At 67.9% G+C, this 54,415-nt stretch carries 58 protein-coding genes and 1 pseudogene (2 of these 59 only partly in view); 31 read left to right on the forward strand and 28 right to left on the reverse strand.

Annotation, left to right across the window (positions count from 1 at the left end):
• Nucleotides 1-105 carry the end of an acyl-CoA thioester hydrolase/BAAT C-terminal domain-containing protein gene (locus AC1REM_RS00530; RefSeq protein WP_492512815.1) on the forward strand. 729 nt of this gene lie to the left of the window's left edge, so only the last 105 of its 834 coding nucleotides appear in the window; its start codon lies beyond the left edge, outside the window; its stop codon occupies nucleotides 103-105.
• Nucleotides 106-118: 13 nt separating this feature from the next.
• A complete protein-coding gene (locus AC1REM_RS00535; RefSeq protein WP_492512816.1) occupies nucleotides 119-1,021 on the forward strand; it encodes a metallophosphoesterase family protein in 903 nt (300 codons plus the stop codon).
• Here AC1REM_RS00535 and AC1REM_RS00540 read toward each other — a convergent pair.
• Nucleotides 988-1,803 (reverse strand): GntR family transcriptional regulator, encoded by an 816-nt coding sequence (locus tag AC1REM_RS00540; RefSeq protein ID WP_492512817.1) that lies wholly within the window; start codon nucleotides 1,801-1,803, stop codon nucleotides 988-990. The two genes, AC1REM_RS00535 and AC1REM_RS00540, sit on opposite strands and share 34 nt — an antisense overlap.
• A 100-nt stretch (nucleotides 1,804-1,903) precedes the next feature.
• Here AC1REM_RS00540 and AC1REM_RS00545 point away from each other — a divergent pair, with 100 nt between their 5' ends.
• The 6 genes from AC1REM_RS00545 to AC1REM_RS00570 are packed head-to-tail and all read left to right on the forward strand — an operon-like array spanning nucleotide 1,904 to nucleotide 7,617.
• Nucleotides 1,904-3,400, forward strand: coding sequence for an ABC transporter substrate-binding protein (locus AC1REM_RS00545; protein WP_492512818.1), 1,497 nt, complete (start codon nucleotides 1,904-1,906; stop codon nucleotides 3,398-3,400).
• Between the two features lies 1 nt (nucleotide 3,401).
• Nucleotides 3,402-4,418, forward strand: coding sequence for an ABC transporter permease (locus AC1REM_RS00550; RefSeq protein WP_492512819.1), 1,017 nt, complete (start codon nucleotides 3,402-3,404; stop codon nucleotides 4,416-4,418).
• The gene (locus AC1REM_RS00555; RefSeq protein ID WP_492512820.1) at nucleotides 4,415-5,296 is read left to right on the forward strand and encodes an ABC transporter permease; all 882 of its coding nucleotides are present in this window, start codon (nucleotides 4,415-4,417) and stop codon (nucleotides 5,294-5,296) included. Before AC1REM_RS00550 ends, AC1REM_RS00555 begins: the two co-directional genes overlap by 4 nt.
• Nucleotides 5,293-6,099 (forward strand): ABC transporter ATP-binding protein, encoded by an 807-nt coding sequence (locus tag AC1REM_RS00560; RefSeq protein ID WP_492512821.1) that lies wholly within the window; start codon nucleotides 5,293-5,295, stop codon nucleotides 6,097-6,099. The genes AC1REM_RS00555 and AC1REM_RS00560 overlap by 4 nt, the downstream gene beginning before the upstream one ends.
• The gene (locus AC1REM_RS00565; RefSeq protein ID WP_492512822.1) at nucleotides 6,096-6,893 is read left to right on the forward strand and encodes an ABC transporter ATP-binding protein; all 798 of its coding nucleotides are present in this window, start codon (nucleotides 6,096-6,098) and stop codon (nucleotides 6,891-6,893) included. Before AC1REM_RS00560 ends, AC1REM_RS00565 begins: the two co-directional genes overlap by 4 nt.
• A complete protein-coding gene (locus tag AC1REM_RS00570) occupies nucleotides 6,883-7,617 on the forward strand; it encodes a tyrosine-protein phosphatase (protein ID WP_492512823.1) in 735 nt (244 codons plus the stop codon). The genes AC1REM_RS00565 and AC1REM_RS00570 overlap by 11 nt, the downstream gene beginning before the upstream one ends.
• Before the next feature lie 3 nt (nucleotides 7,618-7,620).
• Here AC1REM_RS00570 and AC1REM_RS00575 read toward each other — a convergent pair whose 3' ends face one another.
• The gene (locus AC1REM_RS00575; protein ID WP_492512824.1) at nucleotides 7,621-9,081 is read right to left on the reverse strand and encodes an MFS transporter; all 1,461 of its coding nucleotides are present in this window, start codon (nucleotides 9,079-9,081) and stop codon (nucleotides 7,621-7,623) included.
• A 52-nt stretch (nucleotides 9,082-9,133) separates the two neighbouring features.
• Nucleotides 9,134-10,468: a M20/M25/M40 family metallo-hydrolase gene (locus tag AC1REM_RS00580; RefSeq protein ID WP_492512825.1), complete on the reverse strand. Its 1,335-nt coding sequence runs from the start codon at nucleotides 10,466-10,468 to the stop codon at nucleotides 9,134-9,136.
• 87 nt (nucleotides 10,469-10,555) lie between these two features.
• On the opposite strand from AC1REM_RS00580, the gene AC1REM_RS00585 reads away from it, so the two are divergent.
• Together AC1REM_RS00585 and AC1REM_RS00590 are read left to right on the forward strand one after the other, a co-directional pair.
• Entirely contained in the window at nucleotides 10,556-11,359 is an 804-nt protein-coding gene (locus AC1REM_RS00585; protein WP_492512826.1) for a MerR family transcriptional regulator, read from the forward strand.
• Nucleotides 11,360-11,452: 93 nt separating this feature from the next.
• Nucleotides 11,453-11,875: a VOC family protein gene (locus AC1REM_RS00590; RefSeq protein WP_204938118.1), complete on the forward strand. Its 423-nt coding sequence runs from the start codon at nucleotides 11,453-11,455 to the stop codon at nucleotides 11,873-11,875.
• Nucleotides 11,876-11,945: 70 nt separating this feature from the next.
• Here the strand turns inward: AC1REM_RS00590 and thrC are convergent, their stop codons facing one another.
• The gene (gene thrC, locus AC1REM_RS00595) at nucleotides 11,946-13,349 is read right to left on the reverse strand and encodes a threonine synthase (protein WP_492512827.1); all 1,404 of its coding nucleotides are present in this window, start codon (nucleotides 13,347-13,349) and stop codon (nucleotides 11,946-11,948) included.
• Between the two features lie 165 nt (nucleotides 13,350-13,514).
• Between thrC and AC1REM_RS00600 the strand changes: the two genes are divergently transcribed.
• Together AC1REM_RS00600 and AC1REM_RS00605 are read left to right on the forward strand one after the other, a co-directional pair.
• On the forward strand, nucleotides 13,515-13,973 hold the full coding sequence (locus AC1REM_RS00600) for a carboxymuconolactone decarboxylase family protein (protein ID WP_492512828.1): 459 nt from the start codon (nucleotides 13,515-13,517) through the stop codon (nucleotides 13,971-13,973).
• Nucleotides 13,974-13,994: 21 nt separating this feature from the next.
• Nucleotides 13,995-14,882 carry a sigma-70 family RNA polymerase sigma factor gene (locus tag AC1REM_RS00605; RefSeq protein WP_492512829.1) on the forward strand — a complete coding sequence of 296 codons (888 nt, stop codon included), beginning with the start codon at nucleotides 13,995-13,997 and terminating at the stop codon, nucleotides 14,880-14,882.
• Between the two features lie 6 nt (nucleotides 14,883-14,888).
• Here the strand turns inward: AC1REM_RS00605 and AC1REM_RS00610 are convergent, their stop codons facing one another.
• On the reverse strand, nucleotides 14,889-16,115 hold the full coding sequence (locus AC1REM_RS00610; RefSeq protein WP_492512830.1) for an MFS transporter: 1,227 nt from the start codon (nucleotides 16,113-16,115) through the stop codon (nucleotides 14,889-14,891).
• A gap of 156 nt (nucleotides 16,116-16,271) precedes the next feature.
• Between AC1REM_RS00610 and AC1REM_RS00615 the strand changes: the two genes are divergently transcribed.
• Entirely contained in the window at nucleotides 16,272-16,850 is a 579-nt protein-coding gene (locus AC1REM_RS00615) for a helix-turn-helix domain-containing protein (RefSeq protein WP_492512831.1), read from the forward strand.
• On the opposite strand, the gene AC1REM_RS00620 is transcribed toward AC1REM_RS00615, so the two are convergent.
• From AC1REM_RS00620 to AC1REM_RS00635, 4 genes are all read right to left on the reverse strand, one after another.
• Nucleotides 16,827-18,932: an MMPL family transporter gene (locus tag AC1REM_RS00620; RefSeq protein WP_492512832.1), complete on the reverse strand. Its 2,106-nt coding sequence runs from the start codon at nucleotides 18,930-18,932 to the stop codon at nucleotides 16,827-16,829. The genes AC1REM_RS00615 and AC1REM_RS00620 overlap by 24 nt on opposite strands.
• 110 nt (nucleotides 18,933-19,042) lie before the next feature.
• On the reverse strand, nucleotides 19,043-19,516 hold the full coding sequence (locus tag AC1REM_RS00625; RefSeq protein ID WP_492512833.1) for a DUF1990 domain-containing protein: 474 nt from the start codon (nucleotides 19,514-19,516) through the stop codon (nucleotides 19,043-19,045).
• Nucleotides 19,513-19,974 (reverse strand): SRPBCC family protein, encoded by a 462-nt coding sequence (locus AC1REM_RS00630; protein WP_492512834.1) that lies wholly within the window; start codon nucleotides 19,972-19,974, stop codon nucleotides 19,513-19,515. The genes AC1REM_RS00625 and AC1REM_RS00630 overlap by 4 nt, the downstream gene beginning before the upstream one ends.
• Before the next feature lie 19 nt (nucleotides 19,975-19,993).
• Entirely contained in the window at nucleotides 19,994-20,539 is a 546-nt protein-coding gene (locus tag AC1REM_RS00635; protein WP_492512835.1) for a GNAT family N-acetyltransferase, read from the reverse strand.
• A gap of 147 nt (nucleotides 20,540-20,686) precedes the next feature.
• Between AC1REM_RS00635 and AC1REM_RS00640 the strand changes: the two genes are divergently transcribed.
• Genes AC1REM_RS00640 through AC1REM_RS00650 form a run of 3 tightly spaced genes read left to right on the forward strand, consistent with a single transcriptional unit; the run spans nucleotide 20,687 to nucleotide 22,874 of the window.
• A complete protein-coding gene (locus AC1REM_RS00640; protein WP_492512836.1) occupies nucleotides 20,687-21,877 on the forward strand; it encodes a serine hydrolase domain-containing protein in 1,191 nt (396 codons plus the stop codon).
• Between the two features lie 27 nt (nucleotides 21,878-21,904).
• Complete coding sequence (locus AC1REM_RS00645) at nucleotides 21,905-22,444, forward strand: LytTR family DNA-binding domain-containing protein (RefSeq protein ID WP_492512837.1); 540 nt, start codon at nucleotides 21,905-21,907, stop codon at nucleotides 22,442-22,444.
• A gap of 10 nt (nucleotides 22,445-22,454) precedes the next feature.
• Nucleotides 22,455-22,874 carry a hypothetical protein gene (locus AC1REM_RS00650; protein WP_492512838.1) on the forward strand — a complete coding sequence of 140 codons (420 nt, stop codon included), beginning with the start codon at nucleotides 22,455-22,457 and terminating at the stop codon, nucleotides 22,872-22,874.
• 1 nt (nucleotide 22,875) lies between these two features.
• On the opposite strand, the gene AC1REM_RS00655 is transcribed toward AC1REM_RS00650, so the two are convergent.
• Together AC1REM_RS00655 and AC1REM_RS00660 are read right to left on the reverse strand one after the other, a co-directional pair.
• Nucleotides 22,876-23,478: a response regulator gene (locus tag AC1REM_RS00655; RefSeq protein WP_489967890.1), complete on the reverse strand. Its 603-nt coding sequence runs from the start codon at nucleotides 23,476-23,478 to the stop codon at nucleotides 22,876-22,878.
• The gene (locus AC1REM_RS00660) at nucleotides 23,475-24,722 is read right to left on the reverse strand and encodes a sensor histidine kinase (RefSeq protein ID WP_492512839.1); all 1,248 of its coding nucleotides are present in this window, start codon (nucleotides 24,720-24,722) and stop codon (nucleotides 23,475-23,477) included. The genes AC1REM_RS00655 and AC1REM_RS00660 overlap by 4 nt, the downstream gene beginning before the upstream one ends.
• A gap of 168 nt (nucleotides 24,723-24,890) precedes the next feature.
• Here AC1REM_RS00660 and AC1REM_RS00665 point away from each other — a divergent pair, with 168 nt between their 5' ends.
• Nucleotides 24,891-25,445 (forward strand): small multidrug efflux protein, encoded by a 555-nt coding sequence (locus AC1REM_RS00665; protein ID WP_492512840.1) that lies wholly within the window; start codon nucleotides 24,891-24,893, stop codon nucleotides 25,443-25,445.
• Nucleotides 25,446-25,546: 101 nt separating this feature from the next.
• On the forward strand, nucleotides 25,547-25,918 hold the full coding sequence (locus AC1REM_RS00670) for a hypothetical protein (protein WP_492512841.1): 372 nt from the start codon (nucleotides 25,547-25,549) through the stop codon (nucleotides 25,916-25,918).
• Nucleotides 25,919-25,921: 3 nt separating this feature from the next.
• Here AC1REM_RS00670 and AC1REM_RS00675 read toward each other — a convergent pair whose 3' ends face one another.
• Complete coding sequence (locus AC1REM_RS00675; protein ID WP_492512842.1) at nucleotides 25,922-26,674, reverse strand: metallophosphoesterase; 753 nt, start codon at nucleotides 26,672-26,674, stop codon at nucleotides 25,922-25,924.
• Between the two features lie 102 nt (nucleotides 26,675-26,776).
• On the opposite strand from AC1REM_RS00675, the gene AC1REM_RS00680 reads away from it, so the two are divergent.
• Nucleotides 26,777-27,391, forward strand: a complete 615-nt coding sequence (locus AC1REM_RS00680) for a LysE family translocator (protein ID WP_492512843.1) — start codon at nucleotides 26,777-26,779, stop codon at nucleotides 27,389-27,391.
• A gap of 13 nt (nucleotides 27,392-27,404) precedes the next feature.
• On the opposite strand, the gene AC1REM_RS00685 is transcribed toward AC1REM_RS00680, so the two are convergent.
• Nucleotides 27,405-28,241, reverse strand: coding sequence for a cytochrome c biogenesis CcdA family protein (locus tag AC1REM_RS00685; RefSeq protein WP_492512844.1), 837 nt, complete (start codon nucleotides 28,239-28,241; stop codon nucleotides 27,405-27,407).
• A 4-nt stretch (nucleotides 28,242-28,245) separates the two neighbouring features.
• A complete protein-coding gene (locus AC1REM_RS00690) occupies nucleotides 28,246-28,998 on the reverse strand; it encodes a DsbA family protein (protein WP_492512845.1) in 753 nt (250 codons plus the stop codon).
• Nucleotides 28,999-29,083: 85 nt separating this feature from the next.
• Here AC1REM_RS00690 and AC1REM_RS00695 point away from each other — a divergent pair, with 85 nt between their 5' ends.
• Both AC1REM_RS00695 and AC1REM_RS00700 read left to right on the forward strand, forming a co-directional pair.
• Entirely contained in the window at nucleotides 29,084-29,764 is a 681-nt protein-coding gene (locus AC1REM_RS00695) for a GntR family transcriptional regulator (protein WP_492512846.1), read from the forward strand.
• 14 nt (nucleotides 29,765-29,778) lie between these two features.
• Nucleotides 29,779-30,273: a GNAT family N-acetyltransferase gene (locus tag AC1REM_RS00700; protein ID WP_492512847.1), complete on the forward strand. Its 495-nt coding sequence runs from the start codon at nucleotides 29,779-29,781 to the stop codon at nucleotides 30,271-30,273.
• Here AC1REM_RS00700 and AC1REM_RS00705 read toward each other — a convergent pair.
• The 5 genes from AC1REM_RS00705 to AC1REM_RS00725 form a co-directional block, all read right to left on the reverse strand.
• The gene (locus AC1REM_RS00705; RefSeq protein ID WP_492512848.1) at nucleotides 30,266-31,174 is read right to left on the reverse strand and encodes a phosphotransferase; all 909 of its coding nucleotides are present in this window, start codon (nucleotides 31,172-31,174) and stop codon (nucleotides 30,266-30,268) included. The two genes, AC1REM_RS00700 and AC1REM_RS00705, sit on opposite strands and share 8 nt — an antisense overlap.
• A gap of 22 nt (nucleotides 31,175-31,196) precedes the next feature.
• A complete protein-coding gene (locus tag AC1REM_RS00710) occupies nucleotides 31,197-32,420 on the reverse strand; it encodes an alpha/beta fold hydrolase (RefSeq protein WP_492512849.1) in 1,224 nt (407 codons plus the stop codon).
• Nucleotides 32,421-32,504: 84 nt separating this feature from the next.
• On the reverse strand, nucleotides 32,505-32,711 hold the full coding sequence (locus AC1REM_RS00715; protein ID WP_492512850.1) for a CDGSH iron-sulfur domain-containing protein: 207 nt from the start codon (nucleotides 32,709-32,711) through the stop codon (nucleotides 32,505-32,507).
• Nucleotides 32,708-33,748 (reverse strand): iron-containing redox enzyme family protein, encoded by a 1,041-nt coding sequence (locus tag AC1REM_RS00720; RefSeq protein ID WP_492512851.1) that lies wholly within the window; start codon nucleotides 33,746-33,748, stop codon nucleotides 32,708-32,710. Before AC1REM_RS00720 ends, AC1REM_RS00715 begins: the two co-directional genes overlap by 4 nt.
• Before the next feature lie 86 nt (nucleotides 33,749-33,834).
• Entirely contained in the window at nucleotides 33,835-34,296 is a 462-nt protein-coding gene (locus tag AC1REM_RS00725; protein WP_492512852.1) for an NUDIX hydrolase, read from the reverse strand.
• A 96-nt stretch (nucleotides 34,297-34,392) separates the two neighbouring features.
• On the opposite strand from AC1REM_RS00725, the gene AC1REM_RS00730 reads away from it, so the two are divergent.
• Both AC1REM_RS00730 and AC1REM_RS00735 read left to right on the forward strand, forming a co-directional pair.
• Nucleotides 34,393-34,902 (forward strand): hypothetical protein, encoded by a 510-nt coding sequence (locus AC1REM_RS00730; RefSeq protein WP_492512853.1) that lies wholly within the window; start codon nucleotides 34,393-34,395, stop codon nucleotides 34,900-34,902.
• Nucleotides 34,903-34,928: 26 nt separating this feature from the next.
• Nucleotides 34,929-36,038: a fatty acid desaturase family protein gene (locus AC1REM_RS00735; protein ID WP_492512854.1), complete on the forward strand. Its 1,110-nt coding sequence runs from the start codon at nucleotides 34,929-34,931 to the stop codon at nucleotides 36,036-36,038.
• Nucleotides 36,039-36,052: 14 nt separating this feature from the next.
• Here AC1REM_RS00735 and AC1REM_RS00740 read toward each other — a convergent pair whose 3' ends face one another.
• The 3 genes and pseudogenes from AC1REM_RS00740 to AC1REM_RS00750 form a co-directional block, all read right to left on the reverse strand.
• Complete coding sequence (locus AC1REM_RS00740) at nucleotides 36,053-37,063, reverse strand: diacylglycerol/lipid kinase family protein (protein ID WP_492512855.1); 1,011 nt, start codon at nucleotides 37,061-37,063, stop codon at nucleotides 36,053-36,055.
• Nucleotides 37,064-37,313: 250 nt separating this feature from the next.
• Nucleotides 37,314-38,798 carry a hypothetical protein gene (locus AC1REM_RS00745; RefSeq protein WP_492512856.1) on the reverse strand — a complete coding sequence of 495 codons (1,485 nt, stop codon included), beginning with the start codon at nucleotides 38,796-38,798 and terminating at the stop codon, nucleotides 37,314-37,316.
• A pseudogene (locus AC1REM_RS00750) lies at nucleotides 38,795-39,364 on the reverse strand (ABC transporter ATP-binding protein); the annotation flags it as partial. The pseudogene AC1REM_RS00750 and the gene AC1REM_RS00745, both read right to left, overlap by 4 nt.
• Nucleotides 39,365-39,488: 124 nt before the next feature.
• Between AC1REM_RS00750 and AC1REM_RS00755 the strand changes: the two are divergent.
• Nucleotides 39,489-39,719 carry a hypothetical protein gene (locus AC1REM_RS00755; RefSeq protein ID WP_492512857.1) on the forward strand — a complete coding sequence of 77 codons (231 nt, stop codon included), beginning with the start codon at nucleotides 39,489-39,491 and terminating at the stop codon, nucleotides 39,717-39,719.
• Here the strand turns inward: AC1REM_RS00755 and AC1REM_RS00760 are convergent.
• Both AC1REM_RS00760 and AC1REM_RS00765 read right to left on the reverse strand, forming a co-directional pair.
• Complete coding sequence (locus AC1REM_RS00760) at nucleotides 39,716-40,345, reverse strand: histidine phosphatase family protein (RefSeq protein ID WP_492512858.1); 630 nt, start codon at nucleotides 40,343-40,345, stop codon at nucleotides 39,716-39,718. The two genes, AC1REM_RS00755 and AC1REM_RS00760, sit on opposite strands and share 4 nt — an antisense overlap.
• A 4-nt stretch (nucleotides 40,346-40,349) precedes the next feature.
• Entirely contained in the window at nucleotides 40,350-41,231 is an 882-nt protein-coding gene (locus AC1REM_RS00765) for an aminoglycoside phosphotransferase family protein (protein WP_492512859.1), read from the reverse strand.
• A 240-nt stretch (nucleotides 41,232-41,471) separates the two neighbouring features.
• Between AC1REM_RS00765 and AC1REM_RS00770 the strand changes: the two genes are divergently transcribed.
• The gene (locus AC1REM_RS00770) at nucleotides 41,472-41,900 is read left to right on the forward strand and encodes a MarR family winged helix-turn-helix transcriptional regulator (RefSeq protein ID WP_492512860.1); all 429 of its coding nucleotides are present in this window, start codon (nucleotides 41,472-41,474) and stop codon (nucleotides 41,898-41,900) included.
• A gap of 71 nt (nucleotides 41,901-41,971) precedes the next feature.
• The gene (gene hrpB, locus AC1REM_RS00775; protein WP_492514458.1) at nucleotides 41,972-44,527 is read left to right on the forward strand and encodes an ATP-dependent helicase HrpB; all 2,556 of its coding nucleotides are present in this window, start codon (nucleotides 41,972-41,974) and stop codon (nucleotides 44,525-44,527) included.
• A 3-nt stretch (nucleotides 44,528-44,530) separates the two neighbouring features.
• Here the strand turns inward: hrpB and AC1REM_RS00780 are convergent, their stop codons facing one another.
• The 4 genes from AC1REM_RS00780 to AC1REM_RS00795 all read right to left on the reverse strand — a co-directional run bounded on the left by AC1REM_RS00780 (nucleotide 44,531) and on the right by AC1REM_RS00795 (nucleotide 48,275).
• Nucleotides 44,531-45,265: an ABC transporter permease gene (locus AC1REM_RS00780; protein WP_204938154.1), complete on the reverse strand. Its 735-nt coding sequence runs from the start codon at nucleotides 45,263-45,265 to the stop codon at nucleotides 44,531-44,533.
• On the reverse strand, nucleotides 45,262-46,044 hold the full coding sequence (locus AC1REM_RS00785) for an ABC transporter ATP-binding protein (protein ID WP_492512861.1): 783 nt from the start codon (nucleotides 46,042-46,044) through the stop codon (nucleotides 45,262-45,264). Before AC1REM_RS00785 ends, AC1REM_RS00780 begins: the two co-directional genes overlap by 4 nt.
• A 118-nt stretch (nucleotides 46,045-46,162) precedes the next feature.
• Entirely contained in the window at nucleotides 46,163-47,656 is a 1,494-nt protein-coding gene (locus tag AC1REM_RS00790; RefSeq protein WP_492512862.1) for an L-serine ammonia-lyase, iron-sulfur-dependent, subunit alpha, read from the reverse strand.
• Nucleotides 47,657-47,717: 61 nt separating this feature from the next.
• Entirely contained in the window at nucleotides 47,718-48,275 is a 558-nt protein-coding gene (locus AC1REM_RS00795) for a flavin reductase family protein (RefSeq protein ID WP_492512863.1), read from the reverse strand.
• 186 nt (nucleotides 48,276-48,461) lie between these two features.
• Here AC1REM_RS00795 and AC1REM_RS00800 point away from each other — a divergent pair, with 186 nt between their 5' ends.
• The 5 genes in view from AC1REM_RS00800 to AC1REM_RS00820 are tightly spaced (at most 34 nt apart) and all read left to right on the forward strand, a layout consistent with a single transcriptional unit that may run on beyond the window.
• Complete coding sequence (locus tag AC1REM_RS00800) at nucleotides 48,462-49,367, forward strand: aldo/keto reductase (protein WP_492512864.1); 906 nt, start codon at nucleotides 48,462-48,464, stop codon at nucleotides 49,365-49,367.
• A 34-nt stretch (nucleotides 49,368-49,401) separates the two neighbouring features.
• The gene (locus AC1REM_RS00805) at nucleotides 49,402-51,021 is read left to right on the forward strand and encodes an ABC transporter substrate-binding protein (RefSeq protein WP_492512865.1); all 1,620 of its coding nucleotides are present in this window, start codon (nucleotides 49,402-49,404) and stop codon (nucleotides 51,019-51,021) included.
• A 19-nt stretch (nucleotides 51,022-51,040) separates the two neighbouring features.
• Nucleotides 51,041-52,072, forward strand: coding sequence for an ABC transporter permease (locus AC1REM_RS00810; protein WP_492512866.1), 1,032 nt, complete (start codon nucleotides 51,041-51,043; stop codon nucleotides 52,070-52,072).
• Nucleotides 52,066-52,932: an ABC transporter permease gene (locus AC1REM_RS00815; RefSeq protein ID WP_492512867.1), complete on the forward strand. Its 867-nt coding sequence runs from the start codon at nucleotides 52,066-52,068 to the stop codon at nucleotides 52,930-52,932. The genes AC1REM_RS00810 and AC1REM_RS00815 overlap by 7 nt, the downstream gene beginning before the upstream one ends.
• Nucleotides 52,929-54,415: the 5' portion of a dipeptide ABC transporter ATP-binding protein gene (locus AC1REM_RS00820; protein ID WP_492512868.1), read on the forward strand. The gene runs 238 nt beyond the window's last position; the window shows 1,487 of its 1,725 coding nt (coding positions 1-1,487); the start codon lies at nucleotides 52,929-52,931; its stop codon lies beyond the right edge, outside the window. The genes AC1REM_RS00815 and AC1REM_RS00820 overlap by 4 nt, the downstream gene beginning before the upstream one ends.

Raw genomic sequence — 54,415 nt, forward strand, 5'->3', positions numbered from 1 at the left:
GGTGGACGGGCGGACGCGGATGCCGAGCTCGGGCAGCGGGCGTGGCCCGAGCTTCTCCGCATTCTGCGACTGCGGGACGGTCTCCCGCCGTTCACCTCGGAGTGATACTCCTGCTGACATGACCCGTCTGCGCATCCTGCACCTCACCGACACCCATCTGTATGGCGACGCCCGCCGCCACTACGACGTGGTCGACACGCGCTCGCACCTCATCCGGGCCCTCGCGCACGTCGCGCATCTGCGCTTCGACCTCGTGGTGTGCTCCGGGGATGTCAGCGAGGACGGCAGCACCGCCTCCTACCGCTGGCTGCGCGAGACCCTTGAGCCCTGGGCGCACGAGCGCGGAGCACGCACCGTCTATGCGATGGGCAACCACGACCGTCGCGAGGCTTTCCGCGAGGTGCTCGGCGGTGGCCAGCCCGACGCCGACGAGGCAGTGCTGGCCGGCACCGACCCACAGCGCCCCGTCGCCTCCGCGGCGATCGTCGACGGCTGGCGGACGATCGTGCTCGACAGCTCGATCCCGATGCGCGGCTACGGATCGATCGAGCCCGAACAGCGCGAGTTCCTGCGCGGGTACCTGGCGACGCCCGCCCCGCTGGGCACGGTGCTCGTGATCCATCACCCTCCGATCGACGCACAGACCGAGCTACTGCAGGCGCTCGCGCTCGACGAGGCCGATGGTCTGGCGCTCATCGAGGACCTGCGCGGGTCCGACGTCCGGGTGATCCTCAGTGGGCACTATCACCTCCCGCTGATCGAGACGGTCGCGGGAATCCCTGTCGTCGTCGCCCCTGGCGTGGCCAACATCGCCCGCTCCTTCGACGATCCACGCGAGGAGTCGGCGATCGACGGATACGGCGGCGCGGTCATCGACATCCGCGGCGAGCGCGTGCGCGTCGCCCCATTCCTGGAGCGAATGAGCGATGACGTCGAGGTGTTCCGCTTTCCGGCCGAGATCGTCGCCCGGATCATCGATACGGCAGGTCAGCCCTCCACGCGCGTCGGCTCGGTGTCGTAGCGCAGGACGAACTTCGCCTCGTCCCCCCGGAGGCGGCGACGCACGTAGAACACGGGCCGCCCGGTGTCGTCGGCGGACACTCCGTCGCGCACGAGCAGCGCGGTCCCCGTCGGCACGCCGAGAGTCTCCGCGTCATCAAAGTCAGCCCCGATCGCACTGAACGCCCGCCACAGATAGCCGAGCTGCAGCCCGAACCCGTCGGCGAACGCCCGCACCACCAGCGCATGCTCGGCGACCAGCCCGTCCACATCCGCCCAGCGCGCATCGAACCAGTAGCTGTTGGCGATCCAGCGCCTTCCGTCGCGCACCATGACGGTATCGAGGCGGTGCAGGCGCTCGGCGGGCACGCCGAGATGCGCGGATGCCTCGTCGGCAAGCGGGCCCGTCGCCGCTCCGGATCCCAGGATGAGCTCGTCGACTGTGCGCACGGGCCGCGCGGAGCGATGCAGGGCATGCCCGTCGAAGGCATCCGCCGTCGCATCCGATTCCTGGCGCAGCGATGGAACGCTCGCGACGATCTCGACGAGATCAGGCGGCGACATCACGAAAGTGCCGACTCCGCGACGGATCTCCACGGCGCCGAGGCGCTGCAGCTCGATGACCGCCTGACGCAGTGTCAGCCGTGTCACGCCGAAGCGCGCGGCGAGCTCTGCCTCGTTGGGCAGCCGCTCCCCCGGTGCGAGCTCGCCGGACTGGATCTGCTCCCACAGTGCGGTCGCAATGCGCCGATACGCGGGCACACCCGTGCCCGTACGGACATGCGCACTTCGCCGATCGTTCACCTGACACTCCTCATTTCGACACTGTCGATCCGTAGACATATAGACGTCTCGATCACAGCCGCGGCGAATCTCACACGATCCCGCAACAGAAAGGTATGCCATGCGCAGAAAGATTGCGTCCACAGCCCTCATCCTCGGCGGACTGCTGCTCGCCGGCTGCGCCACGGCGCCCGGCGCCGGCACTTCCGAATCCGCGACTCCGCAGATCATCGACATTCGCGTGGGGCTGGAGCCGACGAGCCTCGACGTGACGACCACGTCCGGGGCGGGACTCGTGCAGGTCATGCGCGGCAATGTCTACGAGGGGCTCGTGGGACTCAGCGAGGACCTCGAGATCCTCCCCGCGCTCGCCTCTGACTGGGAGATCTCGGAGGACGGTCTGACCTACACCTTCACGGTGCGCGAAGGTGTGACGTTCCACGATGGCACGCCGATGACGATCGATGACGTCGTCGCGTCGCTGACGGCATCCAGTGCTGAGGGCTCCATGAACCCGGACGCCAAGCGCATGGGCTCGGTCGCCTCGGTCGAGGCCACCGACGAGACCACGCTCGTCATCACCCTCTCGCAGCGCGACATCAACTTCCTCGAGTCCTTGACGACCTCTGCGGGCTACGTCGTGCCCGCAGCGTCGTCGGTCGACCTGGCCTCCGCCACCAACGGCACGGGCCCGTACACCCTCGACCAGTGGAACCGCGGCTCCACTCTCGCGCTCGAACCGTTCGACGGCTACTGGGGCGAGGCGCCCCTGAACGACGGCGTCGTCTTCCACTACATCGCCGACGAGACCACCGCCGCCACCGCCCTGCAGAGCGGTGAGGTCGACATCCTCGCCGGCGTCACCGCGGAGACCGCCGAGTTGCTGCGCGGCGCCGACGAATTCCAGGTGGTCGAGGGCGACTCCACGAGCTGGATGACCCTCGGGTTCAACCACAGCTTCGCGCCCCTCGCCGACCAGCGTGTCCGTCAGGCGCTGCGCCAGGCCATCGACAAGGAAGAGCTCATCGAGGTCATCGGGGGCCAGGCACTCGAGGTCGGCACGATCACCGTCCCGACAGACGCCTGGCACGTCGACGCCACGGACTCCGCCCCCTACGACCCGGCCGCCGCGCGGAAGCTCCTCGCCGAGGCGGGGCAGGAGAACCTGAACCTCACGCTCACGGTCTCGAACACCTACGACACGATCATCACCGAGTTCATCGCCGCCGAACTCGCCGAGGTCGGCGTGACCGTCACGATCGACACCGTCGAGTTCGCCACCTGGCTCGAAGACGTCTACACCAACAAGGACTTCGAACTGACGATGGTGCTCCACGTCGACCCGGCGACGATCACCTACTACGGAAACCCCGGCTACTACTGGAGCTACGACAACACCGAGGCGCAGGCGCTCGTCACCGATGCACGCCAAGCGGCGACTCCCGAGGTGCGCGACGAGAAGTTGCGCGCGGTCGCCGAACTGGTCGCGAAGGACTCCGCGAGCGACTGGCTCTACTCGCCGCAGACCGTGGTGGTCGCAGGCAAGGACCTCACCGGATTCCCGGTCGACCGCATCTCGAACAACTTCCGGGTGAGCGGCATCACCGTCGCCGAGTGACATGACCACGACAGCACCCCTGCCGGTGCGGACGCCCGCCGGACACGGATCCTCCCGTGTCCGGCGGGTCGCCGCCGAACTCCTGAACGAAGCCGTCGTCCTGCTCACCTCCCTGCTCGCCGCGAGTGTGGTGATCTTCGCACTTCTGGCCGTGCTCCCCGGCGACCAGGCCGCAGTGATGGGCGGGATGGATGCCACACCCGAGCAGCTCGAGGCACTGCGGACGCAACTCGGCCTCGACCGCCCGCTCTGGCTGCGCTACCTCGACTGGATCGGCGGAGTCCTCGGAGGCGATCTCGGCACCTCGGCGCTCGATGGGCGCCCCGTCGCCGCCGAACTCGGCGAGAAGCTCCAGGTCACCATTCCCCTCGGCCTCCTCGCGTTGGTGCTGAGCGTTGTGATCGCCGTTCCCCTCGGCGTGATCGCCGCCGTGTACCGCGAGTCGGCCCTCGGCCGTTCCATCGCCGCGCTCAGCCAGCTCTCCGCCGCCGTGCCGACCTTCGTGCTCGGCCTGCTTCTCGTCGTGCTCGTCGCGCTTCCCACGCGCCTCTTTCCGGTACAAGGCTTCCCCGCTGACCGCTGGGCTGATCCCGGCGAGGCGCTGCGCGCGCTCATCCTGCCGGCGACCGCGATCGCGATCGGCCAGGCCGCGGTGCTCGTGCGCTTCGTACGCAGCGCCACGATCGACGTGCTGATGAAGGAGTGGGTGCGCACCGGGCTCGCCCAGGGATGGCCACTGCGCGCAGTGCTGTTGCGCCAGGGCCTACGCAATGCGGCCCTTCCCCTCCTCGGTGTGCTGGGACTGGAGATCGCCGGGATCCTGATGGGATCCGTGATCGTCGAGCAGCTGTTCGCGCTCCCCGGAGTCGGTGGAATGATCCTCGCCGATGTCGGCAACCGCGACATCGTGTCGATCCAGGGCACGCTGTTCGTGCTCACTGCACTGGTCATGATCTCGACCGTCACGCTCACCGCGCTCTCGCGCGTGCTCGATCCCCGTATCCGGAGGACCTCATGATCGCTCGCTTTCTCCGACACCCGCTCGGAGTCGCCGGGCTCGTGCTCGTCGGCATCCCGCTGCTGGCGGCTCTCGTCTCCCTCGTCTGGGCGCCCTACGATCCGACCGCCTTCGCGCCGGCCGACCGTTGGCTCGCTCCCTCGCCGGCCCATCTCCTCGGCACCGACGCCGGCGGGCGAGACCTGTTCAGCGTCCTCCTCGTCGGCGCGCAGTCCACGATGCTCGCAACGGTCCTCGCGACCCTCATCGCCGTCGTCATCGGGCTCCCTCTCGCGATGGCCGCGGCACTCGCCTCCCGTCGACTCGGACTCCTGCTGGAGCGCGGCATCGACATCGCGATCGCCTTCCCGACCCTCGTGCTCGCGATCATCCTGGTGACCTCCTATGGGGCGAGCCTGTGGGTGTCGTCGCTCGCGATCGGCCTCGGCGGGGCGGTCGTGATCGCTCGCACGATGCTGCCCGAACTGCGCGGGGCGATGGCGAGCCCCTACGTCACGCTCGCCACCGCGGGTGGTGTCGGGGTCATCGGCATCCTGTGGCGGCACGTGCTCCCGAACACGGCGCCCACGCTGTTCATCCGGGCGACGCAGCTGCTCTCCGTCGCCGCCCTCGCCGAAGCCGGCCTCTCCTACCTCGGTTTCGGCACTCCACCGCCCACCCCGTCCTGGGGGCGCACGCTGGCCGACCTCCAGTCTCAGGTGCTTGTGCGCCCGGAGGTGCTGATCGCTCCGAGCCTTGCCATCACGACGCTCGTGATCGGATTCGCACTCCTCGGCGATGCGCTCCGCGACGCGCTCGAACCCGACCAGGCACGGCGCCCCTCGCGCTCACAGCGCGTTTCCACCACTTCCGCGTCAATAGAGAAGGTGCCCGCATGACACTGCTCGACATCCGCAACCTCACGATCCGCATCGACGGACGCACCGTCGTCGACGATGTCTCGTTCACGGTCGCTTCCGGGGAGCGCGTAGGCCTCATCGGCGAGTCCGGCTCGGGAAAGTCCCTCACGAGCATGGCGATCCTCGGGCTGCGCCCACCGCGCGGTGAGATCCTCGGCAGCGTGCGGGTCGATGGCACCGAAACCGTCGGTGCGGATACCGCGACGATCCGCGGACTGCGTGGCCGGACGGTCGGCTGCATCTTCCAGGAGCCGCAGAGCGCGCTCGACCCGCTTCTGCCGATCCACAGGCACCTCGTCGCCCCGCTGCGCGCGCACGGGATGCTCCATCGCGGAACGGGCCGCGAGACGGCCATCCGCCTCGCGGAGAGCGTCGGGCTGCCCGATGCCGACCAGCTTGTGCGTCGCTACCCGCACGAGCTCTCCGGAGGGCAGCGGCAGCGCGTCATGATCGCCATGGCGATGTCGACATCGCCGCGCCTGCTGCTCGCCGACGAGCCCACGACGGCACTCGATGTGACCGTGCAGGCGCGCGTGCTGCGCCTGATGTCACACCTCGTCGAGAGCAGCGGCGCCGGCAGCCTGCTCGTGACGCACGACATGGCGGTCGCCGCTTCGCAATGCGATCGGATCGTGGTCATGCAGGCCGGGCGGATCATCGAGGAAGGCACCCCCGATGCGCTCATCCGTGCACCCCGCACGAGCTATACCGCCGAGCTGATCGACGCCGCCTACTCCACCAGCTGGCAGCCGAGTCGCCTCCTCGAGGCGGTGCCGGCGTGACGACCGAGCTGTTCCGCGCCGAGGGCATCGGCATGACGTACCCGGGGATGACCCAACCGGCTCTGCACGGCGTAGACCTTCGGATCGACGCAGGACGCCATCTCGGCATCATCGGGGAATCGGGGTCGGGCAAGTCCACGCTGGCCCGCATCCTGCTCGGCCTCCAGCGCGCCACGACCGGCACCGTGACGTACCGCGGAGTCCCCGTGCCCGCAGGGCGCGGTCGGGCAGCCCGCGACTTCCGCCGACGGGTGCAGGTCGTGTTGCAGGATCCCTTCGCATCGCTGAACCCGCGCATGCCGATCGGACGGATCATCGCCGAGCCGGTCCGCGCGCTCCGTCCGGAGTGGGACGCGCACGACCGTGCCACGGAGATGATCGCCGCGGTCGAGCTGCCGGCGGATGTCGCCGAGCGCCTTCCCCGCGAGCTCTCCGGCGGGCAGCGGCAGCGCGTCGCGATCGCACGCGCTCTCGCAGTGCGTCCGGAGGTCGTGATCGCCGATGAGCCCGTCAGCGCACTCGATGTGTCGGTGCGCGCACATGTCCTGCGCCTCCTGCGCCGACTGGCGGCGCACGAAGACCTCACGATCATCGCCGTCTCCCATGACCTCGGCATCATCGATGGGCTGTGCGCGGATGCGATCGTCATGACACAGGGGCGCATCGTCGAGCAGGGATCCGTCGTCGACGTGCTCGAGCACCCCCGCCACCCCTACACCCGCGAGCTGATCGCGAGCGTGCCGATGCTGCCGCCGCGAGCCCCGAACGACCGAGGAGCGCACCATGGCGCCTGACCGACTGATCACGTCTGCTCCCCTGCACAACCTCCGCCCGGTGGGCGGCCTGCCGACCAGGACGGGAGAGATCGTGCGCGACGATCTCATCTGGCGTTCGGCGGCCCCGCTCTCGCGCCGCACCCCCGCCAGTGAGGCGTTGGTCGCGCTGGGCGTTCGCGCCGTCGTCGACCTGCGCGACGCCCGCGAACGCGCCTCCACTCCGGGAGCATGGCAGCATCCCACGCTTCGGTCCCGCCCGATGCCGGTCTTCGAGGACCGACTGCATGAGATCCGCTTCGCTGACCTCACGGAGCTCTACGCCGTGATGATCGACGAGAGCGGTGCGGCCCTTGCCCGCGCCTTCGCCGCCGTCAGCGAGCACGCCGCCAGCGGCGTGCTCATCCACTGCACGGCCGGGAAAGATCGCACAGGTGTGCTGAGCGCACTGGTGCTCGACGCGCTCGGCGTCGAGCGAGCGCTCGTGCTCGACGACTTCGCGCAGTCGCAGCAGCGCCTCGGCCCGTCGTACCTGGCCGAGCTGTTCGCCGATGTCGATGCGGCATCGCTTCCGGGTATCGCCGCGCATCGGGCGACGGCCTCGCCTCCGGAACTGCTGGAGGGCGCCTTCGCGCGCATCGACGGTGAATGGGGAGGAAGCACCGCCTATCTGCGTGCGCACGGCCTCGACGAGGACGCCATCCCGCGCCTGCGCACCCTCATGGGCGTGCAGGCTGAGGCCTGAGGATCAGGGAGCCGCGACGACCTCGTCCTCGGACGCCGCGGCCCGGTCCGTGAACGCCTGCTTCGGCACGAAGACGAGCAGCGCGGCCGCGGCGAGCGCCGTCACGCCGCAGACGATCCACACCGTGAAGTACCCCGAGAGCGACCCCGCGGTGCCCTCCGCGACAGCGCCGCCCACGCCCTGCAGGAGGGCGATGCCGAAGATGCAGGATGCGATCGCACCGCCGACCGTCTTCACGGAGTTCGTGAGCCCCGTCGCGACCCCGGTCTGCGTGGCCGGGGCCGCGGATGCCGCAGCCGCAGGAAGCGCCGCGACGAGCGCACCGGATCCGAGGCCGACGATGACCATGTTGGTCACGAGCTGCAGATACGTGTCGTGGAACGGCAGGAACAGCAGGAAGCCCACACCCACGAGCACCGAGGCGCCCATGAGCGTCAGGCGCGGCGCCGTGCGCCGTGCGATCCCGGGGAACAGCAGCGCACCCGTGATCATCGCGATCAGGTAGATGCCGATGATGAGCGACGTCGCGAAGCCTGTGGTGCCGAGGCCGTAGCCGTACACGGTCGGGTCGGTGCGCGCGAAGGTCGACAGCGGCGCCTGGGCGCCGAGCACGCTGACGCCGAAGAGGCCGGCCGTGAGGAAGACCGGGCCGAGCGCCGGGGAGCGGAACATCCGCACGTCGATGAGCGGATCGGCGTGACGCAGTTCCCAGAGCACGAACGGCACGATGAGCGCGAGTCCGAGGACCACGACGCCCCACGACCAGGGGTTCTCAAGCCCGCCTTCGAGGCGCAGCATCCCGAGGCCGCCCGTGAAGCAGATGAGCGCCAACGAGATCAGCACGAGGCCCACGGTGTCGAAGATGCCACCCGTGGGCTCGGGCGATTCCTTCACCCCGAACAGGATGACGAAGAAGCAGACGACGACGAGCAGGGCCGGGATGAGCAGCACGACCGTCAGCGGCAGCACATCGATCAGCGCGCCTCCGACGAGCGCGCCGATGATCGCACCGCCTTCGAGAGCGGCGACCAGCAGACCAGCGGCACGTGCCGTGATGAGCGAACGGCCCTCCATGCGTCGCGAGCGCGACCAGATCAGCGCGATCTCCAGAGGCAGCCACACGACGTAGAAGCCCATGAGCGCCCACGCCACGAGGAACACCGCGAAGGAGTCGGTGAACGGCAGCACGAGTGCCGCCGCCGCCGTGAGCGCGGTGGAGATCAGCAGCATCCGCTTGTGGCCGATCATGTCGCCGAGCTTCGCGAATGCGGGAACGACGAGGGCCGAGAGCATGAGCTGCGCGCCTTCGAGCCAGTTCACGTCAGCATCATGGATGCCCAGGTGCCGTGCGATGTCGGTGAGCATGGGCGTGTAGTAGCCCTGCAGCACGCCGCTGGTGAACTCCACGAAGGCCAGGAAGCCGACGACGGCGGCGAGAGTGCCCAGTGCTGCGGTGCGCGTCATTGCGCCTCCTCGTTCGGTGAGGTGGAGAGGTACCCGTCGGGTACGGGTGCGATCACTGTATCCGCTGCAGGAGTGCGCGGTGAAAACGCTCGCCGCTCTCCAGCGCCGCGATCTCGACGCTCTCGTCGACACCGTGGATCGATGCGCGCTGCGCATTCGACATCTCCAGCGGCGCGAAGCGGTAGACCGCGGGTGCGTAGCGGTGGAAATGACGAGAGTCGGTCGCAGCCATCATGACGTAGGGCACCGCCGGAACGCCGGGGTGCGACACGGCGAGCGCATCGGCGATGAGCGAGAACTGCGCGTTGTCGGTCGCGGACTCGGGCGAAGGCTCGCTGCCTTCGACGACCTCGACGACGACAAGGGGGTCGCGGATGCGGCGGCGCACGCGCTCTGCGACGCCTTCGACCGTCTCGCCCAGGGCGATGCGCAGGTTGACGGTCGCGGATGCCTGCGAGGGAAGCACATTCGCGGCGGTTCCGCCGGCGAGCATCGTCGCCGCGACCGTCGTGCGCACCATGGCCGCGGGTTCTCCGCCCATCGCCGCGAACACCCGCGCGGTGAGCGGTCGCACGGCGCCCAGGGTCTTCAGCAGGAACCGCGCCGCCCCAGGGGTCTCCGCAGCGAGGACCGTGAGCATACGCGCGATGCCCCTCGGCGTGCGGGCGGGGAAGGTGCCGGGGGTCAGGCGGTTGACGGCCCGTGCCACGCGACCGACAGCCGTCAGCGAAGGCGGCGCGGAGGCGTGTCCGCCGTCGCCGCGGGCCGACAGGCGCAGCGTGAGCACGCCCTTCTCGCCGACGCCGATCATCGCCGCGCGACCGGGCACGAACGACAAAGGCGCCGTGACGACAGCACCGCCCTCGTCGATCACGAGCCAGGGCACGATGCCGCGTTCGCGCATCACCCTCGCGATCTCCTCCGCCGCCTTGCCGTAGGTCTCTTCATTGCCGCCGAACGAGAGGTAGACATCCTGCGCCGGGGTGTAGCCGTCGGCGAGGAGGTTCTCGACGGCCTCGATCACGACGATCAGGGGCCCCTTGTCGTCGAGCGCCCCGCGCCCGTAGACCGAGCCGTCGGCGATCCTGCCTTCGAAGGGCGGATACGTCCAGTCATCGCTCTCGTCGACGGGGACGACGTCGTAGTGCGCCATGAGCACGACCGGACGCTCGGCGGATGCGCCCTTCCATTGGTACAGCAGCCCGAGATCCGTGTGCCGCTCGAAAGTGAGAGTGTCGTGCACATGCGGATAGAGCTCGGCCAGCAGCGCGACGAAACCGTCGAAGGGCTCCTGCCCTCGCTCCTCGATCTCGGCGGAGACCGTGGGCAACTGAATCATGCGCGAGAGGCGCTCGGCGATACCGGGGCGCACGGTCGGGGTGGTCATGGCGCCATGCTATCGAGGGCGGGCGACGCGCACGCATCCGGAACCGCGGTTGACTCTCACACTGTGTCATCGTCGAGTGTGACCTTCATGCACACCATCGGAGAGTTCGCAGGTCTCGGGCACGTGACCCCGCGGATGCTGCGCCACTATGACGCGATCGGGCTCCTCGCCCCCGCACACGTCGACGACCGGACCGGGTATCGCCGCTACGCGATCACGCAGCTGCCAGATCTGCTGCGGATCACGCAACTGCGCGACGTGGGCTGCTCGCTCGATGACGTCGCTCGCGTCCTGACGGCGCAGGACCCGTCCGCGGAGCTGGAGCGGACGCTTCATCACCAGCGCAGGATGCTGCTCGACACGATCGCCGCCGAATCGGCGCGAGTCGACCGTCTCGATGCGCACCTGCGCCGACTGCAGGGAGAGACCATGACAGAGATCGAGTTCCGCCGCGTCGAGGAAGTGACCGTCTACGCCGCTTCGGGGATCGCACCGGGCGGAGAGAATGTGGGCAGCGTCGTCAACCAGACCCTGCCCGCGCTGCGCAGGGCGTTGGACGACGCGGGTGTCGAGTACCTCGAGCCGGGCGTCTTCTGGTACGAATCGGTCGAAGGCACAGACGATCTGCGCGTCTGGATGTCATGGATCGCCGGGGACGACGTCCGTGACGATGAGGGATGGGAGGTCGTCACCCTGGCCCCCATCGAGCGGGCGGCCGTGCTGGCGTACCGCGGAGACATGGCAGGCATCGGCGACGCCTGGAACGCACTGGCCCAGGGCATCCTCGACGCCGGCGCCGAGCCGGTCGGTCAGTGTCGAGAGATCTATCTCGAAAGCGAACCGCTTCCCGAATCGGAATGGCTCACCGAACTCGTGCAGCCCGTGCGCTGACGCACGAAGATGCCTTGCGGATGTCGGGGGCCAGGCGCAGACTGAGCGTGCAGCGCGGACGGACGGCCCGTTCCCCACGCAAAAGGAGCAGCGATGGCGCATCTCAATCCGTATCTGTCCTTCAAAGACAACGCACGTGAGGCGATGGAGTTCTACCACTCCGTGCTGGGCGGCGAGCTGACCGTCAGCAGGTTCGGCGACATGCCGGAGTCCGGTGTCGCACCGGGCGAGGAAGACCTCGTGATGCATGCGCAGATCAACGCCGAAGGCGGGCTCGTCCTCATGGCGTCCGACACTCCGACGGGCATGAACTACGCGACGCCGCAGGGCATGTCCGTCTCGCTCAGCGGCGATGATCCGGAGACCGATCGACTGCGGGCGGCCTGGAACGGCCTCAGCGAAGGCGGCACCGTTCTGATGCCGCTCGATCCCGCCCCCTGGGGCGGTCTGTTCGGCATGATGGTCGACCGTTTCGGCATCACCTGGATGGTCGCCGTCAACCCGTCGTTCGCCTGACGCCCGTCATCAACAGCCCCGGCCGGGGCGTCCACGCCGTGGGCGCCTCGGTCGGAACGGCGGTTGGTCGTCAGCGCAGCGCGTTGGCCTCGACGAACGCGCGCAGCGCCTGCTCGTCGTCGGCCATCTCGGTGACGAACTGCGGAGCGTCGAGCATCGCACGCACCTCGTCGGAGTAGTCGAGTTCGACGCCGATCGCCTCCTGGATCGTCTCCGCGAACTTCTCCGGCTTGGCCGTCTCGAGCACGAGCATCGGAACACCCGACTCGACGTACTCGCGGGCGACCTTCACGCCATCTGCGGTGTGCGGGTCGATGATCTCGCCGGTGGTCTCGTAGACCGAGCGGATCGTCGCCAGACGGTCGGCATGGGTCGAGGTGCCGCTGACGATGCCGAACTCGTCTTCGAAGCGTCCGAGATCGGCGGTGAAGTCGAAGAAGCCCTGCTCGTCGAGGTCGCGCCATGCGGCGACGACCTTGGTCGCGTCACGGCCCACGAGATCGAAGATGAAGCGCTCGAGGTTCGAGGCCTTGGAGATGTCCATCGAGGGGCTGGAGGTCGCGAGGGTCTGAGCAGCACTGCGCGGACGGTAGATGCCCGTGCGGAAGAACTCGTCGAGCACGTTGTTCTCGTTCGCGGCGAGCACGAGTCGACGGATCGGCAGCCCCATCTGCTTGGCGAAGAAGCCAGAGAGGATGTTGCCGAAGTTGCCCGAGGGCACCGTGAACGAAAGCTCCGTCCAGCCGCCGGCATCGGTTGCCCGCAGCCAGGCCCAGAAGTAGTAGACGACCTGAGCCGTGATGCGGGCCAGGTTGATCGAGTTGACCGCGCCGAGGTGCTGGGCGCGTTTGAAGTCGAGGTCGCCGGCGAGTGCCTTGACGAGATTCTGGCAGTCGTCGAACACGCCCTCGACGGCGATGTTGTGCACGTTCGCGTCATCGAGCGAGAACATCTGCGCACGCTGGAAGGCGCTCATCCGCCCCTGCGGCGACAGCATGAAGACAGCGACGCGCTCTTTGCCGCGCAGCGCATGCTCTGCCGCGGATCCGGTGTCGCCGGATGTCGCGCCGACGATGTTCAGCACGGAGTCCTTGCGCTCCAGCGTGTACTCGAGCACCTGACCGAGGAACTGCATCGCCATGTCTTTGAACGCCAGCGTCGGACCTTCAGAGAGACCGACGAGGGTGATGCCATCACCGATCGGACGCAACGGAACGACTTCTTCCGGGAACGACGCGTACGCAGCCTCCGTCATGCGCGCCAGGTCTGCGCGCGGGATATCCGTCGCGAACAAGCCGAGAACCTCGGCCGCGAGCTGCGGATAGGTCAGCGCGCGCCAGCGCTCGAGCGTCTCACCGTCGACCTCAGGCATCACCTCGGGAACGGCGAGTCCACCGTCTGGGGCGAGACCCTCCAGGAGGGTTTCGCTGAAAGGCTGCGGCTGCATGCCGCCACGGGTGGAGATGAACTGCACGGTGACTCCTCGGCTCGATACTCGGGCGCCTCCATTCTCGCAGGGCGCGGCGCGCCCGGACGACGGCATGACGGATGTCGCACGACCACAGTTGTCACACTTCACCCCTGGCATCCGACATCTTCATGAACGCACCCACCGCGGGTGCCGAAAGGAAGACCCGCCATGACGAGAATCTCGATCGGACAGACCAACAAGCTCGGCTACGCGGCCGTGATCGGCATGGAGGCCTACGCGCGCAAGACTGTGCCCGTCGACCTGCTGGAGCTTCTCAAGCTTCGCGCCTCGATCCTCAACGGCTGCGGGTTCTGCGTCGACATGCACGCGACGGCGGGACTGAAGCACCGGATCCCCCGTCGCAAGCTGCACGCCGTCGGTGCGTGGCGTCACGCGAAGGCCCTGTTCACAGAGCGCGAGCTCGCCGTGCTCGCGCTGACCGACGCACTCACCCTCCTCGCGCCCGACGGAGTGAGCGACGACGTCTGGCAGGAAGCGGCGCGCCATTTCGACGACGGCGAGCTGGGCGCTCTCGTTCTCGCGATCTCGACGATCAACGTGTGGAACCGCATCGCGATCGCGACCGAGATGCAGCCGCCGATCGATGAGAAGAACCCGATCGCGTGAGGTGCCGACTACGGTGAAGGCATGACAACGGCGACGCCCGCGACCCTGGCCTGGCAGAGCGAGCGCGGACGTCTCATCGGGATCGCCTATCGGATGCTCGGAGACTTCGGCCACGCCGAGGACGTCGTCTCCGACGTCGCGATCGAGGCGGTACAGGCGGAGCGTGGCGCACCGCCGATCCGTTCGTGGCCGGCATGGCTGACAACGGTGTGTGTACGCCGCTCGATCGACCGGGTGCGGCAACTGGCGGCGAGCCGTGAGGAGTACCCCGGAACCTGGCTGCCGGAGCCCGTCGCGACCGCACTGCTCCCGGAGGATGCCGTCGCGAATCGCGAACTGCTGTCGCTGTCGCTGCTGCACCTCGCAGAGCAGCTGCCGCCCGAGGCGCGGGCGGCCCTGATCCTCTCGCGCGCCTTCGAGATGACGGCGCCGGAGATCGGCGAGGTCCTCGACAAGTCACCCGCCGCCGTGCGTCAACTCATCTCGCGTGCCGAGCGACGGTTGCAGATCGATCCGGATGCGGCGGCGCCGCGACCCGCGGATCGACCGGCACTCGAACGCCTCGTGACGGCCATCGCGAACGGCGATCTGGAGACGGTGATGTCCCTGTTCGCCCCCGACGCCGTGCTCTACTCCGACGGCGGCGGCAAGGTCCGCGCGGCGCGCAATCCGATCTACGGTGGAGCGAACATCGCGCGCTTCTACCTCGGGATCTTCGCGAAGACGGCCGCCGAGCACCCTGACGCCCCGATGCAGGTTGCGGTGTTCGAGGTGAATGACGCTTTCGTCATCGCCTTCGACTCCCCCGGCCGACGGGATGTGCTCGAGATCACCTATGACGACACAGGCCACGTGATCGAGGTTCACCAGATCTCGAACCCCGACAAGCTGACGCGCATGCCGTCCTGATCGAAGCTAGGAGTCTTCGGCGAGCGCCGAGCGATCCTCCGACGGAATCAGGGGGAATGCGGCGGCGGGCGCGAGCACGAGCAGAGTGAGCGCCCAGGGCGCGCCGACGAGCGTGATCAGCGCACCGAACGCCGGGCCGACAGCCGAAGCGAGAAGGAACTGCCCGGTGTTCTGCACGCCGAGCGCGCGTCCCGCCCAGCTGTGACCGGCGGCCTCGGCGACGGCCGTGAAGGCGATGCCGTTGTCGAGCACGCTCACGACGGTCGCGGCGACGAAGATGATCGCCGCGAGCGCGTCGATCCGCAGGAAGCCTGCGAGTCCGAGGGCGAGCATCGCGAAGCATCCGGCGATCGCGACCCAGCGCAGCACGCGCACGCGACTGCCGACGCGATCACTGACCCCGCCGATGACGATGCGGCTGATCGCTCCGACGAACTGGGCCGCGGCGATGAGCAGACCTGCGAGCGTCGCATCCCAACCGAGGTCGGTGACCAGCCAGACCACGCCGAAGATCGAGAGCGCGAACTGCGGGATCACGAGCAGTCCGGAGACGGCATGGATGCGCCAGAGGAAGCTGCTGCCACGGTAGGGGTTGACGGCGGCGACGGGCACCGAGCCTGCGACCGTGGCGATGTGCGGCGGATTGAGGATGATGATCGCACACACCGCCGCGAAGACACCGTTGAGCACCGCGGAGAGCAGGAGCGCTGCGGGCATGCCGTATCCGTCGAGCAGCAGGGGCACGAGGATCGCGGCCGCGGAGACTCCCAGCGGCTGCGACATCTGCCGAATGCCCATCGCGAATCCGCGGCGGTCACGGGGGAACCATCCGATCACGACGCGGCCGCTCGCCGCGTTCACACTGGCGGACGCCGCGCCTCCGAGGAAGAGGAAGAACCCGAGCTGCACCAGGTCGGTCGTCATCGCCGCACCGAGCGCCGGGAGCGCGGTGAGGGCGAGCCCGAGGGCGATCACGAGGCGTTCACCGAAGCGGTCGGCCAGCGCGCCCCAGAGCACCATCGTCAGGACGAGCCCGAGGGTGGGCGCCGCAGCGAGCATCCCGCCCTCGGCGAGGCTCACCCCGCGTTCGGTATGCAGATAGGGGATGAGGAAGGCCGGGGTGCTCACGAACAGAGTTCCGGATGCCTGCGCGAGCAGGCCCGCGATGAGCATGACCCATGCGCGTGCGGGCGGTGTCGCCTGTGCGCGGCGTACGGCGGTGAGCTGGGACATGAGACTCACAACGCTACTCGCGCGTGACAACCGCCCGAGACCATAAGTCGACATCGGCGCGCGAGAATGGTGGCGGGTCGCTGGCGGCATGCTGGCGGCGGAATGGCGGCGCCCTGGCGTGGTGCTGGCGGCAGAGGGGCGACGAGCATGAGAGCCATGAACACCACACGAATCATCGAACTCCGCCAGGCGCAGGGCTGGACCCAGGAGCGTCTCGCGAACGAAAGCGGCGTCGGGCTGCGCACGATCCAGCGCCTGGAGGCAGGGCAGGATGCGAGCCTGGAGACGCTGTCGCTCGTCGCCGACGCGCTACAGGTCGCGGTGCGCGAACTCTTCACCGTGATCGAGGACGAGGCGCTGAGCGCCCGCGTCGAATCGCTCCAGGTGCGTGCCGACGAACAGCAGGCCGCCCGCGATCGCATCACGCAGGCCTGGCGCTGGCTCTACTTCGGCATCGGCATCATCGCGACGCTGGTGAGCTTCACGTTCCCCCACGGAATCGTGCTGTTCCTGTCGTACTGGTCGGGTGGGTTCCTCATCCTGCTCGCCCTGCGCCGGCTCGTGATCGAGCCCCGTCTGGACGAGAAGTATCCGCTGTCGCGCGAGCGTCCGCGCACCCGCAAGGCGAAGCGGGCGGCGAACGAGCAGAAGGCGGATGCGTCGGCGCTGGACGCGGAGGCGGCGCACGACGAGCGCCGCCTCCGCGATGCCCTAGACGCGAACTCTCTCGCGTGACGCCTCGGCGGTGACGGCGGGCTCCGGAAGGTCACCAGCGGCCCGAGTGCCGACGCCGGGCCACCACATGCGGTCCCCGAGCAGCCCGAACAGCGCCGGCACGATCACTGTGCGCACGACCAGCGTGTCCACGATGACGCCGATGCCCACGATGAGGCCCAGCTGGCCGAGGGGCACCAGCGGAAGCACCCCGAGCGCGGCGAAGACGGCAGCCAGCACGATCCCCGCACTCGTGATCACGCCTCCGGTGTGCGCGACCGCCTCCACCATCCCCTCCCTGGTGCCCAGCGTGCGCGCCTCTGCTCGGGCACGGTGTACGAGGAAGATCGTGTAGTCGATGCCCAGTGCGACGAGGAAGAGGAAGGACAGCAACGGCACCTGCAGATCGAGCGCCGACTGATCGAACAGCACCCGGCTCAGCCACGCACCCGCGCCGATCGCCGCCAGGGCACTGATGATGTTCACCAGCAGCAAGAGCACGGGGGCGACGATCGAGCGCAGCAGGATCAGCAGAACGAGGAAGCTCACCGCCAGCACGAGTGGCGCGATCAGGAGCAGGTCGGCCTGATTCCCCGCACGGGCATCGAGGTCGGTCGCGACGGCGCCACCCACGAGCGCGTCCGCCCCGTCGATCTCGTGCACGGCATCGCGAAGATCCTCCACGAGGGCAAGGCTCTCGGATGTCCCCGGCGAGTACTCGCCGGTCACCATGATCGCCGCGAGCCCGTCAGCGCTGGTCTCGCCGGTCGAGTGCGCGCGCAGCACTCCTGGCACGCTGCGGACGACATCGATGACGTCGTCCGCAGCCGCTGCGGTGGCGACGACGAAGATCGGCTGCGCTTCACCCGCGGGGAAGTGCTCCGAGAGTGTCTGCAAGCCTGCCGCGGATTCGGACGGCACACGGAACTTCTCCACCTGGTCGAGCCCGACGGAGGTGCCGATCAGGCCGAGAGCCATGACGGAGAGCAGCGCAAGACCTGCGACCAGACTTCGGCGCGGTCGCTTCACCACATTCGCCGCGATCTTCTGCCAGATGCCCCCGGTTCGTGTGGGTGCATCGGGGCGTGGCACGAACGGCCAGAAGATCTTCCGTCCGCACACGGCCAGCAGCGGAGGCAGGATGAGCAGCACCGCCGCGAGCGCAATGAGCAGCCCGATCGCCGAGGTGATGCCCAAGCCCTGAGTGCCGGGGATCACTGCGAGAACAAGTGTCAGCAACGCCAGTACAACCGTGACGTTCGAGGCAAGAATCGCCGGTGCAGTCTTGCGCCAGGCGGCGCTCAGTGCGCCCCGATGATCCTGGTGCACGAGCAGCTCTTCGCGATATCGCGAGATGAGCAGAAGCGCGTAGTTCGTGCCGGCACCGAACACCAGCACGCTGATGATTCCGGCGTCGAACTGGAGGCTCCAGGCGGCTCCCGCCGCGGCGGTCGCCTTGCCCGCAAGCTGATCAGCGAATGCCACGACCACGAGCGGAACCAGCCAGAGCACGGGAGAGCGGTACGTGACGATCAACAGCACGGCGACGATCAGGATCGTCACCGCAAGGAGCGTGAAATCCGCGCCCTCGAACGCGGCCGCGACATCTGCGCCGAAGGCCGGCCCCCCGGTGACCTTGATCGTCAGCCCGGACGGTGTCATCCCGGCGACATCATCCCGAAGGGCGGCGACGACCTCCGCGGTTTCGCCGTTGCTCGCACCGGTGGTGATCGGTACGACAAGGAGTGCGGCTTCGCCGTCATCGCTCACGATTGGCCCGGAGATCTGCGACGCGGCAGAGGGATCCAGTGCCCCGGGGAGCGCAGCCAGGGCGGTCTGGTCATCGGCGCTCAACGCCGCCCCGTCTTCGCGCACGGCGACGAGCAGAACGGACTGGCGATCGGCATCGGGGAAGGTCTGCATGAGCGCGCTGACGCGAGCAGATTCGGAATCAGCCGGAGCAACGGCGTTAGCCGCGGGAGCATCTGCTCTGGCGAACAGCCCGAACAGCAGGACGAAGCCGAGCCCTATGCCCAGCGAGATCCACGCTCCGTGTCGAGAAGTGAGCCGATCGGAAAGGGTGCGCGCGCGCAGATGTGTCATGCTCCCCAGCCCAGCAGCGCACGCGGCCGCGGAGATCACCAGGAGGATGGAGCTTCCTCTCCACCTTTCGATCGAGACGCCGGCATCGGTGACCTCCGCCGCGCCGGGAACTACCGCAAGGCGCGCAGGTACCGCCGTCGTGCGAAAAGCTGTGCCACGCGCAGCGCCGGGTACAGCATCCTCCAGGGCTGGTGCGGTGCTGCCTGTGTGAGCGAGCGGATCGTGAGCACGACGGCGTCACCATCGCGGTGCACGATGAAGGCTTCTTCTCCGGAGACCGGGTGGCCGGGCAAGGTGCGGTACGCGAAACCCACGCGCTGCGCTGTCTGCACGACCGAGACGACCTCGACGGGCTCCTGGATCGTCAGCCACAGCAGGCGCGCCGTCACGATGAGCTGCTCCCCTGCCGCCACCGGGCCTTCCTCATCCACCCGGAATCCGCTGCGGGTCTTCACCTTCCAGCGCAGCACGTCGTGTGTGGCGCGATCCCAGACCTCGTCGCCGTGGCCGACGACGGCTGCGACCTCGGAACGCCGGAAGGCAGCATCCGCCGATGGCCAGACCGGAAGGTGCGGGAGCGTCACTCGTTGTTCCCGGAACCGCTCAGCGAATGGACGAGGTACCGGTTTCGCTGGCGGATCAGCCGTCGCAGGTACGGCACGAGGACGAGACGTTCTGCGACAGCGCCGAGGATCGGCGATGCGAGCGTGATGGTGTCAGTCATGACCGTCTCGTCACCGTCCCGGCTGAACTCGTGCAGATGATGGAAGCTCCGGAACGGCCCCGAGACCTGTTCATCGACGAAGCGGTGAGGGGCGTCGAGGCTCGTGATCTTAGACGTCATCCGGAACCAGATGCCGAAGTGCCGTGCCCGCCAGGTGACCGTCTCGCCGAGGCCGATCCGTCCGCTCGTGACGCCGGCGATCGCCCGCTCTCCTGACGTTGCCATCGACGCCTGGTGCGCATCGATGTCCAGCGACGCGTCGAACAGCCGCTCGACGGCGAGGCCTGTGCGCGTGACGAGAGTGAAGGTCGAGACCACGCCTCAATCCTGTCAGCGCTCAGCGCAGGGTCGCAGCGAGCTCGACTGCCGTGAGCGCGCGTTCTGCGAAGACGAGCCGGACCGCGTCGGGATCGGGATTGCCGACATCGGGACCCCGATGCACTTCGCGCATCCCCAGTCGTCGCGCGACACCGGCGGAGGCCTCGTTGTTGGCCAGCAGGTACGCGATGACCGGGAGGTCGGGGTGAACGCGCTGTGCCGCATCGATCGCCGCACGCGCGAGTTCTGTCGCATAGCCGTGGCCGTGATGCTCGGGAGAGAGTCGATAGCCGAGGTTCCACACGGCATCGTGAAGCACGGAGCATCCGCCATACCCGCGAAGAGCGCCATCCTCGCGCCCGCGCGCGACCCAGACTCCGAGCCCGTGCGCGTCCCACTGCTGCGTCCAGCGGTCCAGCATCGCTCTCGTCTGCTCGGTGTCGGTGTGGCGCAGCGAGGGGTAGTGCCGCCAGACCCGTTCATCGGAGCAGAGCGCGAACAGCTCGGACTCGTCATCCGGCAGGGGGCGGGTGAGCACAAGGCGCTCGGTCAGAAGCTGTTCCACCACGCCAATGTAGCCAGGGCGTCGGACGTTCACAGGTCGTAGGCGACCGCTCGGCGCCAATCCTCGACCTCCTGCCGCCGACGACTCCCGCGCCCGGCGACCCCGCCCGTAGCGTCACCGTGTTCGCAGATCACGAAGGAGATCGACATGAGAAGACGCGCAAAGATCGCGTGGGGAGTGACCGGAGGGGTGGTCGCTCTGGCACTGGCCGGGGTGGGCACGCTGATGTTCCTCAACCGACCGCTGAGCCCGGAGGAGTTCGATCAGGCCGTCGAGAAGCAGCTGCGCGCGGCGGTGGACGGCGAACCCACGCTGTCGAGCGCACTGTTCACGATCTACTCCGCGAAGAACGACCGGCTGCATGAGTTCGCTGTCGGCACGACACACGCAGACAGTGACGAGCCCGCGCAGATCGACAGCCGCTATCACTCGGCGAGCGTCGGCAAGACGATGCTCGCCACCGTCTACGGCCAGCTCGTCGACGAGGGCACGGTCTCGCTGGATGACCCCGTGTCCACCTGGCTCGACGACGCCAACCTTGGGGATCTCTTCGTCGTCGACGGCATCGACCATGCCGCGGAGGTCACGCTCGGTCAACTCCTCTCGCACACGTCCGGGGTCGCTGACTACTTCGAAGGACAAGTGGCCTCTGGGCAGCCGCTGCTCGCGCAGATCGCGGCGAACCCGGATCTCACGTTCACGCCGACCGATCTGCTCGCGTACTCCCGTGATCGCCAGCAGCCGGTGGGGGTTCCGGGTGCCCAGTTCGCCTACTCGGACACCGGCTACATCCTGCTCGGACTCGCGCTGGAGCAGATCGAGAAGAAGCCCTACGCGCAGATCCTCGATGACCGCCTCTTCACCCCACTCGGCATGACCGACAGCGATCTGATGACCGAGTTCGGCGCCTCGCCCGGCATCCTTTCGATCACGCTCGATGGCATCGATCTGAGCGACCGCAACGCCCTCTCGGTCGACTGGGCCGGCGGCGGCGTCGTGACCACGATGCGCGATCTGCTCACGTTCTCGCGTGCGCTGCACGAGGGCGAGCTCGTGAGTGAGGAGTCACTCGCGGCGATGACGAACTTCACCCACGAGATGGATTCGGGCATCCGCTACGGCCAGGGGATGATGCAGTTCCGCTTCTCCGAACTCTCACCGCTGCTGTTCTCGATGACGGACCTGCACGGCGCCGTCGGCGCGAGCGGCACTTTCGCCCTGTACGATCCGAGCAGCGAGAACTACTACATCGCCAACTTCGGCTCGCTCGACTACGCGCAGAAGGCGATCGAGCAGCTGGTCGAGATCCGACTGCTCTTCGATCGACTGCAGCCCTGATCGACCTCGACGGAATCGGAACCGCCCATGGTGCAGCTGGTCTGCTCCCCGCCTGTGCGCGAGAAGCTGCAGCGCGAGCTCGCTGCCGTCGGCATCGCCGTCGACGGCAGCGGCTGGGTGCTCGTGGAGAGCGGAATGGATGCCCCGGCGGGGCGCACCTGCATCGTCTTCGACCCGCTGGATTGGGCGGAGATCGTGCGAGTTCTCGCGACCGGCATCGCCGAGCGGACCACCCCGGGCCCGCGCATGGTCACCGGCCAGAAGGGAAACACCTTCGCGGTGCTGTCCCCCCGCGAGGTGCGCGTGGTCGAAGCATCCGCCGACGGCATCGTCGCCCACACCAATGCCGGCGCGTACCGCCTGCGCGAGACGCTGCAGCACTACGAAGCATCCTGGGCGGACCTGGGATTCCTGCGCGTCAACCGCTCGCAACTCGCGAATCTCGCGCACGTGCGCGAGATCGTGCCGTGGTTCAACTCGCGCTACGTGCTGCGGATGAGCGGCGGCGATGACATCGAAGTGTCCAAGATCTATGCGCGCCGCCTGCGCGCAGCGCTGAAGATGTGAAGGAGCAGCCATGAACCTCACGAACGTCGTCAGATCGCTCTTTCTGGGACTCGGAATCGGGATGCTGCTCCAGTTCTCGATCGTGGCCGAGGCGTCACTGCTCGATCGGGTGCTCACCGTGCTCGCCTCGGGTGCGCTCGGACTCGTGATCGGGTTCGTCACCGAGTGGCTCACATCGCTGCTGCCGCTGCGTCTCGCGCGCACGCGGACCTACTTCGTGCTCAACAACGCGATTGCGCTCGCGGTGACTCTCGTCGTGATGGGCGGGCTGGTGCTGGTGTTCGGGGAGCACGCCGACAGCACATGGGGATGGTGGCCGGTCGTGGGTGTCGTGCTCGCGATCGTCTGCGTCGCGAACATCGCCGAGTACCTGCTGTACCGGCGTACGCAGTCGCGGCTGCGGGAGCTTCAATCAGAGCTCGGCGAGTAGTTCAGATCCAGCCGCGTTCTTCCGCCAGCAGCACGGCCTGTTGCCGTGTGGCGACAGACAGCTTGCCGAGAATCGCCGAGATGTGGTTGCGCACGGTTCCCGGGGCGAGCAGCAGCGACCGGGCGATCTGTCCGGTCGTCTCCCCGCGCCGGCCCGCGCGCAGCACGTCGAGTTCGCGGTCCGTCAGCGGGCTTCGCTCGTCGCTCAGGGCATCCGCTGCGATCTCGGGGTCGACATAGCGACCGCCGGCAGCCACCCGTCGGATGATCGCCGCGACCTCATCCGCGCCCCGCGACTTCGGCAGGAAGCCCGCGACGCCGGCGCTGAGTGCGCGTCGCAGCACCCCCGGTCGCGCGTGCCGGGTGACGACGATGCAGCGGGTCGCGATGCTGCGATTGAGCTTCTCGGCGACCTCAACGCCGTCGAGGCCCGGCATCTCCAGATCGAGCAGACAGATGTCGGGCTGCAACCGCAGCGCGGCTTCGACCGCCTGCGTCCCGTCGGCGCATTCGGCGACCACATCGATGTCGCCCTCCAACCGCAGCAGGGCGGCCACGGCCGAGCGGATCATGCCTTCATCGTCAGCGAGCAGAACGCGGATCACGGTGCCTCCTTCGGGACGGAAGGGGGCAGAGCGGATGCCGCGGCACGCCCGGGAACCGTCACGATCACCGCGAACTCCTCGTCGCCACGACGCACCTCGAGCGTGCCTCCCGCTTCGCGCACGCGACGGCCGATCCCTTCGAGGCCCGAGCCGTCGGCGTCGGCCACGACACCGGGGACGACGTCGTTGGTGATCTCGTAGCGCCAGACGGCGTCTGCGCGCACGAGGGAGAGTCGGGCGTTCTTGCCTCCGCCGTGACGCAGGATGTTGGTCGTCGTCTCGCGGATCACGGGTCCGAGATCGGCACCGGGCGCGTCCGCAGCATCCGGGGCGATCGTGGTCGTGACATCGATCCCCGCCGCACGCAGCAGATCGCTGGCGTTGGCGATCTCGTCGGGCAGCGGCACAGAACGGAAACGCAACGCGAGGTCGCGGGTCCCCTGCCGCGCTTCGTCGACGCTGACGCGCGCTGCGCGCAGCTGTTCCAGCGCCGCATCCGGTTCACGAGACATCAAGCGCTCAGCGAGCTCCAGTTGCAGGGCGATGACCTGGAGATGGTGCCCCTGGAGGTCGTGCACGTCGGTCGCGACGCGCAGTCGCTCCTGGGTGGCGGCAAGTCGCGACTCGGAGATACGCGCCTGATTGAGCGCGCTCAGGACATCCCACCACCACAGCGTCGTCACCGTCATCACAGGCAGGACCGTGCAGTAGAAGGCCGTCAGACCGGCTGCCGGTCCGGTGTGAAGAACCACACTGCCCATGCGCGCGTCGATGATCCAGAGCGCGATCAGCGCGACGACGAGCCCGATCACGACCCGCGCACGAACGCCCCGTGGCCAATGCAGCAGCGTCACGCTCTGGGCCAGGGGGAAGACGCCGAGCAGCAGGCTCTCGGTCATGACGCCGAGAGTCGCACCGAACGCGACGGCGACGGCGAGAGGAACCAGCACTCTCATCCACTGCGCATCGGCCGCCGTCTCGCCGTACAGGCGATAGCGGATCAGCAGCGGCAGCGTCGATCCGAACCACAGCAGACCGCCAAGGAGAGCGGTGAGGACCACCGCAGTGCTCTCCCCCGCCGTGAACACTGCGCCGATGACGATCAGCACGAGCATCAGCTCGAGGAAGATCACACCGCCGACGGTGTACCACCAGGCGCCCGTGAGGCCACGCGCGAGGTGGCGGGCGCCGGGAGTTGCATGCGCCGAAAGACCGTCCGAATCGGCGGCGTTGAGAGTGTTCATCGGCTCCACGATACGACCATGACAGATGTCATGCCTCGCGCGTGCATTCCACCCGCAATGCGGTGACAGCCCGACACTTCTGCGGATCCGCGCAAGACGCTGAACTGGATTCATCAGCCGGACGACCGGCTCCCAGACGCACAGATCGCCCCTCACATCGGAGTCACCATGAACCTCATCGAAACCTTCCAGAACCTCGTCGCCCAGGTTCCCGAGCTCGTGCAGCCGCTCATCGTCGCGCTTGCCGCCGCGGTGCCGTTCATCGAAGGAGAGGGTGCCGCTGCGATCGGCATCGCCGGCGGAATCAACCCGATCGTTGCGGCGATCGCGGCGATCGCGGGCAACTTCCTGTGCGTCGCGTTCCTTGTGCTGGCCAGCTCCGGTGCGCGACAGGCGATCGTCACGAGCCGCACCCGCAAGCGCGAGCTCGCCCTCGCCGGCGGCAGCGAGACCGTCGTTGAAGACGCGGCTGTGGTCGAGTCGACTGACAGCGATCGGAAGGCGGCCCGCAAGGCGAAGTTCCAGCGCGCGCTCCTCAAGTACGGCGTCCCCGGCGTGAGCCTGCTCGGCCCGCTGCTGCTGCCGACGCAGTTCACCGCGACGATGCTCGCCGCCGCCGGAGTCACCAAGGCGCGCATCCTGTTCTGGCAGGCGCTCGCGATCGTGGGCTGGACCACGATCATCACCGTGCTCATCAGCGGCCTGGTGCACGCCGTCAGCTGACCTGTGACACGACACGACGCCCGTCATCGCGACCGATGGCGGGCGTCGTGTCGTGTGAGTTGTCCGGGCGGCGAACCGGGCGCGACGTCTAGAGTCGGGGCATGAGCGCGCCCCTCGTCGATGCCCCCAGGACGACACGCAGGTTCCCCGTGAACCGCCGCATGGTGCTGATCTTCGGCGTCATCGTGATCCCGTTCGCGCTGAGCGCGATCTTCAACAGCTACGGCCCACTCACGGAAGAGACCGCGCTGCGGATGGCGTTCGCCGGTGTCGCCGGACAGACGATCGCAATCCTGAGTGCGGTCGCGATCGTCGTCATGACCATTCGTCGCCGCCTGCTGGTTCAGCTTCCTGTGATGGCGTTGATCGCCGCGCTGGTGATTGCCGCAGCCATCGGCGCGATGACCACGCAGGGAACGCTGCTGGTACAGCGCCTCGACCGCGTCGCAGAAACGGCGCTGCTGAACGACTAGCGATCAGGCCAACTCGCTCGGACTCAGCGTGTGGAAGACGGTGCGGATGCTGCGTCCGACGACCGTGTGCAGTGCGAAGCCGGGCATGGCATCCGGGTCGGCGATCGGGTTGATGCGACCTCCGAGGCAGAGCGTGGAGACGATACCTGGTGCCCCGAGCACCGGCACTCCGGCGAATGTGGCGGTGAAGGCGGTGTGCACGTGACCGGAGAACACAGCGAGGACCGCAGGGGAATCCTGAATCAGCCTCGCGAGGTCGTCGGGGTTACGCAGCGGGTACGACTCGTCGACCACGCGGTGCCCGACGGGAACAGGCGGATGGTGCAGCATCAGGGCAACCGGGACGGATGCCTCCGCGATCGCGCGGCGCGCGTGCCCGAGGGTCTGAGCGTCCAGCATCCCGTCGTCTCGCTCATCGACATGAGAGTCGAGCGCGACGATCATGAGGCCGTCGAGGTGAAGCACATCGTCGAGCTGCGAGCGCATTCCCGCACGCGCCTTCGCCTTCTGCAACGGGGCGGTGAGGTCATGGTTTCCCGCGCAGACGAGCGCCGGAATCTCGGCCGGAAGCGCGGCGAAGAACTCCGTGTACTCCTCGGCTCGACCGTGGTCGGCCAGATCGCCACTCACGATGATCGCGTCCACTTCGGGCAGCTCGACGACGTGGCGCAGCACAGCCTCGAACCGCTCACGGCGTCGGGCAGATCCGTCGAGATGCGGGTCGCTGAGATGCGCGATCGTGAGGCTGCCGGTCATCTCGCGAGCGTAGCAATCACTCCCCGATGTCCTCGCCGCGCATCGACGGCGAGCGACGATACCGATACGATGCGGAACCACCGATCATCCGAAAGGCACCGCATGAGCATCGCATTCCTGCTGACGACTCTCGTGGTGGTCGCGACTCCAGGAACCGGAGCGGTCTACTCGATCGCCGCGGGACTCTCACGGGGGACCAAAGCCGGAATCATCGCCGCGCTCGGATGCACGCTCGGCGTGGTTCCCCACATGGTGGCCGCGATCACCGGACTGGCGGCGATCCTCAATGCCTCCGCGATCGCCTTCCAGACGATCAAGTGGCTGGGCGTCGCGTATCTCGTCTACCTCGCGTGGCAGACGCTACGGGACCGTTCGCTGATCGATGTCGAGAAGTCTCCCGCTCCGGTGTCCTTCTGGCGGACCATCCGCACAGCGGTGCTCATCAACCTGCTGAACCCGAAGCTCACGATCTTCTTCCTCGCATTCCTGCCGCAGTTCGTTCCCGCAGGCAGCGCCAACAGCACAGGGCATATGGTCATGCTGAGCCTGGTCTTCATGGCTTTGACGTTCGTCGTCTTCGCGATCTACGGCGTCTTCGCAGCCACCATGCGCACACAGGTCATCAGTCGACCGCGCGTGATGACGTGGCTGCGGCGCACGTTCGCCGCCACCTACGTGCTGCTCGCCGGACGACTCGCCTTCGAATCGCGCGGCTAGGCCGCCCGGGGCATCACTCCGGAGCGCTGCCCGATACCGATGCATCCGCCCGCGTGCGCAGCATCCGGCTGACACCCCACGCGCCTGCCGCGATCGCCAGCACCACAATCAGGACGACATAGTCGGGCACACTGCGGGTCGCCTCGTACGCCCAGCCTTCGACCTTGACCTGCTGCGAGGCCGACAGCAACCCGCCGAGCGATGACGTGCCGCTCGTGACAAGCAGGAAGACGCCCAAGATCACCGTGAGCGCCCCGCCGACGATGCCGGTCCACGTGTTGCGCCAGCGCCCGATCCGCACCTCGCGCGGACGCACGAGCCGTCGGGCGATCGGCAGGCGCCCCCACACGAGGGCGAGGACGAGCAGCGGCAATGCCATGCCCGCAGCGAAGAAGAGCAGCGTGATCCCGCCCAGGATCGCGTTCCCACTGACCGCGGCGACGGTGAGCACCGCACCGAGGAGCGGACCCGCGCAGACACCGGCCAGGCCGTAGACCGTGCCGAGCGCGTACACCGAGACCGGCGTCGTGCTCTGCAGTCCCGCCCCGGATCGCAAGAATGGCAACGGGATATTGAGCAGCATGAGAAGTCCGAGAACGATCACGATCACCGAGGCGATGGTCACGAACGTGAAGCGGTGCTCGTTCACGAACGCACCAAGTGTGCCCGCGAGCACGCCGAGCGGCACAAGCGTCGTGATGAGCCCGAGGTAGAAGAGCCCCGTGCGGGCGATGAGTGTGCCGGGACTCGTGAACGCGTACGAGAAGAACGCAGGCAGCAGCATCACCGAACAGGGGCTGAGCAGGGTGAGGATGCCTCCGGCGAGTGCTCCGAGTAGGCCGATCTCCATCGGATCAGCCCTTGCTGCCGACCGCGTTGTCGAGGAAGTCGCGGAAGATCGCGAGCGGCTGCGCGCCCGAGAGCGCTGTGCCGTCGGCGACGAAGAACGGGACAGCACTCACGCCGAGCCGCTGCGCCTCGGCCGTGCTGGCCTGGACCGCGGTCCGCAGCGCCGGGTCGTCGAGGTCGGCGGTGAACTTCGCGACGTCGGGGATGCCGACCTCCTCCGCGAAAGCGATCAGCTTCTCGCGAGGGAGCTCCGCATGACCGGTGCCCGGCGCCGCCCCGAAGACCGCGTCGAGGTACTCGAAGTACATGTTCTGCGCGGCTGCCGCGCGTGCAGCGACGGCCGCCGTCTCGGACTCCTCACCGAAGAAGGACACGTCGTTGAGCTCGAGGCGCACCTTGCCGCTGTCGACGTACTCCTGGATCACGGTGGGAAGGGTGTCGCGGTGGACGGCGGCGCAGAACGGGCAGCGCATGTCGGTCCACTGCACGAGCACGACAGGAGCATCCACGTCACCGATCGCCATGGGGTCGTCCGCGTCGCGGCGGATGTACGGCGCGTCCTGCGCGGCATCCGCCGGACTCTCGGTCGCCGCAGGCTTGTCCGCCAGCGGAGCCTTCTCCTGGCCCGATCCAGTGAGCTGCGCGATCACGACCATGGCGAGGAAGGCCACCAGCAGCGCCAGCCCGATCGTCAGGCGTCGGTAGAAAGTGACCTTCGACTGGAGTTCCTTGAGACCGGGCTCTGCGGGAGTGCTCATGAATCTAGGATACAAGTGGCATTCTAGGAGCGCCCTACACGCGCGACTTGTATCCTTGTCCCCTCTCACCCGGCGGAGGCGAATCGTGCACGACGCAGACTCCAGCGCATCAGCGCGGGCGTATCGCAGCATCCGAGATGCGATCCTCGACGGCTCGTACCCACCCGGCGACATGCTCGGCGAATCCTCTCTCGCCACCTCGCTCGAGATGAGCCGCACTCCCGTGCGCGCCGCGCTCGCGCGGCTGCAGGACGAGGGCTGGATCGTCATCTATCCGAAGCGCGGCGCGGTCGTGCAGGGACTCAGCGAGCGCACGATCGCCGAACTCGACGACGCACGCCTCATCCTCGAATCCACCGCCGTCGGTCGCGCCCCGCAGCTTCTGCGCGAGCGACTCGCCGACCGGCTGACGGAATCGGTCGACGCGCAACGCGCTGCCTTTGCGCGCGGTGATGTGCGCGAGTTCGTCGAGCTGACGATGGGGTTCCACCGCGGATTCGTCGAGGCCGGCGGCAACAGCGTGCTGCTGGAGCTCTATGATCGCCTCGCCGACCGGCAGCGTTTCGTGCTCTTCGATGCCGGGAACCGGCTGCTCGATCGCTGCGCGGAGATCATTCAGGAGCACCTGGCGCTCACCGACCTCCTGCGCGCCGGCGACGCCATCAGCTTCTCCGCAGCGCTTCGCACGCACATCTCAGAGGTCGCAGCCCCGGCAACACCGGTGCACGAGTTCGACGGTGTGACCACGTTTCCGCCCCTGGCCTGAACGAAGGAGAGACAATGCCGAACATCCATGACTCCGACGGAACCTCAGATGTCCCGATCGTCGTTCGCCCCATCATGCAGGCGGATGCGGGCCAGGTACTGACGATCCAACGCGCGGCCTTCGTGTCCGAAGCGCTCATCTACGGCGACCCGAACCAGCCGGCCCTCACTCAGACGCTCGAACAGCTGGAAGCGGAGCTCCGAGACGCGAAGGGTTTCGTCGCCGTGCAGGGCGAGCGCGTCGTCGGGGCCGTCCGTGCACGCGAGAACGAGGGGACGCTGCAGATCGGACGCGTCGCGGTCGCCCCCGACCTGCAGGGCGAGGGTATCGGCCGCAGGCTCCTGGACGCGATCGAGAACGACACGGACTGCAGCGAGGCAGAGCTGTTCACCGGCAGCCTCAGCGAGGCGAACATCGAGCTCTACAAGGACTGCGGGTATCGCGAGGCGGAGCGCATCGAGCAGGGCGACGGCACTGCGCAGGTTTTCATGCGCAAACGGCTCACGTAGCGAGCCGCGTGATCCACTCCACGGAGGTGATCGCTTCGCGGCGCTGAAACTCGCGGAGCGTCGTCATCCCGGGAGGCGCCGGCCAGCGACACTTCTCGAACCAGGCTCCGGAGATCGCCGACAGCAGCGAGATCTGATCCTCCGTGCGGGCCCCGGCGAACACGGGGTGGTCGAGAAACGGGGTGACATCGGCGGCAGCATCCGCCACCTGCACGTCGAGCAGGTAAAGAAAGGCATCCACCCAGCCCGCACCCCTGCATGCCCAGGGCCAGTCGAGCAGGTGGGCGTGACCCGCCGCATCGATGAGCATGTTGTCGGCACGGAGGTCACCGTGGATCAGTCGATCGCCGGCGACCGCGGATGCGACGCGCTCCCCCGCGGCCCGGAGAAAGGCGAAGTTGTCCTGACACCAGGGCGTCGTGGTGCCCAGAAGTCCATCCGCCTCGAGGCGCCCCCAGGAGAGCGCATCCTCCGCGAGCTCGTCTCCGAGTGACGGAAGATCGGCATCGGTCGATGAGGCGGTCAGCGCCGCGAGGGCATCGAGAACATGCCGGGTGTCGTCGGCAGAGGAGCTGTGCGGATGCCTCCCCTCGACGTCCTCGATGACGAGAACGGTCCACTCATCCTGCGTGAATGCGTCAACGAGGTGGGCGGCGGGGAGGTCGCGCGGGATCGCCCGAAGCACCGCAGCCTCGCGCTGGTAGAGCTCGAACGTCCCCTCGGCGCTGGCCGGTACGGCTTTGACGAAGAGCCGTTGTTCGTCGATGAACGACACACGAGACGCTACGCCCGCCGAGAACCCTCCGCTCTGCGTCGCGGCTTCGTGAACCGGGGCTCCGGCGACCTGCTCGACGCGCTCGCGGATGTCGGAGGGAAGTTCTGCGAAGTCGAGGCGTGCCATCGAACGAGCCTATCCGCGCACGTCAGACCCCCTGCGCATCCAGCCACTCCTCCAGCGCGACGAGTGCCAGATACGCGACAGTCCCGTGGTCGGCGATCGCAATCGGGTGGTAAGTCACATCCATCCCGTGCTCTCGCTGAGCTTGCGCGAATTGTTTCGTGCTGTCAGGGACCACGAGCTGATCCTTCAACCCCTGGGCGACGAAGAGCGGGGCGTCGAAGGTCAGTGCACCTGCCGAGTTCTCTCGCAGCAGCGTCGCCCACGGTTCTGTCGTCGTCGGGTCGGAGAGGAAGAACTTTCCCACGACGGGCTCGGCGATCTTGTGCAGCTCGTCCAGGTCGCTGAGCAGACAGAGCGCGTTCATCTCAGGAAGGATCTCGCGCGCCGCAGGCGTGAGGATCGTGTCGAGATCGGCGCCCCGATCACGGTAGACGTCGGCGTACGACCGGAACGCATACGATCCGATCGTCGCCCCCGACACGTCATCGAGATGCGCCTGCATGAGCGAGCCCAACTCCGCAGCCGGCGCCGCCACAGCCACCGCCTGGATGCGCAGCTCCGGCGCGTAGGTCGGGGCATACTCGGCGGCGAAGAGCGCCGCTTGACCACCCTGGGAGTGTCCCCAGAGGACAACGGATGCTCCCGCATTCGCTTCCTCGATCGCCCGCGCCGCCCGCACCGCGTCGAGCATGCTGTGCGCGGCCGTGTCTCCGACGAGATACGAATCGGGCCCGGCCACGCCCATGCCGACATAGTCGGTCGCGACCACTGTGTAGCCGCGATCCAGCAGCATCCGGAGCCCCTCGATATCGAGGAACGGATCGAAACCGCGCGACGGGGCACAATCGCGGGCCGAGCCGGTCGTCGGATGGCCCCAGGCGAGCACCGTGCGCCCGCCATCGGGGACGTCGCCGTTCGGGGTGGTCACGACGCCGCTCGCGAGCTGCGGAGCACCGTTCACATCGGTCGTGCGATAGAGAATGCGCCACGCCAGGGCGTCGAACGGATGCCCGTGCAGCGGCTCGATCCGAACGATCGACCCGGGCTCGCCGGCGATCTCGGCCGGTGCGTCGTAGAACTCGGCGAGCGCCTTCTGATCCAGCTGATCGCCGAACAGTCGGGGTCCGAAAGCGACCGCGAGGATGCCGATGAGAGCGATCAACGCGCACGCGATGATGAGGAACGTCCGGCGAAGCCGTGGATGCGCGCGGGCCTTCTGCCCGGCACCCTCCGCCGTTTCGTTCATCGCACTGGCCCTGGCGAGATCAGCCTCGCATTCGCGGTCATGGCGCTTAACGTACGCAGTTCTGCGACGATGCAACAGATCCGGTCAGTCCTCGGTGCGGAACCCGGATGCCTTGTGCGTGCCATCGCAGAACGGCTTGATCGCAGACAGTCCGCAGCGGCACAGCGCGAGCGTCTTCCTGTGACGTTCGATCGGCTCGCCATCCGCCGTCTGCAGCCGCACGTCACCCCGGACGATCAGCGGCCCGTCGGGGTACGCGGTGACCGTCGCGGGTTCGCGTCGCGCGCTCACTGCGCCGATCCTTCTCGCAGCGACGAGGTTCCCTGCTGCCACGCGGTGAGGATGTGCTCTCCGACCGCGCCGTCGATCGTCAGACAGGCTGCAGCACCGAACAGGATGTCGGTGAGCAGATCAGGGCGTTCCTCGGCCAAGGCACCGGCGAGGTCCCGTGCGGCGATCTGCTCGTGCACCGCATCCGCCTCGACATGCTCGTCGAAGTAGTCGGTGACATCCTCACCGAAGCCGAGGCGCCGCAGACCGTCGCCGTACAGCTTGTTCGGAATCGAGGAGGTCATCTCGAACGCGGCGAGGTGGCCGACGATCGCCCCGATCAGCCGCCGGTTCAACCCGAACATCGACATCATGTTGTGCGAGGCGAGCGTGACGGCAGGCACATCGTCGATGTACGCACCATAGGTGTCATCGAGGCCGGCACCGCGAACCGCCTTCGCGAAGATCTCCGCGTGCACGCGCTCCGGGCGCCCTCCGCCGTACTCATCCGCCTGGATCTCGACCAGCGCCGCCTTCGGCCTGCCGGTCAGGCGCGGGATGGCCCAGGAGTGCGGATCCGCCTCCCGGAGCGTGTAGATCGAGCGGTGGATGAAGAACTCCCGCGCCTGCTCAGGCGTCGCCTTCCTCGCGAGGTAGCGAGAGAGACTCGGCCCCGCGTCATCGGCGACAAGGGCGAACAGCGCCCTCGCGACAGCATCGTCCGTCGGCTCGGGAAGCTCGGGCAGGGCAACCGCCGCCCGCAGATCGCGCTCGAACTCGCCCTCCAACCTCTGCCGCGCGCGGATGAGGTCCGGGTCCCACTCCCTCCTCGCGTCGAGTCCAGGCAACGAGCCGTACGCCGACGCGTAGAGCAGGAACAGCGCGAGCTGGATGTCGTCGTCGTGGAGGATGTCGGTGCTGCGCTCCAGCGCTTCCTCGACGACGCCGCCCAGTGCGGCCCGGGCATCCGAGGTGAGTCCGTGGAGGACGCTCTCGCTGAGCAGGCCACGCGGCGAGCAGGGAACAGAGGTGGGATGGGCCAGGGCGATGTAGGTCATGAGGCACGCTCCGTAGATGGACGAGACCTCAGTCTCTCCGCGCAGCGCGGGGCGCGCGAGGGTCTTGACCGGGCGAGCCTGCGGCGCTACGGCGCGAGCTGCGCTCCCGCTGTGGTGTAGAGCTCCATCACGCCCGCCGGATAGAGCGGAAGCGCCTCATCGGCATCTGCGAACGACCGCCACACAACAGGAACGACCGCACCATTGCTCTCGGTGAGCGTCGCGCCAGCAGCCGCAGGTTCGGGATCGAGGCGTCCGGTGTAGACGAAGACGATCTCGTGACCGGCCTCGCCCTCGTACTGGAAGATGTTCTCGACGACGCCGAGGTAGCGCAGGTTGCTGATCGTCGCCGAGAGTTCCTCCGCCACCTCACGTTCGATGGCCGCGCGATGGGTCTCGCCGTGTTCGACACTGCCGCCGATGAGGCGGTGGAATCCGTTCGGGTTCTCGGCCGTGGGGACGTTGAGACTCACCGCGTGCGCGGTGCCGTCGGCGTTCGGGGCGATGAGCATCGCTTTGACACGGATTCGGCTTCGATCGATCGACACCCGGATACGCTACTCGACCGGCCCTCCGCAACGATGCGCCGGCACAGCGAGCTCGAACCTGTGAGCGCTCCCAGCGATGGGGCGTACCGTCGGTTCATGAACGCACAATTGAAGATCGCAGGGCAGAGCCCTGAACCGCTGGGGCTGGGTTCCGTCCTCGTCGGCTCGCTTCCCGCGACGCTGATGACGGAAGACGCCCCCGACCGCTACACCGTGGAAGCGGTGTTCACGCGCAAAGCCGATCGCGACGAAGTCGCCGCGATCCAAGGAAACGCAGTGCGCGCGCACCTGTCCGCGAAGGGATACTCGACCGTCGAGCTGCACGTCGCAGACCGACGACTCGAGATCGCGAACACCAACCTGGAAGAGCTGCGTGATGGGCTGGCGGCAGTCATCGCCGACGAACTCTCCGAGATCAGCGCCGCCATCCAGTCCCGGCGTGAGATCACCGCCCATCGATTCTTTGATGCCTCGGTACGGGAGCAGACCCGCGTGGCCGCGGTCGCTGAACTGGCTGATGCGGTCTCGTTCGTTCGGTCTCCGCAGTCCGACGACGATGCGCGAATCGAAGACTGGGTCGAAGAAGGAGGCGCCGTCCGCACCTAGGGCGACGCCTCAGAGACGAGGTCATCATGGACGGCATCCGTTCTACCGTCCACGCCCGCCCCCGCGACGCGGTGTCCCGTGGGTCGAGCACCTTCACAGAGCTGGCTCAGCTGGTCCGCGAGAGGGGACTGCTGCGCCGAAGGTATGGCTACTACTGGGCGAAACTTGTCGGCGCGCCGCTTGTTCTCGCGACCTGCCTTCTCGCTTTCATCTGGATCGGAGACACATGGTGGCAGCTCTTCACCGCCGTGGTGCTCGCGATCATCTTCACGCAGATCGCGTTCCTCGGACATGATGCTGCCCACCGTCAGATCTTCGTCTCGGGCAGGTGGAACGATTGGATCAGCCTGATCCTCGGCGACCTGCTCGTCGGTATGAGCTACGGCTGGTGGCGCCACAAGCACACCCGCCATCACGCGAATCCGAACAAGCTCGGAGCAGATCCCGATATCGAGCTACCCGTTATCGCTGTCACCGCCGAGACTGCCGCGAAGCACCACGGCATACTCGTGTCCTGGCTGCGGGCGCACCAAGGCGTTCTATTCTTCCCGATCCTCTTCTTCGAGGGGATCTCGCTGCACGCGTCGAGCGTGCGCCGGGTGTTCGCTCGAGGTCGCCTCGAACGACGTTGGGTCGAGCTCACGTTCCTGACCATACGCATGATCGGCTATCTGCTGCTCGTGTTCGTCGTGCTCTCTCCCGGGATCGCATTCGTGTTCCTCGGCGTGCAACTCGGGCTGTTCGGCTTCTACATGGGTGTGGCGTTCGCGCCGAACCACAAGGGGATGCCGATCGTTCCGCGAGAGCTGACGCTGGATTTCCTTCGCCGCCAGGTGATGATGAGCCGCAACATCCGAGGCAATAGGGTGCTCGACATTGCGATGGGCGGGTTGAACTATCAGATCGAACACCATCTCTTCCCATCGATGCCGCGCCCGCACCTGCGACGCGCGGCGCCCATGATCGCCGCGTACTGCCGTGCACAAGGGGTGCCGTACACACAGGTCGGACTCTTCGCCTCCTATGCAATCGTGATCCGCTACATCAATCGCGTCGGGCTGGGCGAGCGAGATGTGTTCACCTGCCCGCTCGCCGATCAACGCAGCCACATCGGTGCACTCACGACGTCGCGGTGACGGAAGGGATGGCCTTACACCGCAGGCTCACTCTCTTTCGGCTCACTCGTCGCGCGCGTGACCTGTCCTCCGGCAGCCCCGCTGCCGATCAGCAGCGCGCCCGATAGCACGCGGATCCGAGCACGCAGGACCAAGCCGAAGCTGTCACCGTCGAGTTCGATCATGTGTGGGGTCTCGAACCGAGCCTCGAAGCGCTCAGCCTGTGCGTAGGCGAGCGTATGCAGCTGGGGAGCCCGATGTAGCATCCGCCGACTGAGTGCCGAGGTGCGGGCGATGCCCTGCAAGGTGAGACGGGTGCCGATCTGCGCCCACCCGAAACGACGGCGAGGACGCATCATCACGACGTCCAGTTTTCCGTCGTCGATCGTGGCCTCGGGAATCAGCAGCATGTTGCCGGTCAGGGTTCCACAGTTTCCGACGATGATCGTGTGGGCGCCGGTCGAGCGTACGGGCTCTTCGTCGATCCGATAGTCGAGTCTGAAGTTCCTGTGCCGAAGGATCGACCTCGCGATGGGGCCGACGTATGCGAGCCAGCCGAGGTGCTTCTTCGCGAAAGTGCTCGTGTACGCCGCCATCTCGGCGTCGAGGCCGATACCGGCCATGACCATGAATGCGTGGGTGCGGCGATCGCCGGCCCCGTCATCCAAGTCGATGACGCCGACATCGATCCTGCGAAACGGGCCAGAGAAGGCAGCCTCGACGCACGCGTCGATGTCATTGAGGGGGATGCTCAGGTTGCGCGCCAGGAGGTTGCCGGTACCCGACGGGATGAGCGCGAGGGGCGTGCGCGTCGAACGCAGAACTTCGGCGACTGCCCGAACAGTCCCGTCGCCGCCTGCCACAGCCACGACCGCCGCGCCACCGTCGAGCGCTTCCCGCGCGGCGCTGACGCCGGAGTCGCGTTCTCGCGTCGGATACCAGCGCGTGACCGCCCACCCGTGGCGTGCCTCCGCCGCCTCGAACGCCGAGCGAAGGCCATCGGGGGAGGTTCGGTGAGGGTTGTAGACGACAGCCGCATGCCGCACGGAGATCAGCTTTCCTGCGGCGACCCGTCGATGTGTCTGGCTGCCGTGCGTTTGCGAGTCGCCGCAGACGGAGCGTACGCGTGCCAGTGGCTCGCGACGTCTTCAGCCCAGCTGGCTTCTTGCTTCTCCGAGACGCCCCCGTCCGGGGCGACCTCGTTCTCTTTCGAACTCATCTTCGAACACTACGCGCCGAAGATGTGAGACTGCCCCGGAACCGGGCAGCTCCTGCCCACGCGCACCGAGAGCGCCCCTAGCGGCGCCGCTGCCAGCGCATCGCCGCGGTCCCGACGATCGCGACGGCAATGCCGACGACGAAGAGCGGCATGCTGAACAGGCTCGCGACCGCCGCACCGAGAAGCGCGGCGAGCACGATGGCATCGAGCGCCCAGACCAGGCGCACGGCCGCCATCGGGTCGCCCATCGGCGTGGGCATCGGTGCGAGAAGAACCGTCGGCAGCGGTCCCTTGATCGCGCTGTTGACACGGATGCCGAGCGCGAAGAGTGCGAGGAGCAGCGCACGGAGTACCGCCGACCCCGGAGGCACCGCCATAAGAAGTGCGGCGACGCCGATGACAGCGAGCAACACCGCGACCGCGACCACGAGCGGAAACAGCAGGTGGTAGGCGACGAGTGCCCTGTCGCTGACACCGTACGGTGAGAAGTCCGCGGCCATGCTCGCGGCGTGCCGGAGCCCATCGGTGAGCGGCCCGAGACCTCCGAAAGCGATCACGCCCGCGGTCGCGCCCACCAGCCAGGCGGGTGCTCCCGGTGTGAGAGCGAGCGCCAGCAGCATCCCGGATGCCGCGAGCGCGGTCACCCCGATGGCAAGGCGCCCAGGAGTGCGCGCCGCGCCGATCGCGTCGCGGAAGAAGAAGGTCGCCAAGAGAGTGCGACCCGGCCGCACCGCCCGCCACAGACGACCGATCCGCGGATGCGGCTGATACATCGTCACGGCCGATGCGAAGTCCATTCCGGTGGCGTGGGTGAGCAGCGCATCCCATCGCACGGACTGCGCCATGAGCGTGGCGTAGCGGAGGCGGTTCAGCAGCGGGGGCGCCCCGGCCAGCAGCACGGCAGTGAGCGCCGCCAGGGCTGCGATCATCGGCGCCCGCATCTGGGTCGGATAGCCCACCCACGCCCACGGCAGGACGACCTGCAGCGCGGGCGTCGCGAAGGTCACGAACGCCAGGATCAGGATGCTGAGCGCTGCCGCTCCGGCAGCTCGAGGGAAGGCCTGCCCGATGAGCCAGAGCACACCCGTCACTGCACCCACGAGCGCCCCACCCACCCCGAACAGCGCGACGTCGAGAACGCTCACGATGCCGTGCTGGGCGAGACTGGCCCCGACCGTCACCGCGACCGTCGTCGTCACCGTCGCGATGAGCGCTGTCGCGCGCAGCATCGGGCGCAGAAAGATGTCCGTTCCCCGCAGATCACTCATCGCGAGGGTGTGCGTCAGGAACGGTGCGAGCAGCGCCGGCCCCCGCACGCGCCCGACGAGCAGCGCGCCCGCCCAGAGGACCGCGACGGTCAGGGAGGCGACGCCGGGCGCTGACTCGTCCGCGAAAAGGGCTACTCCTGCGGGACTCGTAGCGCTCACCCACACGGCGCGTGCCACGGGAACGACGGCCACCAGCGCGACCATGAATGCCATGTACACGGCGAACGCCCGATCGCGCCCGGCACTGTTGCGCGCATTCCAGATCTCAAGGGCGGCGAGCGCTCGGCCGTTCATGCCGCTCGCTTCAGCACGACGGTCTGGTCGGCCAGGGCGTCTGCGAGCACAGCGCTGTGCGTGGCGATGACGAGCGTTGCTCCCGCGTCGCGTCGTGCGCGCAGCACCTCGATCACAGCGTCGACATGCTCAGGGTCGAGCCGCTGCTCGGGCTCGTCGAGGATCAGCACGTCGAACGGCCGGGCGAGCACGAGTGCCAGGCCGAACAGCTGCGTCTGCCCGGAAGAGAGCTCATGCGGGTAACGCTCGCCGAGCCACTCGATTCCGAGTTCCGCGATCACGCCATCCGCGAGCTCAGCGGCAGCAACACCATCATCGGCCCATGTCGTCGCGACAAGCAGCACATGATCGCGCACCGTGAGATCGACCGCCATCGGAGGGAGGCCGATCATCGTGGAGACGCGGCGTCGCAGCACCCGATCGCCTTCACCGACGACGGTGTCGGCGATCCGCGCGGAACCACTCGTCGGTGTGCGCGCGCCCGCGAGGACGCGCAGCAGCGTTGATTTGCCGGCACCGTTGCTGCCGCGAACGATCAACGCCTCACCTCGGGAGACATCCAGGGAGACAGGGTCGAGCAGCGCCACCCCACCCGAGACCACGCCTACCTGCTCGATCTGGATCATTCGTCCATCCTTTCAGGGAAGGCCGTCGAGAGACAGGCCGCGGTGCATCTGGAATCATGAACGCATGGTTCTGCTCTTCCGCATCGTCGTCGACGGCGAGACTTTCGACGTCGACAAGGACGGCGGCGCCAACCATCTCACCTGGGTCAGCGGCCCCAACGCCGGATACGGATTCACGCTCGGTCGCTCCGACGGCGCATCGCTCACCGAGGACGAGGCTCGCAACGAGATCCGAGGCTTCCTCGCCTCAATCGACCCGGAGACGGGATATGTCGCGGAGGACGGGGTCCTCTAGAACTCGCTGTTGCCGAGCGAGACGAGCGTACGGTTGTGGAAGAGGTCGTCCTCTTCCAGGATCGTCACGCTGCCCGGCGGAAGGCGGAACGCGGCGTGAGCGCAGGCCTCGACGGGGATGCCCATCCAGGCGGCGATGACCCAGTTCGCGGTTCCTCCGTGCGTGACGATGATCCGGGTGTCGGCATCATGCGCCTCCCACCGGGCGACGGCGGCGTAGGCGCGTTCGATCGCCTGCCGCTTCGTCTCGCCTCCCTCGATGCCCTCGTCGTGATCGAGTCGCTCGCCGCGCGCGGGCGGAAAGATGAAGCGCTCGTCGAGCCACGCCTGTGGGCGTCCGCCGGCCACACCGTAGGACTTCTCGCGCAGATCGGCATCGAGAACGGGCTCGACTCCGAGGGCTTCGCCGATGGATGCTGCCGTCTGCGCCGTCCGCCGCAGGTCAGACGAGATCAGCAGCGGCGTGGTGTCGGCGGGGATCGCATCGCGCAGGAACGCGCCGATCTTCTCCGCCTGGGCGATGCCGCGCGCCGTCAGGGTCGAGTCGTACCATCCGCCGACCAGTCCCTCGACGTGATGGGTGGACTCTGGATGAGTGACGACATAGACGCGCTGCACCCGATCCATCCTGTCAGGAGCACGCGCCGGCGATATCGCTCAGCACGGCATCGCGTGAGCGCCCGTACTTGGTGAGCACTTCTTCGGGGGAACTGATCAGGGCTTTCCAGAGCGCCCATGCAGCTCCTCGCAGCCATGCATCCTCCGGCAGTTCCAGCCGGGCGCGCAGTCGGTCACGTTCGTGAGAACTGCAACTCAACCATGCGAAGGCCAGGTCACAGGCGGGATCCCCGATGCACGTCTGTCCGAAGTCGATGAGCGCCTCTAGATGACCGCTGCTGCCGAACAGCATGTTGCCTGGCGCGATATCGCCATGGACCCACACCGGCGGCTCGGTCCACACCGTGGCCACGGCCGCGTCCCAGAGCGCCCGACATCCCTCAGCCTGGCCTCTGGGCAGGACGGGGAGCCCGACCTGCACCTCCTCGCCGACCGCGCTGACGTGACATCCGCGGTACGCAGACGCGCGTCCCGCCCATGGGCCTCCAGCGGCATCACAGGCCTGCAACTCCCTCAGCGCGTCACCCACGCTGCTGATGGCGCTCTCGCGGTCGCGCGGTTCAACCGCGGTCAACGCGTGCCCCTCAATCCACTCGCGAATCGACCAAGGCCGGTTGAATGCCATCGAAGGGGCCCCGGCCGCCACCACCCGGGGGATCGCGATGCGAAAGCGGGAGTCGAGGATCGCGAGGGTCTGCTCCTCCCGGACGAGGCCTGCGACGTAGCCGTCAGCACTCGGGAGACGGATCGACATCCGGTCACCAAGCCGGAAGGTGCGGTTGTCCCACCCCTGCTCGTCCACCGGCCGGATCGGCAGTGCAGACCACTGGGGAAACTGCTCCGATACCAGAGAGCGAACCAACGAAGAGCTGATCTCTTCGGGAACTGCGGCCATCGCGCCAGCCTAGAGGACGACGCGGCGAGCACTCCGAGATTCACGGAACACCCGAAGCGGCAAACTCGCCGTGATCAAACCTTTACATTCGTTACCGCGCCGTTATATGGTGAGTGCACGGTGAATGTTTGCTGTGGCATTCACCCGATGTGATTGCAGGACACTCTTGGTGCAAGGGACAAGGGCCGATCGGTTGCCTCTCCGATCGGCCCTCACCTTTGCCCGCACTAGTCTGTGAGGATGACCGATCGCAAGCTCGCCCAAGCAGCATGGGAGAGTCTGTTTCGCGCCCAGCACAAACTGTTCGCTGAGTTCCTCTCCGACTTCGAGGGCGCCGAGATCACCCAGGCCGAATACGACGTCCTTCTGACCGTGACTCGGTCCCCCGCCCAGACCACACGCCTGCGCGACATCACGCTCAACATGCTGATCAGCCAGCCCAGCGTCTCGCGCCTCATCGATCGGATGGTCGCCCGCGACTTCATCATCAAGCGCGCCGATCCCGACGACGGACGCGGCGCGCTGATCACAGCGACGGATGCCGGCGTGCGAGCGTTCCGCGCGGTGGCCACGGTGCACGGACGCTCGATCGCCGAGCGCATGGCGACACTCGACGATGAAGAGCTCGGGGCGCTCCTCGCGCTCACGGAGAAGCTGCGCCGCGGCTGACCCCGCCCGAGGCCGAATCCACGATGCCCGCATCAACGACTCGGGCTCCTGCACGGCAAACTGATCAGGTGATGGATGCTGCATTCGATCTGGGCGTGATCGGCGCAGGGCTGTCGTTCGCGACTGCTCTCGATGAGCTCTCTGCGACGCTGAACGCGCATTCGGCGGTCGTCATCAGCGCCCCACCGGGTACCGGCAAGACCACACTCGTACCTCCCCTGCTCGCAAACCGCACCTCGGGGCGCATCATCGTGACGCAACCGCGCCGCGTCGCCGCCCGGGCCGCGGCCCGCCGCCTCGCCGAACTCGATGGCACCCCGCTCGGTTCCCGCATCGGCTTCACTGTCCGCGGCGAGCGCGCCACCAGCCCCGACACGCGTGTGGAGTTTGTGACGGCAGGCGTGCTGTTGCGACGGATGCTGCACGACCCGGGCCTCGACGGCGTCGATGGCGTCATCATCGACGAGGTGCACGAGCGCGCCCTGGAGACCGACCTGCTGATCGGCCTCCTCGGCGAGGTGCGCGCACTGCGCGATGACCTCGTCCTTGTCGCCATGTCTGCCACGCTCGACGCAGAGCGCATCGCTGCAGTCATCGGCACAGAGACGGAGCCCGCTCCCCTCGTCGACCATCAGATTCCCGCTTTTCCGCTCACGGAGCGCTGGGCCCCGCCGCCGGCGAACCGCCTCGATGCTCGCGGAGTCACGGGCGCGTTCCTCGATCATGTCGCGCACACGGCCGCATCCGCCGCTCGCGACCTGACTCGCCACGACGGAACATCCGATGTGCTCGTGTTCGCTCCGGGCGCGCGCGAGGTCGCAGAGATCGCCCGCCGGCTTCGCGATCGCGCCCCGGGATTCGACGTTCGAGAGTTGCACGGGCAGCTTCCTGCGGCGACGCAGGATGCGGTGATCCGCGGACGGACATCCGCGCAGCCGCCCCGCATCATCGTCACGACATCACTCGCGGAGTCCTCGTTGACGGTGCCCGGCGTGCGTGTCGTCGTCGACAGCTGCCTCGCTCGCGTCCCCCAGCGCGACGCGGGCCGCGGCATGACCGGGCTGGTCACCTCCGCCGCATCCCGTTCCTCCTGCGTCCAACGCGCCGGGCGCGCCACACGCCAGGGAGCGGGCACGGTGATCCGCTGCATAGATGAGCGCGGGTATGCGGCTGCTCCCGCCCGCCCCGCGCCCGAGATCGCCACAACGGATCTGGCGGATGCCGCGCTGCTGTTGGCCTGTTGGGGTGCCCCAGGAGGCGCTGGCCTCCGGCTGATCGATCCACTCCCCGCCGACAATCTGACCGATGCCCTTGCAGTGCTGCGCGGACTGGGGGCGATTGACGACCACGGCCGCGCCACGGCCGAGGGGCGCGCCCTCGCACGCATCCCGACCGATCCGCGTCTGGCCCGCGCCCTGCTCAGCGGTGGCGCACTGGTCGGCACCCGACTCGCCGCAGAAGTGGTCGCTCTCCTGAGCGGTGATCAGCGCATCGCCGACGCCGATGTTGCCGCTGCCGTGCGGGGGCTGCGCAACGGTCAGGGGCCGGACGCGCGGCGGCGGGCGCGCGACGCCGAGCGCCTGGAACGTCTGGCTCACGAGGGCACAGCGCGCGGCACGCTCGATGACGTCGGACTGGTGATCGCGTTGGCGTTCCCCGAACGAATCGCCCGCCGCGTGGAACGTTCCTCAGACGGCGCCACGTTCCTGCTGGCATCCGGTACCCGTGCCGGGCTGCGTGGGGTGCTCGCGGATGCCGAATGGCTCGCGGTCGCCGATGTCACCCGTGCCACGGGACGCGCGGCTTCGGACTCCGGGGCGGTGATCCGCGCGGCCGCGATACTCTCCGAATCGCAGCTCGAGCAGGCGGCCGGCCCGCTTCTCACCGACAGGGTCGAGGTGACGTTCGTCGACGGTCGCGTGCGGGCACGGCGCGAACGGCGGGTCGGTGCGATCGTGCGTTCATCGGCTCCGGTCACGGCGAACGCCGAGGAAAGCCGCGATGCGGTGCGCCGCGGAATCGAACGCGACGGGCTGGACCTCTTCACATGGTCGGATGCCGCCGACGGCCTCCGTCGCCGGCTGGCGCTGCTGCACCGCGAGAAAGGCCTCCCCTGGCCAGATGTGTCGGATGCGGCACTGCGGGGTTCGCTCGACGTGTGGCTCGCACCCGAGCTCGACGCACTCGCGGGCGGAACGCCGGCGGGTCGACTCGACATGATGCCCGCCCTGCAGCGACTTCTCCCGTGGCCGGCCGCCGTGAACCTCGAGGCCCTCGCCCCGGAGCGACTGGAGGTCCCCAGTGGTGGCAGGATTCGCATCTCCTATCCTCCGCACGACGATCCGACCGCGCGCCCTGTCGTCGCAGTGAAACTGCAGGAGTGCTTCGGCTGGGCCGAAACCCCCCGACTCGTCGACGGCCGCGTCCCCGTGCTGTTTCACCTGCTGTCACCTGCCGGGCGCCCGCTCGCCATCACCGACGACCTCGCTTCGTTCTGGTCGGGCCCCTATGCGCAGGTGCGCGCTGAAATGCGCGGGCGCTACCCCAAGCATCCGTGGCCGGAAGACCCGTGGGCTGCCGCCCCCACCCGCCACACGAAGGCGCGCACGGCCCGCGAACAGGGATAGGCCCTACGGTGTACGCCGCCGCAGGGTGAGCGGCGCCAGCACGAGGAATCCGACCGCGAACGCCGCGACGATCAGCAGGGGGCCACCGACGTCCCACCCTTGATCGCCCGCCGCGACGGCCTGGATCGCATCGATCGCGTGGCTCAGTGGCAACCAGTCGGAGATCGCCGACAGCACATCCGGCATCTGGTCGCGCGGCATGAACAGCCCGCCGAGGATGATCTGCGGGAAGACGAGCACCGGCATGAACTGCACCGCCTGGAACTCCGTCTGCGCGAACGCGCTCGCCAGCAGCCCGAGGGCTGTGCCGAGCACCGCATCCACAACGGCCACCGCGCCCAGCTGCCACAGCGGTCCGTCGACCGTCAGTCCGCAGACGTACACGGCGAAGGCGACCGTCACGATCGCCTGCACGACGGCCATAGCGGCGAACGCGAGCGCATAGCCCAGGATGAAATCCGCCTTGCCGAGCGGGGTCGTCATGAGCCGCTCGAGCGTGCCCGATCGACGTTCACGCAGCGTCGTGATCGAGGTCACCAGGAACATCACGATGAACGGGAACAGCGCCAGAATCGCCCCGCCGAACTGGTCGAACACACCCTCCTGATCTGTGAACAGCCAGGCGAACAGCCCGACCAGAAGGCTCGGCGCGATCACCATCAGAGCGATCGAGCGCGGATCGCGCCGCAGTTGCAGGAGCACCCGTCCAGCGGTCGCGAGCGTGCATCGGATGTTCATCTCGCCCCCTCCCGCCGTGAGCGCCGCGTCTCCGCGCGGTCGGGCGGAGGAGGTGCGGATGCTGCGCCTTCGCGCTCGATCATCACCAGGAAGGCCTGCTCGGCATCTGCTCTTCCGGTCGAGGCGAGCAGGTCCGCGGGCGTCGTGTCGGCGATGATCCGCCCCTCGCGCATGAGCAGCAGTCGGTCGCACCGCAGAGCCTCATCCATGACGTGGCTGGAGACGAGCATCGTGGTTCCGGTTTCGGCGATGCTGCGAAACAGCGTCCACAGCTCCGCACGCAGCACCGGATCGAGGCCCACCGTGGGCTCATCGAGGACGATGAGTTCCGGCGTGCCGAGAAGGGCGATCCCCAGCGAGACCCGGTTCACCTGTCCGCCGCTGAGGTCGCGAACGACGCGGTTAGCCTCGGCGCGCAGACCCACCCGGTTCAGCACCCGCTCGACGTCGCCGCGCGGCGCCCCGAGCACCCCCGCAAAGTAGTGCAGGTTCTCCCGCACACTGAGGTCCGTGTAGACCGCAGCACCCTGCGTGCCGTACGCGACACGATGCCGCAGCGACGCCGATCCGGCAGGCTCGCCCAGCACGGTCACGGTGCCGCCCGCTGTCTTCTGCACGCCGACGATCGCGCGCATGAGCGTCGTCTTGCCGCATCCGGATGGGCCGAGCAGACCGATGACCTGCCCACGGGGGATGTCCAGATCCACCCCGTCGAAAACGCGCGTCCTGCCGCGTTGCACCTGCAACCCACGAACTGCGACCGCCGCATCCGTCGTCATGGGCTGATTGTGCTCCGCTGCGCGGACGCCGTCAACAGCCTCGCCACGTGTTCAAGGAGCGATGTTCACCCTGTTCTCGGCGAGAAGGGAGTGAACATCGCTCCTCGAACGGGGAGGATCAGCACTCGATGACGTTGACCGCCAAGCCGCCCTCGCTGGTCTCCTTGTACTTCGTCGACATGTCCAGGCCGGTCTGGCGCATTGTCTCGACCACGGCGTCGAGCGACACGTAGTGGCTGCCGTCGCCGCGCAACGCGAGACGAGCCGCCGTCACCGCGGTCGACGCCGCGATCGCGTTCCGCTCGATGCACGGGATCTGCACGAGCCCGCCGATCGGGTCGCACGTCAGGCCGAGGTGGTGCTCCATAGCGATCTCGGCGGCGTTCTCGATCTGCCGGTTCGTGCCACCCATCACGGCCGTCAGACCGCCCGCGGCCATGGCGCACGCAGATCCGACCTCGGCCTGGCATCCGCCCTCAGCTCCGGAGATCGAGGCATTCGCTTTGAACAGCGACCCCAGCGCGGTCGCGGTGAGCAGAAAGCGGCGGATGCCCCGACGGCGGTTCGCCTCAGCGACCTCGGCGTCACTCAGCGCCGCATCCGCTCCGTCAGCGCGGTCACCGGTGAAGCCGAGCAGCGCACTGCCGACCAGTTCGCCGTAGGGGGTGACGGCGTTGCCGACGCCGAGTCCGGAGTCCGCAAGGAAGCGCCACCAGTACATCGCGACCGCGGGAAGGATGCCCGCGGCCCCGTTCGTCGGCGCCGTGACGACCCGTCCACCGGCAGCGTTCTCCTCGTTGACGGCGAGGGCGAAAGCGCCCAGCCACTCCCCCGGGAGCTCCCTGCCGCCCTCGGCTTCAGACGCGTCGAGTTGCGCGCGGATCGCCGATGCGCGTCGCTTCACCTGCAGGATCCCGGGCAGCGTGCCATCGGTCGCCAGCCCCGCCTCGACGCACGACGCCATCGCGTCCCAGATCGCGTCGAGCCCCGCCGCGACCTCATCTTCGCTGCGTCGCGAGACCTCGTTGAGCCGCGCGAGCTCCGCGATCGTCAGCCCGTGCTCGTCGCAGAGTTCGAGGAGTCCCGCCGCGTCACGATACGCGTAGGGGTAGGTGTGCCCGCCGAGCTGCTGATCCTCGCCATCGCGGCGGATGAAGCCACCGCCGACCGAGTAGTAGGTCTCCTCCGCACGCACAGCGCCCTTGCCGTCGCGTGCGATGAGCGTCATCGCATTCGGATGCCCCGGCAGGCGCGTGCGCGCCTCGAAGGCGATGTCCGCCTTCGCGAACGGCACGGGGTGCTTCCCATCCAGAAGAAGAGGCGTGCCCTCAGCCCAGTCCACCCAGGCTCGACGCACATCATCCGGGGCGCAGGTCTCGGGCGCGAGCCCTTGCAGGCCAGCGACGACCGCATCGGGTGTGCCGTGGCCGAGCCCCGTCGCGCCGAGTGAGCCGTAGAGCACACACGACACGTTCTCGATCTCGTCGAGCACACCTGCAACCCGAAGCTGCGCCGCGAACTGCTGCGCCGCCCGCATCGGCCCGACCGTATGGGAACTCGAAGGCCCCACTCCGATGGAGAAGAGGTCAAAGGCCGAGACGTACGCTGTCACACCCACCAGCCTACGCCCGAGATCCTCCCCAGGTTCCGAGACGAGCGTGCGCCCTCCGCGGTCAGCGGAGCACGGATTGCGTGCTGAGGCGGTGCCACGCCCGATCGTGGTAGACCAGCGCATCGCCGTCACCGGTTCCGGTACGGCGAGAGACATGATGCTGCAGCGCCCGGGCCGCGATCACGCTCGAACCGCCCACATGCATCCGATCGACGATGACGCAGCGCAACCACGCCCTGGCCCCCGGAAACACCGGCTCACCGGTCGCAAGCCGCGTCCAAATGGATGTATCCGCGAAGCGGTTGATCCCGCTCGTCACTCCCAAACGTGCGAGGCCGATGTCCTGCTCGTCCAGCAGATGCACGACGACCGTGCGCGCGACCGCGATCGCCGGGCTCGCGGAAGACGCAGCCGACAGCGAGAACGAGAGAACCGGCGGGTCGACACTCACCGATGCCAGCGAGCTGACGGTGAGCGCGACGGGCCCGCTCCCAGAGTCGGCGGCGATCAGCGCGATGCCGCCGGGGTGCCTGCGAAAGATCGACCGGAAGTCGTCGGCACCGACTGAAGAAACGATGCTGGGCGCCGGAGTGCGCTCGTCAAGCGGAGTGGTGATCATGCCCAGCACGATAGGCGTGGACGGGCGCCATGGTGTGCGGATGCCCCGTTCTGTGTCGTCCCGCGCTCTCTCATGACGCTCGATGACGCCCATGTGAACGCACATGTCAGACCGCATCGCCGACAGGTTGTCCCGTGCCCAGAGCGCCTCTCATGCTGTGGGAACCACTCACCCCTGGAAGACACAATGACTATTCCGTCACACCCCACGCTCCTCGATACAGCCGCTCGCGTCACGCTCGCAGGGCGCTCCGTCGCGCGTCTCGGCTTCGGCGCTCTTCATCTCGCCGGTCCGGGAGGCTGGGGTGCTCCTGCCGATCGCCGCACGGCGATCGAACTCGCCCGCGGGGCCGTCGAATCCGGCATCGACTACATCGACACCGCCGACAGTCTCGGGCCGGATGTCAGCGAAGCAGTGCTCGCCGAGGCGTTGTGGCCGTATCCTCACGGACTTCTGATCGCGACGAAGGCCGGCATGCTCCGCACCGGCGCACGCGAATGGCGCGTGCTCGGGCATCCCGACTACCTGCGCCAGCAGGCCCACGCGTCGGCACGACGGCTGCGTCTGGAGACCATCCCGCTCTTCTATCTCCACCGCATCGACCCGGCCTATCCCTTGGAAGATCAGCTCGGCGCACTCGCGACGTTGCAGACAGAGGGAGTCATCGAGCACATCGGACTGAGCGCCGTGACGCTCGAGCAGTATCGCGCAGCGCAGACCATCGTCTCGATCGCGGCCGTCCAGAACCACTACAACGTGGTTAGTCGGCGTTCCTCCGACCTCCTCGACGCGGCGACCGCCGACGGCATCCCGTTCGTGGCCTTCTGGGGCCTCGGGCACGGGCGCGATCTGCTCGACGACACGGCGATTCGCGCCTTCGCAGACGAGGCCGGCATCCCTCCAGCGACGCTGCTTCTCGCGTGGATCCTGCACAGCTCGCCGTCCGCCCTGCCTCTTGTGGGAACGAGCAGCCTCGTCCATCTCCGCAGCAATCTCGACGTGCTCCGCACCGAAATCTCCGCCGACCTGCTCGCCCGCATCGATGTATGGGCCGCAGGTCGCGCTCCCGTCCCGCCATTCCCGACGCTCTGACCCACCCGACACCACACAGCCCTTGGAGACCCCGATGAATCGACGACTCGCGCTGGCCGCCGCCCTACCGGCGGTGCTGCTGCTCACCTCCTGCGCAGGAGCCCCCGCCGGCGGATCCACCACGTCCGAACCCTCCCGCTTCGTCTACCTCAGCGACCTCGAACCCGTCTGCTTCGACACCGGCGCGTACAAGAACCTCGCCAACTACACCGTGATCCGCCAGATCATCGACCCCCTCGTCCGCCAGGACACTGAAGGCGCGTTCTCGCCTGGCCTGGCGACCGCGTGGGAGTCGAGCGAAGACGGGACGGTGTGGACATTCACTCTGCGTGATGACGTCACCTTCCACGACGGCGAAGAGCTGACCGCGGACGCCGTGCAGGCCAGCTTCGCGCGGTTCGTCGCTGAGGGCAGCACGCTCTCTGCTCCCCGCTGGTACGGCTCGTCACGGGCGATCGACCCGCTGACATGGGAGCTCACGCTCACGGGGCCCACCGCCAACATCCTGCAGCAGCTCTCCAATCCCGACTACCCGGTGCTCTCGCTCGGGTCGCTGGAAAAGTACGATGATGGCGACCGCTGCGCAGACCCGCTCGCCCTCGTCGGCACCGGACCATTCATCCCCGCCGAGTACGACCAGGGCGCGAAGCTCGTTCTGGAGCGCAACGAGGACTATGAGTGGGGCCCGGAGTTCGCCGCCCACACGGGTCCGGCTCTCCTCCGCGAGGTTGAGATCCAGTTCGTCCCCGAAGCCCAGGTGCGCATCGGCTCGCTCACGAGTGGTGCGGCCGACGCGATCGCCAGTCTCCCCCCTTTGAACGCGGATGCCGTCGAGAGCGCTGGCTTCGTTCTCGCGAGCGCTCCCGCTGCAGGCGTGCCGTTCGTCGCACCTCTCAACACGACCGACGGCCCGACCTCCGACGTGCGCGTGCGGGAGGCGCTGCGCGCCGCCATCGACTGGGATGGCCTCGTCGACACGGTCTACAAGGGGCGCTACGACCGCGCCTGGACGCCGCTCGCTCCGAGCACCGCGCCGGCCGGTGCGTACGCCGAAGATGTCGAGGGGAGCTTTGACTTCGACCAGACACGTGCCGCGAAACTCCTTGCCGAGGCCGGTTACACCGCGAAGGATGCCGAGGGCTATCTGACGAAGGACGGCCAGCGCCTGGTGCTGCGCTGGGTCAGCGACGCGAGCGATATCCGCGATCAGCGCGACATCGTCGCCGAGGCCGTACAGGCTCAGGCACGCGAGGCGGGCATCCAGATCACGATCGAGCAGCTCGATACGACGGCATACCTCGACCGCGTGGCAGCGAGCGACTACGAGATCGTCGCCGAGTCGTGGGGACAGTCGGATGCCGCGGTGTTCGGCTCCGCGACGAACCCGAAGGGCATCGCCCCGAACGGCATCAACTACTCCCGCTACGGCGATGAGGAGATCGCCGCGTGGAATGCCGAGGCATCGTCGTCTTCCGATCCCGAGCGTCGGGCCGAACTGTATCGGCTGATCCAGCATCGTGTGAACGAACAGGTGTCGATCATCCCCATCTACATCCAGTCGTTCCTCGTCGCCTCGAAGGACACCGTGAACGGCATCGCCTTCGACCCTGTGGGCTACCCGACGGCGTTCTACGACGTCCAGGTCGCCGGCTGACGCCGAGGGGAGCACAGGGATGACCGACACGTTGATCGACACCGCGCCGCCGGCTCCACGGCCACTCGCCGCGCGGTCGGCCGGAAGGCCCTCGGCCGCCGCGCTGGCGCTGCGTTTCGCCCGTGCACGCGCGATCGACATCGTGTTGGTCATGCTCGCCGCAGCGACGCTGAGCTTCTTGACGCTGCGTCTGATGCCCGGCGACCCGGTCGATACGCTGCTGCGGGGCACGTTCGAGATCACCCCCGAGATGCGGCAGTCCGTCGCCGCCGCGTACGGGTTGGATGAGCCCGTCTGGGCACAGTACTTCCGGCATCTCGGCGGGCTGCTCGTCGGCGATCTCGGCGTGAGCTATCAACAGCGCAAGCCTGTCGCGGAGATCATCGCGGCCGCGCTTCCCCCCACAGCGGCGCTGACCGCGGCCGCTATGGTCCTCGCGATCGCCTTCGCCCTCGTCGGGGCTCTGGTCACGGCGGGACGCGGACGCATCGGGCGTGGGCTCGCCCAGTCGGTCGAGCTGATCGCGATCGCCGTGCCGTCTTTCTGGATCGGCCTGATCCTGTTGAGCGTCTTCGCCTTTCACATTCCCCTGTTTCCGACGACGGGTGCCGACGGCCTGTCGTCGCTCGTGCTCCCGGCACTCACACTGTCGCTCCCCCTTGCCGGGGTCCTCGGGCAGATCCTGCGTGAGCGCCTTGACGAGACACTGGAGCAACCGCACACACTGACGGCCCGCACGCGGGGTGCGAGCGAGGCGCGCCTTCGGCTGCGCCATGGCCTGCGACACTCGGCGATCCCCGCGCTGACCGTATCGGGCGCGATCGTCGGATCTCTTCTCGTCGGGACCACCGTGATCGAGACCCTGTTCTCCCGGCCCGGGATCGGTCGGGTGCTGCTCAACGCGGTCATGTCGAAAGACGCGCCAGTGATCATGGGTGTCGTCGTGTTCTCGGCGGTCGTCTTCCTCATCGTGAACACGATCGTCGATCTGCTCGCCCTTCTCATCGACCCCCGCACACGCGCCCGCGAAGAGGTGAGTAGCGCATGGTGACGCTCGATGCGGCCCTGCCCAGACTTCGTCAGCGAACCATCCGGTTCGAGGTGCCACCGGGAGTGATCGTGGCCGCAGTAGTCCTCGCGACCCTGATCGTCATGGCGCTGACCCCCGGCATCTTCACGCGCGTGGACCCGCTGCTGGCGAACGCGGCTGCAACGTTCCTGGCGCCCAGCGCGGAGCATCCGTTCGGCACCGACCAGCTGGGACGCGACCAGTTTGCTCGGGTGGTCCACGGTGCCAGCCTCAGCCTCGGGATCGGCTTCGGCGCAACGGCGATCGGACTCAGCGCCGGCCTGTTCATCGGACTGATCGCGGCGCTCGCCCGCGGATGGGTCGACCGTGCTGTCTCTCGGACCATCGATGTGCTCTATGCATTCCCCGAGATGCTCCTCGCAATCATCTCCGTCGCCATCCTCGGCACGGGCTTCTCCACGCTCCTCATCGCGATCGGCATCGGGTCGATCCCCAGTTATGCGCGGGTGCTCCGCGCGCAGGCGCTTCAGGTCCGCGGATCCTCATACATCGAAGCCGCGATCGGGCTCGGCCAGCGGCCCGTCCGGATCGCATGGCGCCATGTCCTTCCGAACTCGATCGGGCCCGCGCTCGTGCTCGCCACGATCGGCGTCGGAACCGCGATCATCTTCGGATCGGCGCTCAGCTTCGTCGGGCTCGGCGCCCAACCGCCGACGCCCGAATGGGGACTCATGCTCGCGGACAGCCGCAACTACCTCACGCTGGCACCCTGGCTCGCACTGTGGCCCGGCGTCTTCCTGGCCGCGACCGTGATCTCGGTGACCGTCATCGGCCGATGGCTTCAGCGCCGCTTCCTCAGCTCGATCGGAGATGCCCGATGACCGACACACTCGCGCGGCCGCATGTCGACAACAGGTCGCATCCCGTCCTCTCTCTGAGTCCGGCCCCGCCTCTGCTCAGCGTCCGCGACCTTCGCGTGACGTTCGGCCGCGGCGCAGCATCGATCACAGCCGTGCGCGGCGTCTCCTTCAACGTGCACCAGGGAGAAGCTGTCGCCATCGTCGGCGAGTCCGGATCAGGCAAGAGCGTGACAGCGCGCACGCTTCTCGGCGTCGCGGGGAGAGATGCGGTCATCGAAGCCGAACGGATGGACTGGCGCGGCACGGACCTGCGCCACCTCACCGCACGGGAGTGGCGCGGTATCCGCGGCCGACGTATCGCCCTCGTGCTGCAGGACGCGCTCAGCTCACTCGATCCACTTCGCCGTGTGGGCGCAGAAGTTGCCGAGCCGCTCGAGATCCACCGTCTTCTGGATCGACGCGAACAGAAGCTTCGCGTCCGTGGCCTCCTGGCAGACGTCGGCGTCCCTGATCCCGCTCTGCGCGCACGACAGTATCCGCACGAGCTCTCGGGCGGCCTGCGTCAGCGGGCGCTGATCGCGTCCGCACTCGCGGCGACGCCGGAGCTCATCATCGCCGACGAGCCGACCACGGCACTGGATGTGACCGTCCAGGCACAGATTCTCACTCTGCTCGCTGCACTCAAGTCGCGCGGAACCTCGCTTCTCCTCATCAGCCACGACCTGGCCGTGGTGGCACAGATCGCTGACCGAGTGGTGGTGATGCGCGACGGCATCGTGCTCGAGCAGGGCCCGACGACGAGAGTTCTGTCAGATCCGCAGCACGCATACACTCGTCAGCTACTGGATGCTGTGCCCGGCCCCGACTCGCGGGGAAGGCGTCTCACACCCCAGCGATCCTCGACGCCGCACCCTCCACACGACCACGAGGCATCGCCGGTCGTCCTGCACGCGGAAGACGTGCGCAAGTCCTTCCGCGCTCCCGGGGGAACGGAGACGACAGCACTCGATGGCGTGACGTTCGCTCTCCGTCGCTCGGAGATCCTCGGCGTCGTCGGTGAATCAGGATCGGGCAAGTCGACTGCCGGTCGCGTGCTCCTCGGCCTCACCGCGCCCGATTCCGGTCATGTCTCCTTCTTCGGCGAGCCGTGGACGGGCATCCCAGAGCGACAACGTCGCGCACGCAGACCCCGCATCCAGCACATCTCGCAGGATCCGCTCGCGTCCTTCGACCCTCGACAACGGACGAGCGCCATCCTGGCTGAGGCACTCGCACGCATCGGCGTCTCGCGCGCCGATCGTCCTGCAGAGATCAGCAGGCTTCTGGCAGCAGTCGATCTTCCCCCCGAGACGGCGACGCGTCGACCGTCGTCGCTCTCGGGTGGGCAACGGCAGCGCGTCGCAATCGCGCGTGCGCTGGCGACCCGCCCCGAGGTGATCGTCTGCGACGAGGCCGTGTCCGCCCTCGACGTCTCGGTGCAGGCGCAGATCCTCGACCTGCTCGC

The sequence above is a fragment of the Microbacterium sp. GW823-FHT02G05 genome (genome assembly GCF_058797175.1).

What these genes read in the sequence shown, in the direction of transcription:
- AC1REM_RS00600 (WP_492512828.1), top strand. Translation starts at nt 13,515, where the DNA reads ATGACGAGAATCTCGATCGGACAGACCAACAAGCTCGGCTACGCGGCC.
- AC1REM_RS00745 (WP_492512856.1), bottom strand. Translation starts at nt 38,798, where the DNA reads ATGAACGGCCGAGCGCTCGCCGCCCTTGAGATCTGGAATGCGCGCAAC.
- AC1REM_RS00585 (WP_492512826.1), top strand. Translation starts at nt 10,556, where the DNA reads ATGCACACCATCGGAGAGTTCGCAGGTCTCGGGCACGTGACCCCGCGG.
- AC1REM_RS00770 (WP_492512860.1), top strand. Translation starts at nt 41,472, where the DNA reads ATGACCGATCGCAAGCTCGCCCAAGCAGCATGGGAGAGTCTGTTTCGC.
- AC1REM_RS00590 (WP_204938118.1), top strand. Translation starts at nt 11,453, where the DNA reads ATGGCGCATCTCAATCCGTATCTGTCCTTCAAAGACAACGCACGTGAG.
- AC1REM_RS00550 (WP_492512819.1), top strand. Translation starts at nt 3,402, where the DNA reads ATGACCACGACAGCACCCCTGCCGGTGCGGACGCCCGCCGGACACGGA.
- AC1REM_RS00575 (WP_492512824.1), bottom strand. Translation starts at nt 9,081, where the DNA reads ATGACGCGCACCGCAGCACTGGGCACTCTCGCCGCCGTCGTCGGCTTC.
- AC1REM_RS00665 (WP_492512840.1), top strand. Translation starts at nt 24,891, where the DNA reads ATGAACCTCATCGAAACCTTCCAGAACCTCGTCGCCCAGGTTCCCGAG.
- hrpB (WP_492514458.1), top strand. Translation starts at nt 41,972, where the DNA reads ATGGATGCTGCATTCGATCTGGGCGTGATCGGCGCAGGGCTGTCGTTC.
- AC1REM_RS00755 (WP_492512857.1), top strand. Translation starts at nt 39,489, where the DNA reads ATGGTTCTGCTCTTCCGCATCGTCGTCGACGGCGAGACTTTCGACGTC.
- AC1REM_RS00555 (WP_492512820.1), top strand. Translation starts at nt 4,415, where the DNA reads ATGATCGCTCGCTTTCTCCGACACCCGCTCGGAGTCGCCGGGCTCGTG.
- AC1REM_RS00570 (WP_492512823.1), top strand. Translation starts at nt 6,883, where the DNA reads ATGGCGCCTGACCGACTGATCACGTCTGCTCCCCTGCACAACCTCCGC.
- AC1REM_RS00690 (WP_492512845.1), bottom strand. Translation starts at nt 28,998, where the DNA reads ATGAGCACTCCCGCAGAGCCCGGTCTCAAGGAACTCCAGTCGAAGGTC.
- AC1REM_RS00815 (WP_492512867.1), top strand. Translation starts at nt 52,066, where the DNA reads ATGGTGACGCTCGATGCGGCCCTGCCCAGACTTCGTCAGCGAACCATC.
- AC1REM_RS00700 (WP_492512847.1), top strand. Translation starts at nt 29,779, where the DNA reads ATGCCGAACATCCATGACTCCGACGGAACCTCAGATGTCCCGATCGTC.
- AC1REM_RS00785 (WP_492512861.1), bottom strand. Translation starts at nt 46,044, where the DNA reads ATGACGACGGATGCGGCGGTCGCAGTTCGTGGGTTGCAGGTGCAACGC.
- AC1REM_RS00680 (WP_492512843.1), top strand. Translation starts at nt 26,777, where the DNA reads ATGAGCATCGCATTCCTGCTGACGACTCTCGTGGTGGTCGCGACTCCA.
- AC1REM_RS00605 (WP_492512829.1), top strand. Translation starts at nt 13,995, where the DNA reads ATGACAACGGCGACGCCCGCGACCCTGGCCTGGCAGAGCGAGCGCGGA.
- AC1REM_RS00735 (WP_492512854.1), top strand. Translation starts at nt 34,929, where the DNA reads ATGGACGGCATCCGTTCTACCGTCCACGCCCGCCCCCGCGACGCGGTG.
- AC1REM_RS00620 (WP_492512832.1), bottom strand. Translation starts at nt 18,932, where the DNA reads ATGACACATCTGCGCGCGCGCACCCTTTCCGATCGGCTCACTTCTCGA.
- AC1REM_RS00685 (WP_492512844.1), bottom strand. Translation starts at nt 28,241, where the DNA reads ATGGAGATCGGCCTACTCGGAGCACTCGCCGGAGGCATCCTCACCCTG.
- AC1REM_RS00705 (WP_492512848.1), bottom strand. Translation starts at nt 31,174, where the DNA reads ATGGCACGCCTCGACTTCGCAGAACTTCCCTCCGACATCCGCGAGCGC.
- AC1REM_RS00730 (WP_492512853.1), top strand. Translation starts at nt 34,393, where the DNA reads ATGAACGCACAATTGAAGATCGCAGGGCAGAGCCCTGAACCGCTGGGG.
- AC1REM_RS00650 (WP_492512838.1), top strand. Translation starts at nt 22,455, where the DNA reads ATGAACCTCACGAACGTCGTCAGATCGCTCTTTCTGGGACTCGGAATC.
- AC1REM_RS00805 (WP_492512865.1), top strand. Translation starts at nt 49,402, where the DNA reads ATGAATCGACGACTCGCGCTGGCCGCCGCCCTACCGGCGGTGCTGCTG.
- AC1REM_RS00810 (WP_492512866.1), top strand. Translation starts at nt 51,041, where the DNA reads ATGACCGACACGTTGATCGACACCGCGCCGCCGGCTCCACGGCCACTC.
- AC1REM_RS00795 (WP_492512863.1), bottom strand. Translation starts at nt 48,275, where the DNA reads ATGATCACCACTCCGCTTGACGAGCGCACTCCGGCGCCCAGCATCGTT.
- AC1REM_RS00615 (WP_492512831.1), top strand. Translation starts at nt 16,272, where the DNA reads ATGAACACCACACGAATCATCGAACTCCGCCAGGCGCAGGGCTGGACC.
- AC1REM_RS00760 (WP_492512858.1), bottom strand. Translation starts at nt 40,345, where the DNA reads ATGGATCGGGTGCAGCGCGTCTATGTCGTCACTCATCCAGAGTCCACC.
- AC1REM_RS00535 (WP_492512816.1), top strand. Translation starts at nt 119, where the DNA reads ATGACCCGTCTGCGCATCCTGCACCTCACCGACACCCATCTGTATGGC.
- AC1REM_RS00660 (WP_492512839.1), bottom strand. Translation starts at nt 24,722, where the DNA reads ATGAACACTCTCAACGCCGCCGATTCGGACGGTCTTTCGGCGCATGCA.
- AC1REM_RS00560 (WP_492512821.1), top strand. Translation starts at nt 5,293, where the DNA reads ATGACACTGCTCGACATCCGCAACCTCACGATCCGCATCGACGGACGC.
- AC1REM_RS00545 (WP_492512818.1), top strand. Translation starts at nt 1,904, where the DNA reads ATGCGCAGAAAGATTGCGTCCACAGCCCTCATCCTCGGCGGACTGCTG.
- AC1REM_RS00645 (WP_492512837.1), top strand. Translation starts at nt 21,905, where the DNA reads ATGGTGCAGCTGGTCTGCTCCCCGCCTGTGCGCGAGAAGCTGCAGCGC.
- AC1REM_RS00800 (WP_492512864.1), top strand. Translation starts at nt 48,462, where the DNA reads ATGACTATTCCGTCACACCCCACGCTCCTCGATACAGCCGCTCGCGTC.
- AC1REM_RS00710 (WP_492512849.1), bottom strand. Translation starts at nt 32,420, where the DNA reads ATGAACGAAACGGCGGAGGGTGCCGGGCAGAAGGCCCGCGCGCATCCA.
- AC1REM_RS00610 (WP_492512830.1), bottom strand. Translation starts at nt 16,115, where the DNA reads ATGTCCCAGCTCACCGCCGTACGCCGCGCACAGGCGACACCGCCCGCA.
- AC1REM_RS00720 (WP_492512851.1), bottom strand. Translation starts at nt 33,748, where the DNA reads ATGACCTACATCGCCCTGGCCCATCCCACCTCTGTTCCCTGCTCGCCG.
- AC1REM_RS00765 (WP_492512859.1), bottom strand. Translation starts at nt 41,231, where the DNA reads ATGGCCGCAGTTCCCGAAGAGATCAGCTCTTCGTTGGTTCGCTCTCTG.
- AC1REM_RS00675 (WP_492512842.1), bottom strand. Translation starts at nt 26,674, where the DNA reads ATGACCGGCAGCCTCACGATCGCGCATCTCAGCGACCCGCATCTCGAC.
- AC1REM_RS00580 (WP_492512825.1), bottom strand. Translation starts at nt 10,468, where the DNA reads ATGACCACCCCGACCGTGCGCCCCGGTATCGCCGAGCGCCTCTCGCGC.
- AC1REM_RS00640 (WP_492512836.1), top strand. Translation starts at nt 20,687, where the DNA reads ATGAGAAGACGCGCAAAGATCGCGTGGGGAGTGACCGGAGGGGTGGTC.
- AC1REM_RS00780 (WP_204938154.1), bottom strand. Translation starts at nt 45,265, where the DNA reads ATGAACATCCGATGCACGCTCGCGACCGCTGGACGGGTGCTCCTGCAA.
- AC1REM_RS00670 (WP_492512841.1), top strand. Translation starts at nt 25,547, where the DNA reads ATGAGCGCGCCCCTCGTCGATGCCCCCAGGACGACACGCAGGTTCCCC.